This window comes from Kaistia hirudinis, from assembly GCF_014196455.1.
Taxonomy (GTDB): domain Bacteria; phylum Pseudomonadota; class Alphaproteobacteria; order Rhizobiales; family Kaistiaceae; genus Kaistia; species Kaistia hirudinis.
The window spans coordinates 793377-850010 of sequence record NZ_JACIDS010000002.1 but is presented as its reverse complement, the minus strand read 5'-3'; the positions used below and the strand labels follow the sequence as shown (position 1 = coordinate 850010).

At 67.4% G+C, this 56634-nt stretch carries 51 protein-coding genes (1 of these 51 cut by a window edge); 9 read left to right on the top strand and 42 right to left on the bottom strand.

Annotation, left to right across the window (positions count from 1 at the left end; translation table 11 throughout):
• From GGR25_RS09055 to GGR25_RS09045, 3 genes are all read right to left on the bottom strand, one after another.
• Positions 1-1975, bottom strand: partial view of a putative bifunctional diguanylate cyclase/phosphodiesterase gene (locus tag GGR25_RS09055; protein ID WP_183398410.1) — the 5' portion only. 185 nt of this gene lie to the left of the window's left edge; the window shows 1975 of its 2160 coding nt (coding positions 1-1975); it begins with the start codon at positions 1973-1975; the stop codon falls past the left edge of the window.
• A gap of 79 nt (positions 1976-2054) precedes the next feature.
• Positions 2055-3281, bottom strand: coding sequence for a winged helix-turn-helix domain-containing protein (locus GGR25_RS09050; RefSeq protein WP_183398409.1), 1227 nt, complete (start codon positions 3279-3281; stop codon positions 2055-2057).
• A 4-nt stretch (positions 3282-3285) separates the two neighbouring features.
• Positions 3286-5475, bottom strand: a complete 2190-nt coding sequence (locus tag GGR25_RS09045) for a bifunctional diguanylate cyclase/phosphodiesterase (protein WP_183398408.1) — start codon at positions 5473-5475, stop codon at positions 3286-3288.
• Positions 5476-5736: 261 nt separating this feature from the next.
• On the opposite strand from GGR25_RS09045, the gene GGR25_RS09040 reads away from it, so the two are divergent.
• A complete protein-coding gene (locus tag GGR25_RS09040; protein ID WP_183398407.1) occupies positions 5737-6696 on the top strand; it encodes a hypothetical protein in 960 nt (319 codons plus the stop codon).
• A 2-nt stretch (positions 6697-6698) separates the two neighbouring features.
• The gene (locus GGR25_RS09035; RefSeq protein WP_246409497.1) at positions 6699-7895 is read left to right on the top strand and encodes an MFS transporter; all 1197 of its coding nucleotides are present in this window, start codon (positions 6699-6701) and stop codon (positions 7893-7895) included.
• 37 nt (positions 7896-7932) lie between these two features.
• Here the strand turns inward: GGR25_RS09035 and GGR25_RS09030 are convergent, their stop codons facing one another.
• The gene (locus GGR25_RS09030) at positions 7933-9879 is read right to left on the bottom strand and encodes a potassium transporter Kup (protein WP_183398405.1); all 1947 of its coding nucleotides are present in this window, start codon (positions 9877-9879) and stop codon (positions 7933-7935) included.
• A gap of 246 nt (positions 9880-10125) precedes the next feature.
• Here GGR25_RS09030 and GGR25_RS09025 point away from each other — a divergent pair, with 246 nt between their 5' ends.
• A complete protein-coding gene (locus tag GGR25_RS09025; protein WP_183398404.1) occupies positions 10126-11337 on the top strand; it encodes a TadE/TadG family type IV pilus assembly protein in 1212 nt (403 codons plus the stop codon).
• A gap of 3 nt (positions 11338-11340) precedes the next feature.
• On the opposite strand, the gene dhaK is transcribed toward GGR25_RS09025, so the two are convergent.
• The 12 genes from dhaK to GGR25_RS08965 form a co-directional block, all read right to left on the bottom strand.
• A complete protein-coding gene (gene dhaK / locus GGR25_RS09020) occupies positions 11341-12324 on the bottom strand; it encodes a dihydroxyacetone kinase subunit DhaK (RefSeq protein WP_183398403.1) in 984 nt (327 codons plus the stop codon).
• Between the two features lie 225 nt (positions 12325-12549).
• A complete protein-coding gene (locus tag GGR25_RS09015) occupies positions 12550-12960 on the bottom strand; it encodes a hypothetical protein (RefSeq protein ID WP_183398402.1) in 411 nt (136 codons plus the stop codon).
• Complete coding sequence (gene ptsP / locus GGR25_RS09010; RefSeq protein ID WP_183398401.1) at positions 12957-14564, bottom strand: phosphoenolpyruvate--protein phosphotransferase; 1608 nt, start codon at positions 14562-14564, stop codon at positions 12957-12959. The genes GGR25_RS09015 and ptsP overlap by 4 nt, the downstream gene beginning before the upstream one ends.
• The gene (locus GGR25_RS09005; RefSeq protein ID WP_183398400.1) at positions 14548-14868 is read right to left on the bottom strand and encodes an HPr family phosphocarrier protein; all 321 of its coding nucleotides are present in this window, start codon (positions 14866-14868) and stop codon (positions 14548-14550) included. Before GGR25_RS09005 ends, ptsP begins: the two co-directional genes overlap by 17 nt.
• 27 nt (positions 14869-14895) lie before the next feature.
• Positions 14896-15300, bottom strand: a complete 405-nt coding sequence (dhaM, locus tag GGR25_RS09000; protein ID WP_183398399.1) for a dihydroxyacetone kinase phosphoryl donor subunit DhaM — start codon at positions 15298-15300, stop codon at positions 14896-14898.
• Between the two features lie 9 nt (positions 15301-15309).
• Complete coding sequence (gene dhaL, locus GGR25_RS08995; RefSeq protein WP_183398659.1) at positions 15310-15912, bottom strand: dihydroxyacetone kinase subunit DhaL; 603 nt, start codon at positions 15910-15912, stop codon at positions 15310-15312.
• Positions 15912-16937: an ABC transporter ATP-binding protein gene (locus GGR25_RS08990; RefSeq protein WP_183398398.1), complete on the bottom strand. Its 1026-nt coding sequence runs from the start codon at positions 16935-16937 to the stop codon at positions 15912-15914. The genes dhaL and GGR25_RS08990 overlap by 1 nt, the downstream gene beginning before the upstream one ends.
• Positions 16930-18027 carry an ABC transporter ATP-binding protein gene (locus GGR25_RS08985; RefSeq protein WP_183398397.1) on the bottom strand — a complete coding sequence of 366 codons (1098 nt, stop codon included), beginning with the start codon at positions 18025-18027 and terminating at the stop codon, positions 16930-16932. The genes GGR25_RS08990 and GGR25_RS08985 overlap by 8 nt, the downstream gene beginning before the upstream one ends.
• Positions 18028-18031: 4 nt before the next feature.
• Positions 18032-18244: a hypothetical protein gene (locus GGR25_RS08980; protein WP_183398396.1), complete on the bottom strand. Its 213-nt coding sequence runs from the start codon at positions 18242-18244 to the stop codon at positions 18032-18034.
• On the bottom strand, positions 18241-19194 hold the full coding sequence (locus GGR25_RS08975; protein WP_183398395.1) for a carbohydrate ABC transporter permease: 954 nt from the start codon (positions 19192-19194) through the stop codon (positions 18241-18243). The genes GGR25_RS08980 and GGR25_RS08975 overlap by 4 nt, the downstream gene beginning before the upstream one ends.
• Complete coding sequence (locus GGR25_RS08970) at positions 19191-20153, bottom strand: carbohydrate ABC transporter permease (protein ID WP_183398394.1); 963 nt, start codon at positions 20151-20153, stop codon at positions 19191-19193. The genes GGR25_RS08975 and GGR25_RS08970 overlap by 4 nt, the downstream gene beginning before the upstream one ends.
• Positions 20154-20276: 123 nt before the next feature.
• Positions 20277-21611 carry an ABC transporter substrate-binding protein gene (locus GGR25_RS08965; protein ID WP_183398393.1) on the bottom strand — a complete coding sequence of 445 codons (1335 nt, stop codon included), beginning with the start codon at positions 21609-21611 and terminating at the stop codon, positions 20277-20279.
• Positions 21612-21921: 310 nt separating this feature from the next.
• On the opposite strand from GGR25_RS08965, the gene GGR25_RS08960 reads away from it, so the two are divergent.
• Positions 21922-22848 (top strand): LysR family transcriptional regulator, encoded by a 927-nt coding sequence (locus GGR25_RS08960; protein WP_183398392.1) that lies wholly within the window; start codon positions 21922-21924, stop codon positions 22846-22848.
• A gap of 9 nt (positions 22849-22857) precedes the next feature.
• On the opposite strand, the gene GGR25_RS08955 is transcribed toward GGR25_RS08960, so the two are convergent.
• From GGR25_RS08955 to GGR25_RS08940, 4 genes are all read right to left on the bottom strand, one after another.
• On the bottom strand, positions 22858-23295 hold the full coding sequence (locus tag GGR25_RS08955; RefSeq protein ID WP_183398391.1) for an ester cyclase: 438 nt from the start codon (positions 23293-23295) through the stop codon (positions 22858-22860).
• Positions 23296-23524: 229 nt separating this feature from the next.
• The gene (locus GGR25_RS08950; protein ID WP_183398390.1) at positions 23525-24697 is read right to left on the bottom strand and encodes a Gfo/Idh/MocA family protein; all 1173 of its coding nucleotides are present in this window, start codon (positions 24695-24697) and stop codon (positions 23525-23527) included.
• Positions 24698-24707: 10 nt separating this feature from the next.
• Complete coding sequence (locus GGR25_RS08945; protein WP_183398389.1) at positions 24708-25763, bottom strand: sugar phosphate isomerase/epimerase family protein; 1056 nt, start codon at positions 25761-25763, stop codon at positions 24708-24710.
• 57 nt (positions 25764-25820) lie between these two features.
• Positions 25821-26846, bottom strand: coding sequence for a LacI family DNA-binding transcriptional regulator (locus tag GGR25_RS08940; RefSeq protein ID WP_183398388.1), 1026 nt, complete (start codon positions 26844-26846; stop codon positions 25821-25823).
• A 275-nt stretch (positions 26847-27121) separates the two neighbouring features.
• On the opposite strand from GGR25_RS08940, the gene pepN reads away from it, so the two are divergent.
• Together pepN and GGR25_RS08930 are read left to right on the top strand one after the other, a co-directional pair.
• Positions 27122-29764 carry an aminopeptidase N gene (gene pepN, locus GGR25_RS08935; RefSeq protein ID WP_183398387.1) on the top strand — a complete coding sequence of 881 codons (2643 nt, stop codon included), beginning with the start codon at positions 27122-27124 and terminating at the stop codon, positions 29762-29764.
• A 156-nt stretch (positions 29765-29920) separates the two neighbouring features.
• Positions 29921-32323 carry an ATP-binding protein gene (locus tag GGR25_RS08930; RefSeq protein ID WP_183398386.1) on the top strand — a complete coding sequence of 801 codons (2403 nt, stop codon included), beginning with the start codon at positions 29921-29923 and terminating at the stop codon, positions 32321-32323.
• Here the strand turns inward: GGR25_RS08930 and GGR25_RS08925 are convergent.
• From GGR25_RS08925 to GGR25_RS08870, 12 genes are all read right to left on the bottom strand, one after another.
• Positions 32289-35279, bottom strand: a complete 2991-nt coding sequence (locus GGR25_RS08925) for a bifunctional [glutamine synthetase] adenylyltransferase/[glutamine synthetase]-adenylyl-L-tyrosine phosphorylase (protein ID WP_183398385.1) — start codon at positions 35277-35279, stop codon at positions 32289-32291. The two genes, GGR25_RS08930 and GGR25_RS08925, sit on opposite strands and share 35 nt — an antisense overlap.
• A 14-nt stretch (positions 35280-35293) precedes the next feature.
• The gene (locus tag GGR25_RS08920; RefSeq protein ID WP_183398383.1) at positions 35294-36688 is read right to left on the bottom strand and encodes an ATP-binding protein; all 1395 of its coding nucleotides are present in this window, start codon (positions 36686-36688) and stop codon (positions 35294-35296) included.
• Entirely contained in the window at positions 36672-37352 is a 681-nt protein-coding gene (locus GGR25_RS08915) for a response regulator transcription factor (RefSeq protein ID WP_183398382.1), read from the bottom strand. Before GGR25_RS08915 ends, GGR25_RS08920 begins: the two co-directional genes overlap by 17 nt.
• A gap of 166 nt (positions 37353-37518) precedes the next feature.
• Entirely contained in the window at positions 37519-39039 is a 1521-nt protein-coding gene (locus GGR25_RS08910; protein WP_183398381.1) for a Do family serine endopeptidase, read from the bottom strand.
• Positions 39040-39169: 130 nt separating this feature from the next.
• Positions 39170-39631: a cytochrome c-type biogenesis protein gene (locus tag GGR25_RS08905; protein ID WP_183398380.1), complete on the bottom strand. Its 462-nt coding sequence runs from the start codon at positions 39629-39631 to the stop codon at positions 39170-39172.
• Positions 39632-39633: 2 nt separating this feature from the next.
• A complete protein-coding gene (locus GGR25_RS08900; protein ID WP_183398379.1) occupies positions 39634-41613 on the bottom strand; it encodes a heme lyase CcmF/NrfE family subunit in 1980 nt (659 codons plus the stop codon).
• Complete coding sequence (gene ccmE / locus GGR25_RS08895) at positions 41610-42080, bottom strand: cytochrome c maturation protein CcmE (RefSeq protein WP_183398378.1); 471 nt, start codon at positions 42078-42080, stop codon at positions 41610-41612. The genes GGR25_RS08900 and ccmE overlap by 4 nt, the downstream gene beginning before the upstream one ends.
• Before the next feature lie 37 nt (positions 42081-42117).
• A complete protein-coding gene (gene ccmI / locus GGR25_RS08890; protein ID WP_183398377.1) occupies positions 42118-43242 on the bottom strand; it encodes a c-type cytochrome biogenesis protein CcmI in 1125 nt (374 codons plus the stop codon).
• Positions 43243-43404: 162 nt separating this feature from the next.
• Complete coding sequence (locus GGR25_RS08885; RefSeq protein WP_183398376.1) at positions 43405-43863, bottom strand: glycine zipper 2TM domain-containing protein; 459 nt, start codon at positions 43861-43863, stop codon at positions 43405-43407.
• Between the two features lie 94 nt (positions 43864-43957).
• A complete protein-coding gene (locus tag GGR25_RS08880) occupies positions 43958-45322 on the bottom strand; it encodes an ATP-binding protein (RefSeq protein WP_183398375.1) in 1365 nt (454 codons plus the stop codon).
• A complete protein-coding gene (locus GGR25_RS08875) occupies positions 45319-45999 on the bottom strand; it encodes a response regulator transcription factor (protein ID WP_183398374.1) in 681 nt (226 codons plus the stop codon). Before GGR25_RS08875 ends, GGR25_RS08880 begins: the two co-directional genes overlap by 4 nt.
• A gap of 5 nt (positions 46000-46004) precedes the next feature.
• Positions 46005-46295 (bottom strand): PepSY domain-containing protein, encoded by a 291-nt coding sequence (locus tag GGR25_RS08870; protein WP_210299857.1) that lies wholly within the window; start codon positions 46293-46295, stop codon positions 46005-46007.
• A gap of 39 nt (positions 46296-46334) precedes the next feature.
• On the opposite strand from GGR25_RS08870, the gene GGR25_RS08865 reads away from it, so the two are divergent.
• Both GGR25_RS08865 and GGR25_RS08860 read left to right on the top strand, forming a co-directional pair.
• Positions 46335-46913 (top strand): hypothetical protein, encoded by a 579-nt coding sequence (locus GGR25_RS08865; protein ID WP_183398373.1) that lies wholly within the window; start codon positions 46335-46337, stop codon positions 46911-46913.
• Positions 46907-47131 carry a hypothetical protein gene (locus GGR25_RS08860; RefSeq protein WP_183398372.1) on the top strand — a complete coding sequence of 75 codons (225 nt, stop codon included), beginning with the start codon at positions 46907-46909 and terminating at the stop codon, positions 47129-47131. Before GGR25_RS08865 ends, GGR25_RS08860 begins: the two co-directional genes overlap by 7 nt.
• A 17-nt stretch (positions 47132-47148) precedes the next feature.
• On the opposite strand, the gene GGR25_RS08855 is transcribed toward GGR25_RS08860, so the two are convergent.
• The 9 genes from GGR25_RS08855 to GGR25_RS08815 form a co-directional block, all read right to left on the bottom strand.
• Positions 47149-47493 (bottom strand): DUF2793 domain-containing protein, encoded by a 345-nt coding sequence (locus GGR25_RS08855; protein WP_183398371.1) that lies wholly within the window; start codon positions 47491-47493, stop codon positions 47149-47151.
• A complete protein-coding gene (locus GGR25_RS08850; RefSeq protein WP_183398370.1) occupies positions 47486-51361 on the bottom strand; it encodes a baseplate multidomain protein megatron in 3876 nt (1291 codons plus the stop codon). Before GGR25_RS08850 ends, GGR25_RS08855 begins: the two co-directional genes overlap by 8 nt.
• Positions 51361-51798, bottom strand: a complete 438-nt coding sequence (locus tag GGR25_RS08845; RefSeq protein WP_183398369.1) for a DUF6950 family protein — start codon at positions 51796-51798, stop codon at positions 51361-51363. Before GGR25_RS08845 ends, GGR25_RS08850 begins: the two co-directional genes overlap by 1 nt.
• Positions 51799-51818: 20 nt before the next feature.
• Complete coding sequence (locus tag GGR25_RS08840) at positions 51819-52709, bottom strand: baseplate hub domain-containing protein (protein WP_183398368.1); 891 nt, start codon at positions 52707-52709, stop codon at positions 51819-51821.
• On the bottom strand, positions 52706-53356 hold the full coding sequence (locus GGR25_RS08835) for a DUF2460 domain-containing protein (RefSeq protein WP_183398367.1): 651 nt from the start codon (positions 53354-53356) through the stop codon (positions 52706-52708). The genes GGR25_RS08840 and GGR25_RS08835 overlap by 4 nt, the downstream gene beginning before the upstream one ends.
• Positions 53357-53548: 192 nt before the next feature.
• Entirely contained in the window at positions 53549-54115 is a 567-nt protein-coding gene (locus GGR25_RS08830; RefSeq protein ID WP_246409376.1) for a phage tail tape measure protein, read from the bottom strand.
• Between the two features lie 260 nt (positions 54116-54375).
• Positions 54376-54567, bottom strand: coding sequence for a rcc01693 family protein (locus tag GGR25_RS08825; RefSeq protein WP_183398366.1), 192 nt, complete (start codon positions 54565-54567; stop codon positions 54376-54378).
• Positions 54564-54878, bottom strand: a complete 315-nt coding sequence (locus GGR25_RS08820) for a gene transfer agent family protein (protein WP_183398365.1) — start codon at positions 54876-54878, stop codon at positions 54564-54566. Before GGR25_RS08820 ends, GGR25_RS08825 begins: the two co-directional genes overlap by 4 nt.
• The gene (locus GGR25_RS08815; protein ID WP_183398364.1) at positions 54878-55291 is read right to left on the bottom strand and encodes a phage major tail protein, TP901-1 family; all 414 of its coding nucleotides are present in this window, start codon (positions 55289-55291) and stop codon (positions 54878-54880) included. The genes GGR25_RS08820 and GGR25_RS08815 overlap by 1 nt, the downstream gene beginning before the upstream one ends.
• A 46-nt stretch (positions 55292-55337) precedes the next feature.
• Between GGR25_RS08815 and GGR25_RS08810 the strand changes: the two genes are divergently transcribed.
• Positions 55338-55850, top strand: a complete 513-nt coding sequence (locus GGR25_RS08810; RefSeq protein ID WP_343068002.1) for a GNAT family N-acetyltransferase — start codon at positions 55338-55340, stop codon at positions 55848-55850.
• A gap of 233 nt (positions 55851-56083) precedes the next feature.
• Here the strand turns inward: GGR25_RS08810 and GGR25_RS08805 are convergent, their stop codons facing one another.
• On the bottom strand, positions 56084-56488 hold the full coding sequence (locus tag GGR25_RS08805) for a DUF3168 domain-containing protein (protein ID WP_183398363.1): 405 nt from the start codon (positions 56486-56488) through the stop codon (positions 56084-56086).
• Positions 56489-56634 lie beyond the last annotated feature (146 nt).

The window sequence follows — 56634 nt, the reverse complement described above, 5'->3', positions numbered from 1 at the left end:
GGCCGAGCGCGATCGTCGCGCCGCAGAGCTCGCGGACCGATTCGTCGGTCGTGATGCCGATCACCAGCGAACGGTCGAGCTTGAGCTTGTCGAAGGTGAAGCGGCGCAGATAGCCGATCGAGGAATAGCCGGTCCCGAAATCGTCGAGCGAGATCGTCACGCCGAGTTCGCGGATGCTCGCGATGATCGCCTGTGCGCGGTCGGGATTGGCGACGAGATGCGTCTCGGTCATCTCGATCTCAAGGCGCCGCGAGGGGAAGCCCGTCTCGGCGAGCACGCGGGCGAGCAGCGAATCGAAGCCGGGATTGCGGAACTGCACCGCCGAGACGTTGACCGAGAGCTTGACGTCGGGCCAGCTCAGCGCGTCCTCGCAGGCGCGGCGCAGCACCCATTCGCCGATCGGCTCGATCAGACCGTTCTCCTCCGCGATCGGCACGAACTTGTCGGGCGGCACCAGACCGATCTCGGGATGCAGCCAGCGCAGCAGCGCCTCGACGCCGGACGGCCGCATCGAGCCGGCCTCGAAGATCGGCTGGTAGACCACCGCGAGCCGATCCTCGCGGATCGCGGTGCGCAGGTCCTCGGCAAGGCGCACGCGCTCCGTCCGCGCGGCGTCGATCGACGGATCATAGATCGCGACGCGGTTCCGTCCGGAATCCTTGGCGATGTACATGGTGACGTCGGCCCGCCGCATCAGTTCGTCGGCCGAGAGGGGCGCGTGCTCGTTGCCGGAGACGCCGGCGCTGGCGCTGATCTGGACCTGCCGTCCGTCGAGGTCGAAGATCGCATCGCAGCAGCGCACCATCACCTCGGCCAGCGCGGCAGCCCGCTCCGCAGCGTTCGGCGCGCGCACCACGACGGCGAACTCGTCCCCGCCGACCCGGGCGAGCAGGCCCTGCCCCGCGCAGATGGCCGAAAAGGCCGCGGCGACTTTGACCAGAAGGCGGTCGCCGATCTCGTGGCCATAGGTGTCGTTGATCTCCTTGAAGCCGTCGAGATCGAGATAGATCACCGCGACGGCGCCGGCCCGGCTTGCATTCACCGCCTCACCGAGCTCGTGGCTGAGTGCGCGACGGTTCGGGAGGCCGGTGAGCCCGTCATGGCTGGCCGAGCGCAGCGCCTCCTGCTCGCGCCGCTGCAGCTCGATGAGGTTGTGAAAGCCGATGACGAGCAGGAAAGCCATGGTGCCGCAGACGAGGACGATGGCGAGCACCGCCGTCGGCGCCACGCGCACCAGCGCCTCGGTGCCCTGGCGTGACGGCGTCCAGACCAGCGATGCGATCCTGTTTCCTGTCGGGTCGAGGATCGGCAGGGACGAGGACTCCGGCGCCGGCTTGCCCTCGACATGCAGGTCGGCGAACACGAAATCGCTGCCGAGCCGGTCGATGGCCTTGGCGTCGACCGGGCGCGCCAGGACCAGAAGGCGGGTGCGCTCCGGCACCGGCCGCAAATCGTCGGACGGCATCACGGAACCGATGGCGACGGCCTGCAGCGTTCCCGCGCGATCGGAGAGGAAGGCCGTCTGGACGCCGCGCAGATTGGAGCGGTCGCGCGCACGCTCGATCATGAGGTTGATCGGCACGCCGAACTCCTCCCGCAGGGGGCGCATCACGGCGCTTCCCCTGCGGAAACCGAAGACGTCGCGATCATTCTCGTCGAGCAGATAGACCTGATCGAACAGAACACCGCCCAGCGTGCTGGCGCGGAGGTTTCTGTCGACGAAGTCCGCGTCGACCTTGCCGTAAAGGGCATCGACCGCATCGTCCCACTTGGCGTAGTCGCCATGCGTCTCGGAAAGGCGGGTGAGGAAGGCGCGCAAAGCCGAACTGGCGGCCTTGCTCCGGTTGGCCTCCTCGATGCGGTCGACCTGAGCCGACATGTCGCTGAGGACCAGCGAGGCGGCGAAGATCGCCGCCGCAAGCACCAGAGCCGCCGGGATGGCAACCTTGAGGCCGAAACCCCAGGTCGATTTCAACAATCGCGCCACAATCCCCCCGGAGGTCCGGCTATGCTCTTCCGCATTGAACCCTGCGGGCTTTAAGAACGCGTGAAAGTCACTGCGGAGAAAGGCCCTCGAGCGCCGCGGAAAGCGGCCCTTCGGCGCGGATCGCGACATCGGCGACGCCGAGCCAGCCGGCCATGCGACGAAGCTCAAGCGCGAGCGCAGCGAGCATCGGCTCCTGTCGCCGCAGCCCCGCTTCCGCGAACACGCCGAGGACGAGGAGCGCGCCGGCCTTGCGATCCAGCTTGAGATCGACGCGGGCGACGAGCTGGCCGCGATAGAGGAACGGCATCACGAAATAGCCGAAGCTGCGCTTGTGGCCGGGCGTGTAGAATTCGAGGCGATATCGGAACGCGAAGATGCGCTCGGCCCGTTCACGGTTCCAGACCAGCGGATCGAAGGGGGAGAGCAACGCCGTCGGCGTGATGCGCTCGGGGCGGAGCGCCTGCGGATCGAGATAGGCCGGCTGGCGCCAGCCCTCGACCGCCACCGCCTCCAGCACGCCGCTCTCGACCAGTTCGGCCAGCGCGACGCGCGTCTCGGCGACCGGCAGGCGGAAATAGTCGCGGATCTCGATCTCGGTCGCGACGCCGAGCGCCTTTGCGCCGAGGCGCACCAGCTCGCGGATCGCATCGGCGTCCGACGGCGTCGGCTGATCCATCACGGCGGCGGGAATGACCCGCTCGGTCAGGTCGTAGACACGCTCGAAGCCGCGGCGCGAGGCCGTCGTCACCTTGCCGGTCCAGAACAGGTATTCGAGCGCCGTCTTGCCCTTGTGCCAGCCCCACCACGGACCGCTGCGCGCGCCCGGATCATCCAATTCCGACGCCGAACGCGCGCCGTGCCGGGCGATCTCGTCGAGCACGGCGGCGACATAAGCGGGGTTCTCCGCCGCGAAGCGGTGGACGCCGCCATAGATGCCGGCTCCCTCCTCCGCCCGCCGCATGCGCCACCGCATCAGCGGCTGCATCTCGATCGGCAGCAGCGAGGCCTCGTGCGCCCAATATTCGAACAGGCGCCGCCCGCGACCGGCGGCGAAGGCGCGCGCGTCGAGATCGGTACGGGCATAGGCGCCGATCCGGCTGAACACCGGCAGATAATGCGAGCGCACCAGCACATTGACGGAATCGAGCTGCAGCAGCCCCATGCGCCGGATCGTGGTCTCGGCCAGCGGCCAGCGCGAGGTCGCCGCGGATCGCGCCGCGTCGAAGCCCTGCGCGGCGAGCGCAATGCGGCGCGCGTCGGATGCGGAAAGCTGCTGATCCGACGGAGCCGCCATGGACTCAGGAGGTGCGCTCGATGGCGCGGCTGGGGTCTTCGACGATCTTGCGGCTATCGCCGAGCCGCGCGAGCAGCGCCGTCACTTCGCTGGCCGGCATCGGCCGCGCCAGATGGAAGCCCTGCACATATTCGCATTGGAGCAGGCGCAGCAACTGCAGCTGCTCGGCCGTCTCGATGCCCTCCGCGACCACGGCGATGTCGAGCGCGTCGCCGAGGGCGATCATCGACTGGATCAACGCGTTGGACGTCGGGTTGGTACCGAGCTCGGCGACGAAGGACTTGTCGATCTTCAGCCAGTCGAACGGGAACTGCCGGAGATAGCCTATCGACGAGAAGCCGGTGCCAAAATCGTCGAGCGAAAGCCCGAAGCCCATCGACTTGAGCCGCGCGAGCTTGCGCTTGGCGATGGTCGGGTTGCGGACCAGCAGGCCCTCGGTGAGTTCCAGCTTGAAGCGGTTCGGCACCACGGCATTGCGCCGCGCGATGGCGGCAAAATCATTGGCGAAGTTCGGCTCGCGCAGCTGCGCCGGCGAGACGTTGATCGACACCTTGAGGCCGGGCCACTCGGCCATGTCCTGGCAGGCGGTCTGGAAAACGAACTTGCCGATGTCGTGGATGAGGCCCGTTTCCTCAGCGACGGGAATGAAATCGGCCGGCGAGACACGGCCGAATTCCGGCGAATCCCAGCGCACCAGCGCCTCGACCGAGATGACCGTGAGATCGCTCGTCCGCACGATCGGCTGGTAGGCGACGGAAAGCTCGCCCGCCTCGACCGCCGTGCGCAGCGCGACGCCGAGCCGCTTCTTGTGCAGCGCGCCCGTCTCCATGCCGCTGTGATACTGGACGGCATCGCGCTCGGCGGAATTCTTGGCCTGGTACATGGCAAGGTCGGCGCGGCGCATCAGCTCGGCCGGGACGATGTCACTGCCTTCGGCCACCGCATAGCCGACGGCCGCGGTCACCTGGAACTGGAACCCGCCGACCGCGAAGGACTGGTCAAGCACATGCACCATCGCCGAGGCGATGCCGGCGACGGCATGCGACGCGGTGGGACCCAGCAGCGCCGCCACGAACTCGTCGCCGCCGACGCGCGCGAAGGTCGCATCGGGCGGCATCACCATGGCGAGACGCTCGGCGAGACGCTTCACCAGTTCGTCGCCGCCCTGATGGCCGATCGAATCGTTCACCGATTTGAAGCCGTTGACGTCGAGATAGATGATCGCCGCCTCGCCGCGCGCGCAGGCCGCCGTGAAGGCACGACCCTCGCTGAATTCGTTGAAGCCGAAACGGTTGAGCAGATCGGTGAGGCTGTCGCGCCGCGCGGCCGTCATCGCCTGGCGCTCGCTGAACGCCTGCGACAGAGCAAGGCGACGCGCGCGCAGCACGGTCCACAGCGCGATCAGCACGAAGACCATCATGCCGACCGCGATCGCCGGAGCGACGCTCCGCAGCACCACAAAGCCGGGATTGGGCGGCGTCCAGACGAAGGCGCCGATCAGCTTGCCATCGAAATCGCGAATGGGCGGGAACCCGTCGGCGAGGTTCGAGTCGGTGGGGGTGAGGTCGACCTGCAGATCTTCGATCAGGAACTGCCGGCCGAGATCGTGCAGCCGCTTCTCGTTCAGATAGACGCCCTGGACGAGAAAGGGCAGCGTCGCGGGATCGACCTCCGATGCACGCGAGACGGGTGCGATGCGGGCCACCGCGATGAGGAGAACGTCGTTGCCGACACGGAAATAACCGGCGCGCGCCGCCTCGTTCTCGACGGGCATTCCGACGGCCAGATTTTTGATCTTGGCCCTGATCTCCGGCGAGAAGATATCGCGCGGCTGGCCGTGGTCATTATCGATCGCCCAGGCATAGGGAATGTCGCCTTCGGGCGAGATGATGACCAGGATGTCGGAGATCTGGGTATCCTTGATACCGGATCCGAAGTTCGCGTCGACCCAGGCTTCGTCATGCGCCATGTAGGCGTTGTAACCCGCCTCCCACCACGCATAGTCGTTGGCGAACGCCTTGACGTTGTCTTCCATGGCGACGATGCCGCCGGTCACCATGGTGCGGGTATTGTTCTGCGCCTGCTCGTTCTGAGCTTCGGCCATCCACAGAACCGCGGCCACCACGGTGATGATGGTCACGACGATGCCGGCGACGAGATTGAGCGTGATGCGACCGGCGATCGAGATCGACATTGGACGGACGGCTCCCCTTCCCCGCCATCCTGCAAATCAAGATTTTAAATAGCCTTAAGACAATTGCAAAAACCTCTTTGCAGGCAGCACGCCGCGCGCCCCTCGAAGCCCCCTCCGGATAGTTCGTGCACCATACAGTTTGATCGGCCGTCTTGCGAGTGCCATGGGCTGAGGGTAAGGTTAATGATCTGTAAATTCCTGCTAGGGTTGTAGGCCAGCAACCCGGAGGCTGGGATTGTGTCGTGCGTAGACGGGGCGGTGATGCGGCGGGATCAGGACGATGGCGAGCTGATTTCAGCGCGCCCCGAGCAGAGGCAGTGCCCCTTTGGCCACGGTCGGGGCGCGGTTTCGCGCACCGATTTCGAGGCCTGGCGCGACAATGACGTGCGCTGCTCCGCCGGCAAGCGCGAATTCCAGCTCGGCCGCTATCATGTCGAGCAGGTGAGCAACGGCTACCAGTTCGGCGTCGCATTCGACAATTTCGCCGATGGTGTCAGGCGTCACGAGAAGACGGGCTTTCTCGCGGTCGTGCCGAGCCTCGATCAGGACTTTTCGGATTCGGTCGGTGAACTGAAGCGTCTCGGCGAGATCATGGTCGAGGCCGGCTATGCGGAAAGCGCCGGCGCGCTCGTCCGCGGCGAGACCATCGCGATCCCGCTGGAGGTGTCCTGCCCGGTCACCGGCATCGACACGATCTACGAGTTTTTCCCGGTCGCCTTCTGCCGCCACGCCGCGGTGATGGCGGATCCGCTCTATGATCCCTCGCTGAGCGCACCGTTCCTGGCGATCAATACGACATCGGACAGCTTCGCCTTCGGCATGCTGGTGCATGATCTGGCGCAGCGGCATTTTCATTGCGCACCCTACGAGATTGCGCAGCGCGCCGACTTCGAGCGGCTGCTGCACAAATGCGCCACCGCCTGGCAGAACATGTCGATCAACACGATCACCAGCTACAATCGCATGGCCGGCGCGCCGGAGCGTGCGGTCGCGCTGTCGGATGATCGGCGCTGGTGGACGGCGCCGCACAATGATCCGGTCTTCGCGGAGCTGGAAAAGCAGACGCATAGCCACGAGATGCCGGTGATCTATGCCGCGCGGCTCTGCGAGAAGTGGATCGCCGCCCGGTACGACAATGCGGACCTCGTTCCCTCGCGGGACGGTCAGTCGGGCGGCCTGCATCTCGCCTTCGACGATATCGCCGCCGCGTTTCGTCCTTGACCATGTCGCTGCGGCCCGACGTGACGTCGCTGCGTGGCCGCCGCAGCTTTCGCATCGGCGCGATTCTGTTCCTGATCGGCGCCGAGGCGCTGCTCTACGGCTTCAGCTATCCCTTCTTCTCCCTCGCGCTCGAAAAGCAGGGCCTGGCGAACTGGCTGATCGGCCTCAATGCCTCGCTCGCCGGCATCGGCATCCTGTTCGTCGGTCCGTTCCTGCCCCGCATCATCGCCCGGCTCGGGGTCGGACGCCTGGTCGCGCTGCTCTTCGCGATCCCGTTCCTCTCTTTCCTGGCGATCCTCGTTCATGGCGACACGGTCACCTGGTTCGCGGCGCGCTTCGTCATGGGAACCTGCTTCTCGGCGCTGTGGACCACGACCGAGATCTGGCTGAACGGCGAACTCGATGATCGCCGGCGCGGACGGATCATCGCGGCCTCGGGCACCCTCTATGCCGCCTGCCAGTTCGTCGGCCCGCTGATGCTCGGCGTCGTCGGCGTCGCCGGCGCGCTGCCGCTCGTCGCGGCGATGATCCCGCTCGCAGCCGGCGCCTTCGTGGCCGCGTTCCTGTCGCTGCGCGCAGGGGCGCCGGCGGGGGAGACGGGCGAGGACGCACATGCCGACATTTCCTGGCGCCTCGCCCTGGCGGTCGCCGGGCCTGTTCTCGCCACCGCCTTCATCTGCGGCGTCGGCGAGACCGCCATGCAGAGCCTGCTGCCGCTCTATGGCCTCGCGCATGGGCTCAGCGATGCCGCCGCCTCGCGCATGGTGGCGACTTTCGCGCTCGGCGAGGCGGTGCTGGTCATCGCGCTCGGTTGGGCCGCGGACCGCTACGGCCGGCGGCCAGTGCTCGCTGCCGCCACGCTGATCGCGGCCGTATCGACGGCTGCGCTGCCCTTCGTCTTCGGCTCGGTGGCGGCTTTGCAGGCGGCGCTGTTTCTCAGCGGCGGCACCGTGGCCGGCGTCTATACGCTCGGCATCGTGCTGATCGGACAGGATTATCGCGGCCAGCGCCTCGCGCTGGTGTCGACCGCCTTCGGCATGGCCTATTCGGCCGGCTCGGTGATCGGCGCGACGCCGATCGGCTATCTCATCGATCTCTTCGGCGTCGAGGCGCTGCCGGCGACGGTCGGCGGCAGCTTCCTGCTGCTCTCGCTTCTGGTCGCTGCCGGCGGCCTGCGCCGCGCGCGGAACGCCGACTGAATGCACGCGGCAGACGGCGGGCCCGGACGGCGCGCCGTCAGATCGTCATCTGCGTCCCGATCTCGACGACGCGGCCGGTCGGGATGTGGAAATATTCCGTCGCGTCGCTCGCATTGATCGCCAGCTTGATGAACAGCTTGTCCTGCAGGCGCGAGAAGATGCGGTCGTTGGCGGGCTTGATCGAGCGGCGCGAGAGGAAGAACGACGTCGACATGATGTCGTATTTCCAGCCCTGCTTGCGGCACAGGCCAAGCGCCCGCGGCACGTTGGGCGTCTCCATATAACCGAAGGTCATGAAGACGCGCGTGAAGCTGTCATTCACCGGCTCGATGCGCACGCGCTCCGCGTCATCAATGCGCGGCACATTGGCCGAGATGACGGTGAGCAGCACGTTCTTCTGGTGCAGCACGCGATAGTGCTTGAGGCTGTGCAGCAGCGAGGACGGCGCCGTCTCGGGGTCGGAAGTGAGGAACACCGCCGTGCCGGGAACGCGGACGACGGAGCTCTTCTCGAGGTTCTTGACCAGTTCGACCAGCGGCACGTCGTTGCGGCGGCTCTTGTCGAACAGGATCTTCGTGCCGCGCACCCAGGAGCGCATGATCAGCATGATCGAGAAGGCGATCAGCAGCGGCACCCAGCCGCCCTCGGTGATCTTGATCAGGTTCGCGCCGAGGAAGACGAGATCGATGATCAGGAACGGCGCGATGAGCAGCGCCGAGACCCAGATCGGCCAGCGCCAGAAGCGCCAGACCACGATGAAGGCGAGGCAGGCCGTGATCACCATCTCGGCGGTGACGGAGATGCCATAGGCCGTCGCGAGGCGCGAGGAGGAGCCGAACAGGATGACCAGCAGCAGCACCGCCACCATCAGCAGCGAATTGACCTGCGGCATGTAGATCTGCCCGGCATGCTGCTCGGACGTATGCGCGATGTCCATGCGCGGCAGCAGCTTGAGCTGGATCGCCTGGCGCGTCATCGAGAAGGCGCCGGTGATCACCGCCTGCGCGGCGATGACCGTCGCCATGGTGGCGAGGATGACGACCGGCAGCACGGCCCATTCGGGAAAGAGCAGGAAGAACGGGTTGGCGACGGCCTCTGGCTTCGCCAGCACCAGCGCGCCCTGCCCCAGATAATTGGCGGCGAGCGCGGGGAAGACGAAGCCGAGCCAGGCGGCCTGGATGGGCTTGCGCCCGAAATGGCCGAGATCGGCATAGAGCGCCTCGGCGCCCGTCACCGACAGGAAGACGGCGCCGATGACGATGAGGCCGGTATAGCCGTTCGTCACGATATAGCGCACGGCGTGATAGGGGTTGAGCGCGGCGAAGATGCCGGGGTCGTCGGCGATATGGGTGAAACCGCCGATCGTCATCACGATGAACCAGACGGCCGTGATCGGGCCGAACAGCGAGGCGACGCGTGCCGTGCCATAGCGCTGCACGAGGAAGAGCGCCGTGATGATGGCGATGGTGATCGGGATCACGTAGCTGTCGAAATGCGGCGTGACGAGCTTCAGGCCTTCCACCGCCGACAGGACCGAGATCGCCGGCGTGATGACCGCGTCGCCATAGAACAGCGCCGCGCCGGCGACGCCGAGCAGGAACACGATCGGGGCGGATTTGCCCATCGTACGGCTCGCGAGCGCCATCAGCGAGAGCGTGCCGCCCTCGCCATTATTGTCGGCCCTGAGCAAAATGACGACATATTTGAGCGTGACGATGATCGTCAGCGTCCACAGGATCAGCGAAATGATGCTGATGACGTCCTCGCGCATGACCTCGCCATGCGCGGCCTCGGCCGCATGCATCGCCTCGCGGAACGCATAGATGACGCTCGTGCCGATGTCGCCATAGACGACGCCGACGGAGCCGAGGGCCAGAGTCCAGAAGCCGGCATGCGACGCTGCGCCATGCTCGCCTGGAGGAACTCCTGAGGGAGTGGCCGCCTGATCTGAAGGCACACCGGCTCCCTGCACGTTCAGAGACATCAGCCTCTCACTCGTTGACCGCGCCCACCGGCGGCAGCGCGTGCTTATAGCAGATGGCGTGCGCTGCACAACGATAGAGGAACGGCCGCCGCTGGCAAGCGGAAAGCCGTGCACGGGCAGCGGGAGAGGCGAGGCCCATCGTTAACGCCGATTCAGGCTTTTTCGCGGATCGGCGCAAGCTTGGCTTAAAGCGCATCTGATTAAAGCTTTATCAAACTTTGAAACGCTTCCACCAGAGACGCATCCATGGATCGGGTCCCCACCCCGTTTCGGCGCGCCGGGCCATTCACGAAATTCACCGCAGCCTTCGCCCGCGCGGAGGGCGGCAACGCCGCCGTGATCTTCGCGGTCGTCTCCATCGTGCTCATCGGCGCGATCGGCGTGGCGGTCGATTATTCGCGCATGGCGCTGACGCGGTCACAGCTGCAGGACCGGCTCGATGCGGCGCTGATCGCCGGCGTCCAGGGTCAGGGCACGACCACCGCGGAGACCTTCTTCGACAACACCGCGACGGGCTCGATCGCGAAATCCGTCAGCCGGTCGTTCACGAGCGAGAGTGACGGCCTCTCCGGCACGGCGAGCGCCGCGGTTCCGACGACGCTCTCCAGTGTGCTCGGCCTCAAATCGTTCGACGTCTCGGCCAGCGGCAAGGCGGTGCGCCCGTCCGGCGGCAGCGCCTGCATCCTGGTCAATTCGACGACGGACAACCAGGCCTTCCTTGCCAATTCCGGCGCCACGATCAACGCGCCCGACTGCGAGATCCATGTCCGCTCGAAGGCGAACCCGGCCGCCATCGTCAATTCCGGCGTGACGCTCAATGTGAAGCGCGTCTGCATCGCCGGCACCAACATCATCAAGAACAGCTCGGCCGCCATGCCGATCGAGACCGGCTGCGCCGCCGCAACTGACACGATCGGCCCGACGCTGCCGTCGCCCCCGGCACAGACCGCCTGCACGGTGCTCGACCAGAACGCCACGACCTTCAATCTGAAGCCAGGAACCTATTGCAGCTTCAATTTCAATGGCGGCACGAAGGTCAATCTGGCGCCCGGCTTCTATACGATCACAGGGACCATCAACGTCTCGGGATCGACCTTCACCGGCTCCGGCGTCACGCTCTATTTCGCCAATGCCGGCGCGCAGATCCATTTCAACGCGTCTGTCGTGAAGACGCTGACCGCGCCCACGAGCGGGACCTACAAGGACATCCTCGTCTACGAAAACCAGTCGAACGCGCTCAGCAACTACACCTGGGACAGCGGCCCGACCGACATTCTCTCCGGCATCATCTACCTGGCGCGGCGCAACATGACGTTCAATTCGCAGACCAACATCAAGTCCCACGCGCTCACCATGGTGGTGAACACGCTGATCTGGAACGACACCAGGTGGAACCTCTCACCCGGCCCCGTGCTCCTCGGCTCCGGGGCCGGCGGCACCGCCATGCTGACGCGCTGAGGGCTACATCCCCCAGCGCAGCCCCGCCGTGTGGACCGGCGCGTCCCAGAATCCAGCCGTCTCGTCGTCGAGCAGCGACAGCGTCAGCGAGCAGCCAGCCATTTCGAGCGACGTCACATAGTTGCCGACCAGCGCGCGGGCGACGCGGTAGCCGTGCTTCTCCGCCTCGGCCTTGGCGGCGTTGAACATGAGGTAGAGTTCCATCAGCGGCGTGCCGCCGAAGCCGTTGACCAGCAACAGCGCGTCGCCGCGCGCGCCGAGATCGCCCGCGATCGCCGCGATCATCTCCTCGGCGATCTGGCCCGCGGGCTCGAGCGCCACGCGGCGCCGGCCGGGCTCGCCATGAATGCCGACGCCCATTTCCATCTCGTTCTCGCCGAGCGTGAAGGTCGGCGTGCCGGCGGCGGGAACCGTGCAACTGGACAGCGCGACGCCCATGGAGCGCGTGCGCGCATTGACCCGGTCGCCCAGCACCTTCAGATCGGCGAGCGGCATGCCGGCCTCGGCCGCGGCGCCGACCACCTTCTCGACGATCATCGTGCCGGCGACGCCGCGGCGGCCGATCGAATAGGTCGAGGTCTCGACCGCGACATCGTCGTCGGTGATCACGGTCAGCACCTCGCTGCCGGCGAGTTCCGCCGCCATGTCGAAGTTCATGCGATCGCCTTCATAGTTCTTGACGATGAAGAGCGCGCCGCCGCCGGTATCGACCTCGGCCAGCGCCGCGATCATCTGGTCCGGCGTCGGCGAGGTGAAGACCTGGCCGGGACAGGCGGCATCGAGCATGCCGAAGCCGACGAAGCCGGCATGCAGCGGCTCATGGCCGGAACCGCCGCCCGAGATCAGCGCCGCCTTGCCCGGCTTCAGCGTCTTGCGGCGGACGAATTTCCGCTCCTCGCCGAGCACGAGAATGTCGGCATGCGCCGCGGCAAAGCCGTCGAGGCTTTCGGCGAGCACGGTCTCGGGCGAATTGATCAGCTTCTTCATGGTTCCTCCCCTTCGATCCTGGCGCGGCCGTCCCGTGTCGCCCCTCCGGCGCAGGACGACGCGAGGCGCCTGTTCATTCTCGCCGTCATCCCGGGCTCGACCCGGGATCCATTCAGCCGAAGCGCAGGACGATGAGGCGCCTCAGGCTGTATGGATCCCGGCTTTCGCCGGGATGACGGCGCTTCAGTTGCTCCCGCAAGTCCGCCCCCCGTCGCGGCCGGCTCGCTATCCCTCCACCAGCTTCGTCAGCCGCTGCACGAATTCTCCGACGAGCCGATCCATTTCCTGATTCCGCTCGGGATCCCCGAGATCGGGAAGATAGATGACATGCGGGCGCATGCGGCGGCTTTCCTTCAGTGCCGGCACGCGGCGGGGATGGGCTTCGCCATAGGCGTCGAGGAAATGCCGGCGGTCTTCGGGCGAGAAATGGCAGATCTCGAAGATCGTCTCGATGTGCTGCGCCGGAATGGGCGTCGCGTAGGCGGGGCTGGTCATATGGCTGACGAAGGAGCGGTTCTTGCCGAGCGCCTGCGCCAGGCGGCCGCGAGTCCCGGACGGGCGATTGTCCAGAACGCGCTGCAAAACGGCCTTGTAGGCGGCCACCGGATCGGCGGCGGCGTCGGGGGCGGCCGTCATGCCCCCTCCCCGCTGATGCGGGCGAGCGCCAGCTTGACGCGGCCGACCAACGGCGGCGCGACCGAGACGGCGCGCAGGCCCGCCGACATCAGCGCAGGCAGCAGTTGCGGATCGCCGCCCATGTCGCCGCAGAGGCTCACATCGATGCCGAGCTTCGCCGCGCCCTCGACGACATTGCGGATCAGCGCGATCACCGCGGGATGGCCGGCATCGCCGAGTTCGGCCACGGCGGCAATGTCGCGCGCCGCGGCCGTCGTATATTGCGTCAGGTCGTTCGAGCCGATCGAGAAGAAGGCCGCGGCGCCGAAGAGCTCCGGCACCACCGCGACGGCGGGCACCTCAACCATGATGCCGAGCGGCGGCCGGCGGCAGGGAATGCCCTCGGCCTCCAGTTCCTCGATCGCCGCGCCGAGCAGCGCCGCCGCACGGTCGATCTCGGATGGCACCGTGACCATCGGCAGCATGATCTTGAGATTGCCGTGCTCAGCCGCACGCGCCAGCGCGCGCAGCTGAAGGCGGAAGATCGCCGGCCGCTCCAGCGACAGGCGCACGCCGCGCGTGCCGAGGAACGGATTGGATTCGCCGTCGATGGTGAGACCGGCAACGGGCTTGTCGCCGCCAGCATCGACCGTACGGATGGTCACCGGCTTGTCGCCGGCCCATTCGAGGATCGTGCGATAGGCCCGATACTGCGTCTCCTCATCCGGCAGCCCGGCCGGACTGGAGAAAAGAAACTCCGTCCGCACCAGGCCGATGCCGTCGCAGATCGCCGGATCGATCGCGGCGAGCTCGTCGGGCTTCGCCACATTGATCAGCACGGCGACGCGTTCGCCGGAGGCGATGTGGGCCGGCTCGCGGAGGACCGCCGCCTCGGCGCCGACGCGCAACGCGGCGTCGGACTGCAAGGCCGCGAGCGCCGCGCGCTGCTCGGGCAAGGGATCGAGCACCAGGCGGCCGCTCTCGCCATCGACGATCGCCTCGGAAAACGCTGCATCCGGGATGTCCGACAGGCCGACCACCATCGGAACGCTGCGCGAGCGCGCCAGCATGGCGACATGGCTCGACGGGCTGCCTTCCGAAAGCGCGATCGCGCCGCCCTTCGACCAGTCGAGCGCCAGGAAGCGGCTCGGCGTCAGGTCGCGGCCGAGAAGGATCGTGCCCGGGGCCGGCGCGGCCTCGGCGCCGCCGCCGGCGAGATGACCGAGAACCCGATCGCTCAGATCCTGGAGATCGCTGGCGCGCGCCGCGAAATAGGCGTCGTCCGAGGCGCGGTAATCCTCGATCTGGGCGTTCAGCGCATCGCGCCAGGCGCTTGCCGCGTCGGTGCCGCCCGCGATTGCATCAAGCGCCGGGGCGCGCAGGGCGTCGTCTTCCAGCAAGGCGAGCTGGAATTCCAGCATCGCGGCGCCGTCATCATCCGCCGCCGCCATCAGCGCGGCGATATCCTCCGACGCGGTCGCAATGGCGGCTTCCAGCGCCGCGCGCTCCTCGTCCGGGCTGCCGGCGCGGCGCACCAGCACGGTGCGGTCGGCGATCCGGTGGACAGGACCGAAGGCAAGGCCGGGCGCGGCGGCGCGGCCGAAACGCTCAACCATTCCCGGCATGGGCTGCGGCCTCGTCGAAATCGCGCTCGACCAGATCGACCAGCGCGGCGACGGCCTCGCCGGCATCGGGCCCCACGGCCCTGAAATGCAGCGTCGTCCCCTGCGGCGCCTTGGCGGCCATCACCTTGACGATGCTCTTCGCATCGATCCATGGGCCCTCCGGACCGGTGCCGAGCTCGATCGAAGCGCCGAAGGTCTTCGCGAGCTTGGTGAGCTTCACGGACGGGCGGGCGTGCAGGCCGACGGCATGCGTGAGAAGCACGCTGCCCGCCGATGCGCCGTTTGATGATCCTGGCTCAGCCATGCTCTTTCCTTTCGCCGCGGCCGCGCGTCACGCGGGCGACAGTTCTTCCGCCGTGCGGCGCACCGCTTCGAGGGAGGCGCCGCCCGAAGCCTCGGTCGCCGCAATCACGGCGCCCTCCACGATCGGCGCATTGCAGACCACGATGCGCCCTGCCCGCGCCTCCGGCTGCATCTCGATCGCCATCTCGCTGTTCGTCTCCGCGCCGCCGAGATCGACGAGGATCGCGACGCCGGCCTCCGACCAGGCGCGGTCGATGGCGGCGAGGATCGCCTCGACGCTGGTGCCGAGCCCGCCATCCGGATTGCCGCCGCAAAAGGCGAGCGGCACTTCCTCGCCGACCATCTGGCGCACCATCTCGGCCGTCCCCTTCGCCACATCGGGCGAATGGGAGACGATGACGATGCCGACATTGCCGTTTGCCTGAGTGCTCATTCCGCCGTCCTAGCCGCCATCCGATATTCCCCCCAGAACGCCGGCGATCGCGGCGACGAGCAGTGCACTCGACCGCGCGCCGGGGTCCATGTGACCGATCGACCGATCGCCGAGAAAGGCAGCGCGGCCGCGGATCGCCTTCAGCGGAATGGTCGCCTCGGCGGCGCCGTTCGCCGCCGCGACCGGATCGGCACCGCTCTCGAGCGCTGCCGCCACCGGCTCCAGCACGTCGAGCATGGTCTTCTGCCCGCTCTCCGACTTGCCGCGCGCCTTGACCGCCGCGATAGCACCGCGCAGCGCACGGGCGAGATCGTCGCGGGACGGATCGGCGGGCAGCTCCTTGGCGAGCGCCAGCGCCAGCGTGCCATAGAGCGGTCCCGAGGCACCGCCGACCTTCATGACCAGCGTGGTGCCGATCGCCTTCAGCGCATCGGGCAGCGGCTTGGCGGCGATCACGTCGTTGTCGGCGAGCACGGCCTCGAAGCCGCGCTTCATGTTGAGGCCGTGGTCGCCATCGCCGATGGCCTGGTCGAGCGCGGTCAGCTCCTCGGCATGGCCGATCATGGCGGCCGCCATCGCCTCGATCAGTGCGCGCTTCTTCGCTTCGTCGATCATGCCGCCCGCCCCTCGATCCGATTCCCCGCCGCGTCGAAATAGAGCGGATCGACCAGGGAGAGCGCAACCGCGTCGCCCGCGGCAAGATCGCTTTCCGGATCGACCAGTGTCGTCAGTTTCCTCTCGCCGATCCGCACATGGAGATGGTTCTGGTCGCCGAGATGCTCGATCCACTCGACGCTCGCATTGGCCGCCGAGGGCTTCGCCTTCTCTATGCGGAAATGCTCGGTGCGCGCGCCGATGGTCTTCGCGCCGGCCGGCGCCCCGCCCGCCGGGACAAGCCCCTCGGGAAACAGGTTGATCGCCGGCTGGCCGAGCCGCGCCGCGACATAGGTGTTGGCGGGCCGCTCATAGATCTCGCGCGGCGTGCCGATCTGGACCAGTTCACCCCGGTCCATGACGCCGATCCGGCTCGCCAGCGTCATCGCCTCGATCTGGTCGTGCGTCACATAGAGCACGGTCGCACCGAGATCCTGCTGGATGCGCTTCAGTTCAAGCCGCAGGTCCGAGCGCAGCTTGGCATCGAGCGAGGAAAGCGGCTCGTCCATCAGGTAGATGGTCGGCCGCCGCACCAGCGCCCGCCCGATGGCGACGCGCTGCATCTCGCCGCCGGAAAGCTTCGTCGCGCGGTTGTCGAGCTTGTGGGCGATCCGCAACAGCCCCGCCACCTCCTGCACGCGCCGCCGAATCTCCGGTTCGGCGACGCGCCGCTGCGGCGAGCGCAGCGGGAAGGCGAGGTTGTCGTAGACCGAGAGATGCGGGTAGAGCGAATATTGCTGGAAGACGAAGGTGACGTCGCGGGCGGCCGGCGCGAGTGCCGTCACGTCGCGGCCGGCGATGGTGACGCGGCCGGCATCCGGCGCCTCCAGACCGGCGACGAGGCGCAGCGTCGTCGTCTTGCCGGCGCCGGTCGGCCCGAGCAGCACGATGAATTCGCCATTGGCGATGTCCAGGCGAAGATTGGCGACGGCCGTCGTCTGGCCGAAGCGCTTCGTCACGCCCTCGATGGTGACGTCAGCCATGACCGGCCTCCCCATGCAACGCAGACCGCAGCGCCCTCCCCGATGTCTTGTCGAACAGCGACAGCCGCTCCGAGCGGAAGGCGAGACCGACCGTCTCGCCGGCCTTCACGTTCCGATCCGCCGGAAGGCGCGCCTTCACCTGGCCATAAGCGGTGTCGAGCGTGACGATCTGCGTCGTGCCGAGATATTCGGCGCCGAACACCGCGCCCCGAAACGGCGAGGCATCGTCGAGGCGGATGTGCTCCGGCCGCACCCCGAGCGCCAGTTCGCCCTCGCTTTGCCCCTCGCGCAGCTCCGGCACGGCAAGCTCCGCCTCGCCGATCCGGACCGAGCGCTGGCCCGGCGCCACCGCGCCGCGAAAGGCGAGGAAGTTCATCGGCGGCGATCCGAGGAAATCGGCCACGAACATGGTCGCCGGGCGGTCATAGATTTCCTGCGGGCGGCCGAACTGCTCGATAACACCATGATTCATCACGGCAATCTTGTCGGCCATCGCCATCGCCTCGAGCTGGTCGTGGGTGACATAGACCGTCGTCGCGCCGATCCGGTTGTGCAACTCGCGCAGCTCCCTGACCATCAGGTCGCGGAACTCGGTGTCGAGCGTGCCGAGCGGCTCGTCCATCAGGAAGGCCTTGGGCCGACGCACGATGCAACGACCGAGCGCCACGCGCTGGCGATCGCCGCCGGCCAGCCCCGTGACCGAGCGGTCGAGCAGATGATCGATGCGCAGCAATTTCGCTGCTTCTTCAACCGCTTGCCGGATCTCCTTGCTCGCCATGCCCTGGCACTTCAGCGGGAAACCGATGTTCTGCCGCACATTCATATGCGGATAGAGCGCGAAGAGCTGGAACACGAAGGCGATGTCGCGCGCTGCGGCGCGGTTGAAGGTGACGTCCTCGCCGCCAAGCAGGATCTTGCCCGCGGTCGGCAGTTCGAGCCCGGCGATCATCCTGAGCGTCGTCGTCTTGCCGCAGCCCGAAGGCCCCAGCATGACGAAGAACTCGCCATTCTCGATCGTGAAGGTCGACCCCTTCACCGCGGTGAAGGCGCCGAAGCTCTTCTGGACGTTTTCGACCCGGATTTCCGCCATTTCTCTACTCCGGGAAATGGCTGACGATTGCGAACATCGCCGTGCCCGCCAGGATCGTGATGAAGGAGTAGGCGTAAGCCGTCGCCGAGAAGGGTTGCATCAGCATGACGACGCCGAGCCCGATCAGGATGGTGGCGAGATTCTCCCAGGGCCCGCGGCGGAGGCGCAGGAAGCGGGAGAGCAGCGAGGCGCGTGGCGCCGCGGTCTGGTCGCTCATTTGCGCACCGCTCCGAAGGTGATGCCGCGCAGGAGGTGCTTCCTGAGCAGGATGGTGAAAACGAGGATCGGGATGACGAACAAAGTCGTCGCGGCGGCGACCGCCGGCCAGTCCTGCCCTCCCTCGCCGATGATGAAGGGAATGAAGGGCGGCATGGTCTGCGCATTGCCCGAAGTGAGCAGCACCGCGAAGGCATATTCGTTCCAGGCGAAGATCAGGCAGAAGATCGCCGTCGCCGCGATGCCCGTCGCCGCCTGCGGCAGCACCGCCTTGCGGAAGGCCTGCAGCCGCGTATAGCCGTCGATCATCGCCGCTTCCTCATATTCGCGCGGGATCTCGTCGATGAAGCCCTTGAGCAGCCAGACGGCAAGCGACACGTTCACCGCCGTATAGAGCAGGATCATGCCGAGCTTGGTGTCGGTGAGGCCGATCTCGCGATACATGAGGTAGATCGGGATCGCGACCGCGATCGGCGGCATCATGCGCGTCGACAGGATGAAGAACAGCAAATCGTCCTTGAGCGGCACGCGGAAGCGCGAGAAGCCATAGGCGGCGAGCGTTCCGAGAAATACCGCCAGGAACGTCGAGCCGAAGGCGATGATGATCGAGTTGACGAAGCGCGGGATCACGTTGGACGGCCCGGCGATGACCATGTTCCGCGAGCGCACCAGCTTGTCATACCAGGTCGTGGGCGGGGGAAGCTGCGCCAGCATTTCCGGCGACTGGCGCGTCCGCGTCGTGAAGAGGTTCACATAGCCCTCGAGCGAGGGCGTGAAGACGATCTTCGGCGGATAGGCGATCGAATCCGGCGGCGTCTTGAAGCTGGTGGCGATGATCCACAGGAGCGGAATCAGCGTGACCAGCGCGTAGACGATGACGATGGCGCCGGCGATGCGCCGCGTCGCGGTCGAGGGCGCGACGACGGAATGGGCCTGGGACAGTCCGCTCATCTCTGCTTCACCCGGTTGAGCGCCTTCACATAGATGTTGGCGAGGCCGAAGACGGTCACGAACAGGATGATGGCGAGCGCCGAGGAATAGCCGGTGCGCCAGCTCTCGAAAGCCTGCCGCTTCAGCGTGATCGACACGACCTCGGTGGTCGAGCCGGGGCCGCCGCCCGTCAGCAGGTTGACCATGTCGAACATCTTGAAGTTCTCGATGCCGCGGAACAGCACGGCCAGCATGATGAAGGGCAGCGCCATCGGCAGCGTGATCGACCAGAACTGGCGCCAGGGCGAGGCGCGGTCGACCTCGGCCGCCTCATAGATGTAGTCGGGGATGGATCGGAGCCCCGCCAGGCAGATCAGCATCACATAGGGCGTCCACATCCAGGCATCGACGATCACGATCGCCCAGGGCGACAGGCGCACGCTGCCCAGCATCTGGAACGAGGACGGGTCGATGCCGGTCAGGAAGCCGACCACGTAATTGAACAGCCCGCTCTGCGGCTGATAGAGAAACGTCCAGAAATTCCCGACGACGGCCGGCGACAGCATCATCGGGATCAGGATGACCGTGGTCCACAGGCCATGGCCGCGGAACTTCTTGTCGATCAGCCAGGCGAGGCCGAAGCCGAGGACCGTCTCGATGATGATGGTCCAGACGACGAAGTGCGCCGTCGTCTGCATGGCGAGCCAGACATCCCCGTCGCCCAGGATGCGGTGGTACCAGTCGAGCCCCACCATCTTCACTTCGGCATTCGGCCTGTTGGCGCGGTAATTCGTGAACGAGAGCCAGATCGTCCAGATCAGCGGGAAGATGTTGATCGCCAGCAGCAGCAGGATCGTCGGCCCGATGAAGAACCAGGCGATCGCCTTGTCGGAGAGCCCCCGGATCGGCCGGGCGATCACTTCGGGCGTGGCGCCCGCAAGCTTCTCCGGAAGCGCCGATGATGTCGTGGTCTCGGTCATGAAAGCTCGGTCCGGCATGATCTGTCGGGATCGCGGCGCACGGGAATGCCGCCGGTCTCCGGTTTCGCTCGGAGGCGGCGCCGGGAGCTTGCTCCCGGAGCCGCCATCTTGCGGGTCGGCCGGCTACATCTTGCCTTCGTCCTCGAAGACCGTCGTCCAGTCCTTGACCAGGCCGTCGAGCGCCTCCTTGGCCGTGCCCTGGTCGGCGACGACATAGTCCGAGACGCGCTTCTGCATCGCCTGCATCAGCTGGGCATAGGAAGGCTCGGCCCAGAAGTCCTTGACCATGTTCATCGAGGCGAGGAAGTCGGGCGCGAAGGGTGCGCTGGCCGCGAAGCCGGGCGCCTCGACGACGGACTTCATCGCCGAATAGCCGCCGAGCTCCCACCATTTCTGCTGGACCGCCGGCTGCGCGAACCACTTGATGTATTCGAGCGCCTCGGGCTGGTTGTCGGAATAGGCGACGACCGAGATGCCCTGCCCGCCGAGCTGCGTGAAATGGCCGTCAGGACCGGCCGGGTTCGGGAAGAAACCGATCTTGTCGCCGCCGACATTCGGATCCTTGTAGAGGCCCGGGAAGAAGGCGAACCAGTTCATCTGCATCGCCACCTGGCCCGACTTGAAGGCGTCGAGACCCTCGGACATGTAGGCATTGGTCATGCCCGGCGCCGTGCAGCACGTGTAGAGCTCCTTGTAGAACTCCAGCCCCTTCACGGCTTCGGGCGAATTGACGAAGCCTTCCATGTGATAGGGCTTCGCCGGATCGTCGTACTGGAAGCCGTAATCGTAGAGGACGTTCGTCACGCCCATGGTGATGCCTTCCGAGCCGCGCTCGGTGAAGATATAGGCGCCATAGACCTTCTTGCCGTCGATATCGCGGCCCTGGAAGAACTCCGCAATCTGCTTCAGCTCGTCATAGGTCTTGGGCGGCGCGAGATCGCGGCCGTATTTCTCCTTGAATTCCTTCTGCAGCTCGGGACGCGCGAACCAGTCCTTGCGATAGGTCCAGCCGACGGCGTCGGCCATGGCCGGGAGCGCCCAGTAGTTCGGCGTGTTCTTGGGCCATTCGGAATAGCCGACGACCGTCGCCTTCACGAAATCGTCCATGCTGATCTTCTCCTTGTCGAAGAAGTCGTTCAGCTTGACGTAGTGACCGTTCTCGGCCGAACCGCCGACCCACTGGCTGTCGCCGATGATCAGGTCGCAGAGCTTGCCGTGCGAATTGAGCTCGTTCAGGAAGCGATCGGCATAGCTGGTCCAGGGCACGAACTCGAACTTCATGCCGATGCCGGTCTCCTTGGTGAAGTCCTTGGAGAGTTCGACCAGCGCATTGGCCGGATCCCAGGCGGCCCAGCACAGCGTGATCTGCTTGTCAGCGGCCCGCGCCTCGCCGGTCGCAGCGCCGGCCAGCAAGGCGGCCGTGCCGATCGCGGACGCAATCGTCAGTAGCTTCTTCATCGGATCCCTCCCGGAGGCCCATGCCGACGCAGCCCGCGCAGAAAGACCGCGGGGTCGATCGGACCGCCTCCTCAAGCGATCCAGGGCCGGTGAATTCACGTTCCCTCTGCGCGGGTTCATCCCGACGTCTGTTTAGTGATTGTGTTTAGTGATACCCATTTCACTAAACAACGCAACGCCAATTTTCCGCCATTTTATGCTGCATTGCGGCAGGTTGCAGCGCAAAATACTAAACATGCAGCAAGAGGATCGGCGCGACGGCTCTCAAAGGCCAATTGCCCTGGCGCGCTGCGCTCCGGCACAATGGCGCATGTTCGACTGGAACGATCTCTCCGCATTCCTCGCCGTCGCCCGTTGCGGCTCGACGCTCGCCGCCGCACGGCAGCTCGGCGTCAACCAGACCACCATCGCGCGCCGCACCGCTGCGCTCGAGACGGCGCTCGGCGCGCAACTCTTCGAGCGCCGCGCCGACGGCTATCGCCTGACCGAACAGGGCCGCGCGCTCATCGCCCGCGCCGAAGCGATCGAGCGGGAAGCCGCCGGAATCGTCTCGCTCGCCGAAACCTGGCGCCGCACTGCCACGGGCACCGTACGCCTGACGACGACGGACACGATGCTTGCGCTCGTGGTGGCGCCGGCCGTTCGCGACATCCAGGCCGCCCATCCGGGCCTCGCGATCGAACTGATCGCGGATGATCGCCTTCTCGACCTCATGCGCGGCGAAGCGGATGTGGCAATACGAGCCGGCGCGCCGCCGCAGGCAGACGGTCTTGTCCGCCTCCGGCTGCCTGACACGGTGTGGGGGCTCTATTGCGGCGCCGACTATGCCGAGCGACACGGCCTGCCCGAGCGGATCAAGGATCTCGGCATGCATCGGCTGGTGCTCGGAGATCGCGCCATCGCGCGGCTCGGCGGGCTGCGCTGGCTGGCCGAGGCGGCGCCCGACGCCGAGGTGGCGATCCGCTGCAACACGGTGCCGAACCTCGTGGCCGCCGTGCGTTCCGGGCTCGGCATCTCGGCCTTGCCAGCCATCGCCGCAGCGGCGCATGGCCTGTTGCGCTGCCTTCCGGACGTCGCCGAATTTCGCGGCGAGCTCTGGCTTCTCTATCCGGAGACACTCAGGAACGCGGCGCATATTCGCCTCTTCATCGACGAGATGGTGCCGCGTATCCGCGCGGCGCGCCACCTCATCGAAGGCCGGACAGCGGACGAAAATGCCACCGCATCCGCACGCTGAGCGCGGTTCTCAGGCCGCCTTCGGCACCAGACCGATCTGCCTCGCCTGCGCCGCCGAATCCCGCACGCCCCAGCGTCGCTTGATCAGGCCATTCTCAAGCACGAACCACTCGATCGCCGTCATGTCGAAGGGCTTGCCCGTCGGCTGGTCGTAGCCCAGGAACGGCCCGACCCAGCGCCCGCGCTCCGTGAAGCGCACCGCCACGACATCGCCCTCGCCGATGATGTCGTCGATCGTCAGTTCCATCTGGAGGCCCTCATGCAGGGCCTTCCAGACCGGCATGGCATAATCGACCGAGCCGCTTCCGGTCACGCCGACGATCTCGGCATCGGGCGCGAACAAGGACTTGAGCTGCTCGAAGTCGCCGGCGTTCATCGCCTCGACATAGGCGTGGACCACGCGCTTGGCGTTCGTGTCGGCGGCCTGCTTCGTCGTGTTCTGGTTCATGATTATATTCCCGGCGCCCGATAGGTCTGAACGGCACGCCGGAACGGCAGCGTGGGCGGACGCTGCGGCCTGGATCAGGATCGGCGGGCTCGCGCCGGTGGGTTAGGCCCGGCCCACCTTCGGCTCAATCCGCGAGTTCGCAGACCGGATCTGCAAAAACGCAGACCGGTCATCCACCCAAGCAAAAGGGGCGCCGCAGCGCCCCTTCGACTTCGATCGGCGGGATGGATCAGACCTTGGTCCAAACATTCCCCGCGGCGGATGACTTCACCGCGGCGTCGATGAACTGCATGCCCTTGAGCCCGTCCTCGACCGTCGGGAAGATGACTGCCGGATCGAGCGCCGTGCGGTTGCGGGCGGCGAGGATCGCGCGGGCGGCTTCGGTGTAGATGTTGGCGAAGCCTTCGAGATAGCCCTCGGGATGACCGCCCGGCACGCGGGTCACGCGCGCCGCCTCGGGCCAGGCGCCATTGCCGCCGCGGGTCAGAAGCTGCTTGGGCTCGCCGAACTTCGTGAACCAGAGATAGTTCGGGTCGGCCTGCGTCCATTCGAGGCCGCCCTTCGTGCCGTAGACGCGCAGCTTCAGCCCGTTCTCATTGCCGACGGCGACCTGGCTCGCCCACAGCAGGCCCTTCGCGCCGCCCTTCCAACGCAGCATGATCTGCACGTCGTCGTCGAGCAGCCGGCCGGGCACGAAGGTGGTGAGCTGGGCCAGCAATTCGTCGAGCTCAAGACCCGAAACGAAGCAGGCGAGATTATAGGCATGCGTGCCGATATCGCCGATGCAGCCGCCGGCGCCCGAGCGCTTGGGGTCGGTGCGCCACTCCGCCTGCTTGGAGCCGGCGGTCTCCGCGCGCTCCGTCAGCCAGTCCTGCGGATATTCCGCCTGGACGAGGCGGATCTCGCCGAGTTCGCCCGCCGCGACCATGGCACGGGCCTGCCGGATCATCGGATAGCCGGTGTAATTGTGAGTCACGGCAAAGACCTTGCCGCTCTTCTTCACCAGCTGCACGAGCTCCTCGGCCTCGGCCACCGTCGTCGTCAGCGGCTTGTCGCAGATGACGTGGATGCCGGCCTCGAGGAACGCCTTGGCCGCCGGCGCGTGCATGTGGTTCGGCGTCACGATCGCGACCGCCTCGATGCCGTCGGCGCGGCCCGCCTCTGCCTTCGCCATCTCGGCGAAGGAGCCATAGGAGCGATCCGGCGCAATGCCGAGATCGCCGGCCGAGGCCTTCGCCTTCTCCGGATCGGCCGAGAGCGCGCCGGCGACCAGTTCGTACTGGTCGTCGATGCGCGAGGCGATCCGATGAACCGCGCCGATGAACGCGCCACGCCCGCCACCGACCATGCCGAGACGGATGCGTCCCGACGACGCTTCTTCCTTGCTGCCTTCGATGGCCATGTCGGTCTCCTTACGCGATGCCGAGAATGCGGCGATTGGCGGCGTCATCCGTGCCGGCGCCCGCGAAATCGTCGAAGGCGCGCTCGGTTACGCGAATGATGTGATGCTGGATGAACTCGGCGCCCTCGCGCGCGCCGTCCTCGGGATGCTTCAGCGCGCATTCCCATTCGAGCACGGCCCAGCTGCCATAGTCGTACTGCGACAGCTTCGAGAAGATGGAGCCGAAATCGACCTGGCCGTCGCCGAGCGAGCGGAAGCGGCCGGCACGGTTCACCCAGCTCTGGAAGCCACCATAGACGCCCTGGCGGCCGGTCGGGTTGAACTCGGCGTCCTTCACGTGGAACGCCTTGATGCGCTCGTGATAGATGTCGATGTATTCGAGATAGTCGAGCTGCTGCAGCACGAAGTGCGAGGGATCGTAGAGCAGGTTCGCGCGCGGATGGTTGTTCACCTCCGCAAGGAACATCTCGAAGGTGACGCCGTCATGCAGGTCCTCGCTCGGATGGATCTCATAGGCGAGATCGACGCCGTGGGCGTCGGCATAGTCGAGGATCGGCGTCCAGCGCCGGCCGAGTTCGGCGAAGGCCTGCTCGACGAGGCCGGCCGGCCGCTGCGGGAAGGGATAGAGGAACGGCCAGGCAAGCGCGCCGGAGAAGGTCGGATGCGCGGTGAGGCCGAGATGCTTCGAGGCGCGGAGCGCGCGCTTGACCTGGTCGACTGCCCATTCCTGCCGGGCCTTGGGATTGCCGCGCACCTCGGGAGCGGCAAAGCCGTCCATCAGCTCGTCATAGACGGGGTGAACCGCCACGAGCTGTCCCTGAAGATGCGTCGAAAGCTCGGTGATGGCGAGACCATGGCTGGCGGCGATGCCGGCGATCTCGTCGCAATAATCCTTCGAATCCGAGGCTTTCTTGAGGTCGAAGAGGCGCCCGTCCCAGGTCGGGATCTGCACGCCCTTGTAGCCGAGCGAAGCCGCCCAGCCGCAGATCGCGTCGAACGAATTGAACGGTGCCGCGTCGCCCGCGAACTGCGCGAGGAAGATGGCGGGGCCCTTGATCGTCTTCATGTGTTTCCTCCTTGATCTCTATTGTCTCTGACGGTTAAGTCGGCCGTCGCTTGGCGGTCAGGGCACATTGTCCCGGATGAAGATGTCGATGCGGATGCGCTCCTGGCCGGCGATGATCGGCATGGCCTCGCGCGAAGCGAGCAGGATGCGCGCGGCGCTGCGCGCCATGTGGCCCGCATCCTGGTTGATGACGGCGTCGATCGTTCCGCGGACCAGATGGCGGCGATTGAAGGGGGTCAGTTCATGCGCGATGAAGACGATATCACGCGCCCGCCCGGATTCCTCGAGCGCCGCCACGATGCCGGGCGTGCCCGCGCCGACATTGTAGATCCCCACCAGAGACTCGTGCTCGGCCAGAAGTCCACCAGCGACATCGCGCACGCGGGCGTCATCGTCACGCGCCTCGCGCAGCGGCAGCAGCACGAGATCGGGATATTCCCGCGCGATGACCTGCTCGAAGCCATATTGCCGCTCGATATGATCCCTCAGCGAAAGCGAGCCGGCAATGAGGCCGACCTTGCCGCTCCGGTGGCCGAGGAAGCGGCCGAGCAGCGTCGCGGCCGTGCGACCGGCGGCATAATTGTCGATGCCGATGAAATGGGCCCGCCGCGTTCCGGGAAGGTCCGACACCAGCGTCACCACCACGACGCCCCGCTCGACGAGCCCGTTCACGGCCTCGGTGACCGCGGGATGATCGAGCGCGACGAGGGCGACGCCGTCGAGCTCCGCCGGCAGCCGTTCCAGGGCTGCCGCAAGAGCCTCGCCATCGAAGACGTCGACATGGGTGATCGATATCCGCACGCGCTCGTGGACGTAGCGGTCCGCCGTGATGCGGAATTCTGCCTCGAGCATGCGCATGAATTCATTCGCGCCGGCGGGCAGGATCACCTCGAAGCGATAGTCCCGCGCCCGGGCCAGCCGCGAGGCGAGGCGGTCCGGCTGATAATTGAGGCGCTCGATGGCTGACTGGACTCGCTGAACCGTACGCGCGTGGACGCCGGCGCGTCCGTTCAACACGCGATCAACAGTCGCGAGGCTCACGCCAGCCTCTCGCGCGACGTCTTGCAGCGTCGTCTTGCCCAACGAGAGCTCCTCCCTGCTGATGAATTATCATCAGAAACTGAGGTGGGCAACTCAGGCGGGACGGCAACAATCTGCCGCGCACGAAGCTGAAGAACTGTCGCCCGATCGGCGCGCAGGCCGGCGCTCCACGATGGCCGCAGGAGCCTGAACGCCGCCGGTCCGCAGCCATAGTTCCTCTGCGCAACGGGCGCTCGGATGTGGCAGCGAGCGAGCGGACGATCTAGAAGAATACGAAGCAGGTGGCGTCAACCGCCAGAGTCGTCGGGAGGCGCTCAATGACAACCGAAACCGTTCCGTTCCGACTCGAGGACTACCGTCCGCCGGCCTTCACGATCGACCGGGTCCATCTCGATTTCGCCCTCTCGCCGTCGGCAACGCGCGTCGTGGCGACGCTGTCGCTGAGGCCGAACACCGAGGAAGCGCAGAACGGAACGCTCGAACTGGTCGGCGACGAGATCGTGCTGAAGGGGCTGATGCTCAACGGCATTCCGCTCGACGCCGGACGCTATGAGGCCCTGCCCGCCTCGCTCGTGATCCGGGATGTGCCGCTCGCGCCGTTCACGCTGACCATCGAGACCGAGATCGATCCGGCTGCCAATACGAAGCTGATGGGGCTCTATCGAAGCGGTTCGGCCTATTGCACGCAGTGCGAGGCCGAAGGGTTCCGGCGTATCACCTATTTCCTGGACCGGCCCGACGTGCTCGCCGTCTACACGACCCGGATCGAGGCCCGGCGGAGCGAAGCGCCTGTGCTGCTCGCCAATGGCAATCCGGTCGAGAGCGGCGACGTGGCGGGAACCGATCGTCACTATGCCATCTGGCACGACCCGTTCCCGAAGCCGTCCTATCTCTTCGCACTGGTGGCCGGTGACCTCGGCCTCGTCAGCGACAGCTTCACCACCATGTCGGGCCGCCGCGTGGATCTGCGCATCTATTGCGAACACGGCAAGGAAGGGCGCTGCCGCTACGCCATGGAGGCGCTGAAGCGTTCCATGCGCTGGGACGAGACCGCCTTCGGCCGAGAATATGACCTCGACATCTTCGTCATCGTCGCCGTGTCGGATTTCAACATGGGCGCGATGGAGAACAAGGGCCTCAATATCTTCAACGACAAATACGTGCTGGCCGATCCGGACACGGCGACCGATGTCGACTACGCCAATGTCGAAGGCGTCATCGCGCACGAATATTTCCACAACTGGACCGGCAATCGCATCACCTGCCGGGACTGGTTTCAGCTCTGCCTCAAGGAAGGGCTGACGGTCTTCCGCGACCAGGAATTCTCGTCCGACATGCGCTCGCGCCCGGTGAAGCGCATCGCCGATGTGCGTACGCTGCAGGCGCGGCAGTTCCCGGAGGACGGCGGCCCGCTCGCCCATCCGGTGCGGCCCGAAATCTACCACGAAATCAGCAACTTCTACACGCCGACCGTCTATGAGAAGGGCGCGGAGGTGGTGCGCATGCTCGAGACCATCCTCGGCGCAGATGATTTCAGGAAGGGCATGGATCTCTATTTCGAGCGGCACGACGGCGAGGCCGCGACCGTCGAGGACTTCCTCGCCTGCTTTGCCGACGCCACCGGGCGGGATCTCTCCCAGTTCGCGCTCTGGTATGCGCAGGCAGGGACACCGCAGATCGTCGCCCGCGGCCATTATGATGGCGACGCGAAGACGTTCTCGCTGACGCTCGCCCAGAGCACGCCGCCGACGCCGGGGCAGCCGACAAAGCAGCCCATGCACATCCCCGTCCGCTTCGGTCTCATCGGGCCGAACGGCGAGGACCTAGCCTTTTCGTCGGTCGAGGGCGCCGCGGTCGAAGGCGATGTGATCCATCTGACCGAGACGGCGGAGACGATCGTCTTCCGCGGCGTCGCATCGCGTCCGATCCCCTCGCTCCTGCGCAATTTCTCCGCGCCGGTGCGTCTCGCCATCGACATGTCGGCCGACGATCTTCTGTTTCAGGTGCGCGCGGACGCCGACCCGTTCAATCGCTGGCAGGCCGCCCAGACGCTCGCCATGCGGGCGCTCATCGCGGGAACCGCGGATGTTCTTACTGGCCGCCCCGTTGCCGCGCAGCCGACTCTCGCCACCGGACTGGCCGAGGTTCTCGACAACGAGGAACTCGAGCCCGCATTCCGCGCCCAGGTGCTCCAGATCCCGAGCGAGGCGGATGTTGCGCGCGAGATCGGCCAGAATGTCGACCCGGACGCCATCGCGCTCTCGCGCCGCCAGCTCCGCCTCGCCCTCGCCCGCGCACTCGGGCCAAGCCTCATGCGGCGCTATCAGGCGCTCGGCGTGAAGGCCGCGTATAGCCCCGATGCGGCGGATGCCGGACGTCGTGCGCTGCGCAACGCGCTGCTCGACCTGCTGGTAGCGACCGGAGAGGACGAGGCCATCGCAGCGACCACGCGCCAGTTCCACGACGCCGACAACATGACCGATCGTCTGGCTGCGCTCGCTTCCGTCTCGTCCGCAGCCCTGCCGCAACGGCGCGAACTGCTCGACGCCTTCCACGAGCGCTATCGCAACGATCCGCTCGTTCTCGACAAATGGCTGACCCTCGAGGCGACCGTTCCGGCCGCTGAGACGCTCGACCGCGTGAAGGCGCTGCTGTCGCAGCCGGGCTTCGCGCATTCCAATCCCAACCGCGTGCGTGCGCTGGTCGGCGGCTTCTCGGCCGCGAACCCGACCCAGTTCAACCGGGCCGACGGCGCCGGTTTCGACTTCCTCGCCGATTTCGTGCTCGACCTCGACCGCCGCAATCCACAGACCGCCGCGCGGCTGCTGGTCGCGTTCCGCTCCTGGCGCGCGCTGGAGCCCGGCCGTCGGACGCGCGCGGAGCACGCGCTGCGGCGGATCGCAGCCGCCGAGCGGCTTTCCTCCGACACGCTCGACATCGTCACGCGCACCCTCGCCTGAGGCAAAGGCACGGCCGCCGCTGACGGCCATGCCTTGGTTAACAAATATCCTTAACAAACCCCTAATCGGGTCTGGACAACGCGATTCCGCTCGATTCAAATGACGATGATTCGGGCGTGGGCGTATCCCGATGACAGCACACATCAGGGGGCTGACATGGCGCGGGCGCAAGCAGCCGGTGCGTCAGATAGTGGACGTTTGTCGATCGGCAGGATCTTCTCTCGCCGGAGAGATCGCATCCGTGGCCATGCCCGTCTCGTCGCGCAGCCTGCTTATGAAAAACTGCTTGCCGCCGAGCCGATCCTCAGGCGTTGCATTCCCGTCATCATCATCCTCTTCCTGGTGGTGATCGCCGTCTCGCGCGGCACGCATCTCTATGATGCGCGGCTCGATCGGGAGTTTCAGGCCCGCGAGACCATGGGGCTGCTGGCCTCGCTGGTCGCCCGCACCCTTTCCGACGCCGAGGCTGCCCTCCCCGACGACCGCTACGCGATGGGGCTGCAGAACGCCCTCGACGATGCGCTGCCCGACGGCGCCCTCGCCGGTGGGAGGCGCCTCTTCGTCACCGACCCGACCGGCCGCATCATCGCGAGCGCGCCGCGCGTTCTTTCCGACGAGGGTCGCGACTTCAACGACGTGGTCGATGGCGCGCAGCCGCTGGTGATCTTCGGTGAGCGCGCCGGCACCATGACCGTGACGCTGGAGGACGGATCCCCGGCGCTGGCGGCCGCCCGCCTGCTTCCGGGACGCGCCGGCTATCTGGCCGTGCTCACGCCGCTGTCTGACATCTATCGCGGCTGGCGCGCGGAAGTCTCGGTCAACGTCACCGCCTTTGTCGGGACGACAGCGATCCTCCTCGTCATCCTCTACGGCTATTTCGCGCAATCGGCGCGGGCTCAGCAGGCCGACCGGATCTATGCCGAGACCTATGATCGCTTCGACACGGCGCTGCGTCGCGGCCGTTGCGGGCTCTGGGATTGGGATCTCGCCCGCGGCCGGCTGTTCTGGTCGAAGTCGATGTTCGAGCTGGTGGGCATGACGCCGCGCGATACGCTGCTGAGCTTCGGCGAGGTCGATGCGCTCGTCCATCCGGATGACGGGGACCTGATGGATCTCGTCGAGACGCTCTATGAATCGAACGAGACGACGGTCGACCGCATGTTCCGCATGCGCAAGGCCGGTGGTGGTTTCGTATGGCTGCGGATCCGCGTCGAACTGGTCGATGCGGAGACGCCCGAGCCTCACCTCATCGGCATTGCCGTCGACGTCACCGAGCAGATGCGGCTTGCCGAGCATTCCCGCACGGCGGATCTGCGCCTGCGCGACGCGATCGAGACGATCTCCGAAGCCTTCGTGCTGTGGGATTCGGAGAACCGGCTGGTCATGTGCAATTCGAAGTACCAGCAGTTGCACGGCATTCCGGATGCGGTCCTCGCCGTTGGCGCGCCTTATGCCGAGGTGATCGCGGCCGGGCGCCAGCCCATCGTCCGCTCGCAGGTTCCCGGCGACGGCGGCCCCGAAGCCGGTGCGCGGTCCTTCGAGGCGCAGCTCAATGACGGCCGCTGGCTGCAGATCAACGAGCGGCGCACCAAGGACGGCGGCTTCGTCTCGGTCGGCACCGACATCACGACGATCAAGCGGCACGAAGAAAAGCTGATCGACGGCGAACGCCGCCTGATGGCGACGATCGCGGACCTCCGCCTCTCCCGCCAGAAGCTCGAACAGCAGGCGCGTGAGAACGACGAGCTCGCGAAGAAATATTCGGACGAGAAGGATCGCGCCGAGGCTGCGAACCGCGCCAAGTCCGAATTCCTGGCCAATATCAGCCATGAGCTGCGCACGCCGCTCAACGCGATCATCGGCTTCTCGGAGATCATGCAGTCCGGTCTGTTCGGCCCGCTCGGCTCGCCGAAATATGGCGAATACTGCCAGGACATCCACCAGAGCGGCAACTTCCTGCTCAACGTCATCAACGACGTTCTCGACATGGCGCGGATCGAGGCCGGGCGCATGACGCTCGACCTGGAGCGGCTCGAACTGAACGAGATCATCGAGGAGGCTGCCCGCGTCATGGGGCCGGAGGCCGATGCGCGGCACGTGTCGATCGAGATCGATCTCGAACCGGACCTGCACCTGCCGGCGGACCGGCGCGCCGTGAAGCAGATGGTGCTGAACCTCTTGTCGAATGCCGTGAAGTTCACGCCGGGCGCCGGGCGCGTCCATGTCCGCGCCCGCAAGATCGGCGGCGCCGTGACGATCACCATCGAGGACAATGGCATCGGCATTCCGCGCGAGGCGCTGAAGAAGCTCGGCCGCCCGTTCGAGCAGGTGCAGAACCAGTTCACCAAGAGCCATAAGGGCTCCGGCCTCGGCCTCGCGATCACGGGCTCGCTGGCGCAATTGCACGGCGGCGCGATGCGCATCCGCAGCCATGAGGGCAAGGGCACGATCGTCGCCGTGCGCCTGCCGCTCGATCGTCACGATGTGGAGACGCGGCCGACCGGCGCCTCGGCAGGCGCCGCGCTCAGGCTCGGGGCTTCGGCGGAACCTTCCCGATAATCCGCTCGAAGGCGGCGCGAACCGCGTCCTCGGTCACTTTCAGATCGGCGTCGAGGATCGCGAAATCGGGAAGCTCTCCGGCGCGCGCCAGCAACTCCAGCAGGCCCCGCGGCGCTTCGGAGGCCTTGAAGGGGCCTTCGACGCAGAGGCGCAGGATCTGCGTCAGTCGCTGATAGAGGTGCAGCGCCGGCAGCAGGACCGAGGCCTCACTCGTCGGCAGCAGGCCCGCCCGCGAAGCCGCTGCGAGCACCACCTCCGTCTCGACGCCCAGGATCTCCGGATGCGACTGCGCGTGGATGAGCTGAAGATATTGCGCGACGAACTCGATATCGACGAGGCCGCCCGGCGCCTGCTTCAGGTCCCAGGGACCGTCCGACGCCTTCTCGGCCGCCAGCAAGGCGCGCATGTCGAGCACGTCGCGGGTGATCCGCTTCTGCTCGCGCGGCGCCGCCAGGATCGCGCGCACGGCCGTATCGACCTCGGCGATGAGGCCGGCATCGCCGGCGATCGCCCGGGCGCGCGTCAGGGCCATGTGCTCCCAGGTCCAGGCGTCCTTGGCCTGATAGGCCATGAAGGCCGCGAGGCTGGTGGCGAGAGGGCCGGCATTGCCGGAGGGTCGCAGACGGAAGTCGACCTGATAGAGCGAGCCCTCGGCCGTCGGCGCTGAGATCGCCGCGATCAGCCGCTGCGTGAGGCGGGCATAATACTGGGTCGGCGAGAGCGGCCGAGGACCATCGGAACCTGCGGCGTCGCTGTCGCAATCATAGAGCAGGATGAGATCGAGATCCGACGCCGCGGTCATCTCGCGGCCGCCGAGCTTGCCCATCGCCAGCAAGGCGATCCGTCCGCCCTTCACCGTCCCGTGGGAGGCCTCGAATGTCTTGCGCACCTCGTCCAGCAGGCGTCCCACGATGAGCTCGGCGAGATCGGCATAAGCAAAACCGGCAGCGCGCGCCGCGACGGTGCCCGAGATTACGCGGACGCCGATCAGGAATGCCTGCTCCTTGCCGAAGATGCGGGCGCGGTCGAGTGCCTCCTCGAGCGAGCCTGCCTCGGAAAGCGTCGCGTCGAGACGCGAAGCCAACGTCGCGCGATCCGGCAGCCGGCCGAAAAAGGCGGGATCGAGCACGGCGTCGAGCACATGCGGACGCGCGGTCACGACCTCGGCAAGGCGCGGCGCGGTTCCCATGACGAGCGTCAGAAGACGGAGCAAGCCGGGATTGGAGCTCAGCAGCGAGAAGAGCTGGACGCCGGCCGGGAGGCGCGCAAGGAACCGGTCGAAGGCGTTGAAGGCCGCATCGGCATTGTCGGTCGTCGCAAGCTGCTCCAGCAGAACCGGCGTGATCTCGGTCAGCCGCTCGCGCGCCGCAGCCGAGCGCATGGCGGGATAACGTCCGAAATGCCAGCCGCGAATGGTGCGACTGACCTCGCGCGGGTTAGCATAGCCAAGGCGCTTCAGCGTCGCGACCGTCTCCGGATCCTCGTCGTCGCCGGTGAAGACGAGGCTGCCGATCGACGAGGACAGCGTCGGGGCCGCCTCGAAGAGATGGACATAGTGGTCGCGCACCCGCTCCATGGTCGTGGTGAGCGCCTTGGCGAAGGCCGCGACCGTGCGGAAGCACGAGAGGCGCGCGACGACGTCCAGATCCTCCTCCGCCTCGGGCAGCGTGTGGGTCTGCTCGTCGCGGATCATCTGCAGGCGATGCTCGACGCGCCGCAGGAAGCGGTAGCTCTCGGTGAGATCCGTTGCGGCCTTCCGCTCGATCCAGCCCTTGTCGGCGAGCTTCGCCAGCATATCGAGCGTGCGCCGGCCTCGAAGTTCCGGATCGCGACCGCCGGCGATCAATTGCTGGGTTTGGACGAAGAACTCGATTTCGCGAATGCCACCGCGGCCGAGCTTGATGTTGTGCCCGGCCACCGCGATCGATTCATGGCCGCGATGGTCGTGGATCTGGCGCTTGATCGAGTGGATGTCCGCGATCGCGGCATAGTCGAGATATTTGCGCCAGATGAAGGGGGAAAGTTCCTGCAGGAAGGCGGCGCCTGCCGCCTCGTCGCCGCCGACCGGAGCGGCCTTGATCATGGCCGCGCGTTCCCAGTTCTGCCCGCTCGCTTCGTAATAGGTGAAGCCGGCGGTGGTCGAAACGGCGAGCGGGGTCGATCCCGGATCGGGTCGGAGGCGCAGATCGGTGCGGAAGACATAGCCGTCGGCCGTCCGTTCCTGGAGGATGCGCACGAGCCGGCGCGTCAGCTTCACGAAGAAGCTGCCGATCTCGTCCCGATCCGCGACATCGGCGATTTCCGGATCGAACAGCACGATCAGGTCGATGTCGCTGGAATAGTTCAGCTCTCCGGCACCGAACTTGCCCATGCCGAGCAGGATCCAGCCCGAGCCGCGCCCGGGATTATCCGGATGCGGCAGACGGATCGCGCCGGACTGGTGCGCCTCGAAGAGCAGGAAGTTGGTGGCGGCGGAGACCGCCGAGCGGGCAAACGCCGTCAGCGCCTCCGTGACGCGATCGACCTCCCAGACCGCGCCGAGGTCGGCCAGGCCAACCAGCAGCGCCACCTCCGATCGGGCGCGGCGCAGCTCCGCCATCAGGGCATCACCGTCACAGGTCTGCCAGAGCGCTTCGACACGCCCGCAGAGCGCGTCGAAACGCTGGTCCGGATCGTCAGAGAGGATGTCGAGAAGGCGGCGCGGATCGGCGAAGGCCGTATCGCGCAGAAAGGGCGATGCGTCGAACACGGTCGCCAGGAAGGGCGCGATGGCGTCGTTCCGCGCGAGCAGCTCCGCATACGGGCCGGCGCATCCCGCCGCCGCGAACGCCTCGCCGAGGTCGCGCGAAGCCGCCTTGGCACGCGCGGCACGGGGCGGCCGCAGGCCACCTCCGATCCTCGTAGCGAGCGGCTCCCCTCCGCCCGGCGCCTCGGGCGCCCTCCTCCGCGTCGACATCGCCTCCCTTTCGCTTAGGACGAAGCGGGGAATCGCAGATTCACGACCAGCCCCGGATTCGCATCCTGAAGCGATATGGCACCATGATGAAGCCTTGTCACGGCGTCGACGAGACTGAGGCCGAGGCCGCTGCCCGGCATGGTCCGGCTTTTCTCGAGCCGGACAAAGCGCTTCAGCACGCGCTCGCGATCCTCGGCGGCGATGCCGGGACCATTATCCGCGACCGTGACGAGGATCGCGTCGCCGTCGCGGCGCGCGGCAACGGCGACGCGCGGCGCAGCCGGCGGGCGATCGCCGCTGCGGACATATTTGATCGCGTTGTCGATAAGATTGCCGAGCGCCTGCGCGATCAGTTCGCGGCTGCCGACGATCGGAAGCGGCTCCTCCAGCGACAGGGCCAGATAGACCTCGGCCTCTTCGGCGACCGGCTCGTAGAACTCGGCCACATCGGCGACGATCCGCGCCAGGTCGATCGGTCCCATGGCGCCATCGGGCGAACCGGCCTCGATCCGCGCGATCATGAGAAGCGCGTTGAAGGTGCGGATGAGCTGGTCGGATTCCTCGATCGTCGATTCGAGCGCCGTGCGATAAGCACCGAGATCCTGCGGTCCGGCAAGGGTCGCCTCGACGCGCGTCCGCAGCCGCGTCAGCGGCGTCTTCAGATCATGCGCGATGTTGTCGGAAACGTCCTTGAGACCGTGCAGGAGATCCTCGATCCGGCTCAGCATCGCGTTGAGGCTCTCGGCGAGGCGGTCGAACTCGTCGCCCGTCCCCGTGACTTCAAGCCGTCCGGAGAGGTCGCCCGCCATGATCTGCCGGCTCGTGCCGGCGATCGAGTCGATCCGCTTCAGGACGCGACGGCTGACGAAGAACCATGAGCCGAGGGCGAGGACGATCAGCAGACCGAGGCCCAGCACCAGCGCCTTCGCCACGACAGACCGGATGCGCTCGATGTCGGAAATGTCGCGACCGACCAGCATGCGCATGCCGTTCGGCAGGGGCAGGACCTGGACCATCGCGGTCTTCGGACCGTTCTCGTCGTCGAGGCTCTTATAGGGGATGGTGATCGGGTCCAGCCCGCTGCGCTGCAGCAGGGCGGGCGGCACCTCCGTCACATTGCCGGCGACGACGCGGCCTTCGGAATCCGCGATCACATAGAGGCTCGCGCCCGGAACGCGGCTGCGCTGCTCGATCGCCGCGACGATGCCCGTGAGACCGCGGCTCAGACCCTCATCGGCCAGCACGCCGATCTCGGCCTCGATCGAGTCCTTCACCTGCTGGGTGAGGATGCGGTCGGTCTCGCGCGAGATCCAGCCGACAAACGCCACGGCGAAGACGGTGAAGACGACGAAATAGATCGCCGTCAGCTTGAATGCCGTCGTGCGGACGACCTTACCGAGCGCCGTCACGGATCATGTATCCGGCGCCGCGCACCGTGTGGACGAGCGGATCGGGGAAGCCCTTGTCGACCTTGGAACGCAGGCGGGAAATGTGGACGTCGATCACGTTGGTCTGCGGATCGAAATGATAGTCCCAGACGTTCTCCAGCAGCATGGTGCGCGTCACGACCTGGCCGGCATGCTTCATGAGATATTCGAGCAGACGGAACTCGCGCGGCTGCAGCGGAATGACCGTCTGGCCGCGACGCACGATATGGCTCAGCCGATCGAGCTCGAGATCGCCGACGCGCAGCAGCGTCTCCGCCTCACCGGGCTTGCGCCGGCGGGCGAGCACCTCGATGCGGGCCAGCAATTCGGAGAATGCGTAGGGCTTGGCGAGATAATCGTCGCCGCCCGCCCGAAGGCCGGTGACGCGGTCATCGACCTGGCCGAGCGCCGAGAGGATGAGGACCGGCGTGTCGTTGCCCTTGGCCCGCGCCTCGGAGACGAGCGTCAGCCCATCCTTCTTCGGCAGCATGCGGTCGACGACCATGACGTCGTACCGGTTGGATTCCGCGAGAAACGCGCCCTCCTCGCCGTCGGCGGCGTGATCCGGCACATGGCCCGCCTCCTTCAGCGCCTTCAGGAGATAGGCGGCAGTCTCGCGATCGTCTTCGACAAGCAGGATTCGCATGGCGCAAGGTTAGCCGATTAGGGGCGAAAGGGAGAGTGGTCGCGGCCGGCGAGCAGACGCAGGCAAGAAAAAGGCAGGCGGGTTCAGGAACCCGCCTGCCTGGGCATCCGGCACCCAGAGCGGAAAAATGCGCGCTGCTGGTGCCGGCGGGGCCGATGGGGTGGGATCAGGCCTTGGCGAAGGGCAGAGCCACGAAGCGGGTCTGGTCTCCGGACTTGACGCGGATCAGCACCGCCTTCATGCCGGCCTTCTTGGCGTCGACCACCTCGCGCTCGACATCGCCGGGACGCGAGACTTCGCTGCCGCCGACCGCGAGGATGACGTCACCAGCCTGGATGCCCTGCTCGGCCGCAGCGCCGTTCGGATCGACGTCCGAAACCAGCACGCCCTTGTCGTCGGGCGTCGGCGAGAGGGCGAGGCCGAGATCGGCGACGGAGGACGGCTTCACGTCTTCCTGCGCGCTCGCGACCTTCTGCTCAACCGGCATCTTGCCGAGCTTGACCTCGACGGTCTCGTCCTTGCCACCACGCCAGATGCCGAGCTTCACGGTCGTGCCGGGCGCATAGCCGCCGATGATCTGCGACAGGTTGCGCGCGTCATCGACCTTCTTGCCGTCGACGGTCAGGATCGCGTCGCCCGACTTGATCCCGGCAGCAGCCGCGGGGCTGTCCTGCTGGGGATCGGCGACGAGAGCGCCCTTGGCGTCGGCAAGTTTCAGGCTGTCGGCGATATCCTTGGTGACCGGCTGGATCTGGACGCCGAGCCAGCCGCGGACGACCTCGCCATGCTCCTTCAGGTCGGCGATCACGCGCTGTGCGGTCGCGGCCGGAATATCGAAGGCGATGCCGACGCTGCCGCCCGACGGCGAATAGATCGCCGTGTTGATGCCGATCACCTGGCCGTTGAGGTTGAAGGTCGGGCCACCGGAGTTGCCCTTGTTCACCGAAGCGTCGATCTGGATGAAGTCGTCATAGGCCGAGGAGCCGATGTCGCGGCCGAGCGCCGAGACGATACCCGCCGTCACCGTGCCGCCGAGGCCGAACGGATTGCCGACCGCAACGACCCACTGGCCGACACGCACGTCGCCCGGGGCGAACTCGACATAGGTGAACTTCTTGTCCGCATCGACCTTCAGCAGCGCCAGATCGGTCTTCGCATCCTTGCCGATCAGCTTGGCCGTGTACTCCTTGCCGTCCGCATCGGTGACGGTGAAGTCGCTCGATCCGTCGACGACGTGGTTGTTGGTGACGACGTAGCCGTCCTCGGAGATGAAGAAGCCCGAGCCGAGGCCGACCGCGCGGCGGTTCGGCTGGCTGTGCCAGCGGTTCTTGCCGCCCTGTCCCTGATCCTGGAACTGCTTGAAGAAGCGCTCCATGGGCGAACCGGGCGGGAACTGGCCGGGATTCGGGAAGCCATTGTCATCGGAACCGTCGTCCGCGACGTCCGTGACGTCCTGTTTGACGCGAACGGAGACGACCGCCGGCTTCACCTTGTCGACGAGGTCCGCGAAATCCGGCATCTGAGCGGCGGCCTGCACGCGAACCGCCTCGGCATAGGCCGGGGTGCGGCTGCCGAGCACGGCCTCGCCGGCGACGCCGCCTACGATGACGGCGGCGAGCGCCGTGCCGAGCAGGATGCGGCTGCGAACGCGACGGCCAGTCTTCGGTGCGAGATTCTGTTCGGGCATCGGTATCTCCACGAAATTGCAATCATGAGAGCCTTGCGGGGGCTGCATCTCATGACGTCACAATGCCGTTCGGCACCTTACGGTCGCCTGTCACCGATATGAATTCTTGGTAATGTCCCGCCTGGCGGGCTCAGCGTTCGTCGCCCTTGGCGATCAGGGCGCTCAGCCGCTGCTCTTCCTCTGCCGAGAGGGCGGCAGCCGGCGCATTCCGCCGCCGGCGGAACAGCAGGAAAAACAGCGACCCGCCGATCGCCAGAGCGAGCAGCGGCGCGCCCCAGAGCAGCGCATTGTGCCAGGCGAAGGCCGGGCGCAGCAGCACATATTCGCCGTAGCGGTCGACCAGGAATTCCTTCACCGCCGCATCGCTGTCGCCGGCCTTCAGCCGCTCGCGGATGAGCAGGCGGAGGTCCCGCGCGATCGAGGCATCCGAATCGTCGATCGACTGGCTCTGGCAGATCAGGCAGCGCAGCTCCGCCGAAAGCGTCCGCGCCCGCGCTTCCAGCGCCGGATCGGGCAACACTTCGTCGGGCTGCACCGCGAGTGCCGGCACGAGCGAGACAAGGAGCAGGAGGAGAGCAAGCAAGCGGCGCATGGTCACTCCGCCGCGACCGGGACGGCGCGACGCGCCGGCTTCGGCGCCCCGACGCGCAGCCGCCGGTCGGACAGAGAGAGCGTACCGCCCGCCGCCATGACCAGCGCGCCGAGCCAGATCAGCGTGATGAGGCTCTTCCAATAAACACGCACCGTCGTCTCGCCGTCCGGTTTGACGTCGCCCAGCGAGACATAGAGCTGCGAGAAGCCGAAGGTGCGAATGGCGGACTCGGTCGTCGGCATGTTCTGGACCGTGTAGAAGCGTTTCTCCGGCTGCAGCGTGCCGATCGCGGCGCCGCCCTCGCGGATCGAGAAGCGCACGGCGGTTCCCGTATAGGTGCCGCCGGCGACCGGCAGGAAGCCGTCCATGGCGAGGGTTCGGCCGGCGACCTCGACGCTGTCGCCCGGCTTCATGGTGACGATGGTCTCGCTGTTCCAGGCCGTCGATGCGACGATGCCGAGCACGGTGAGACCGAGCCCGAAATGCGCGACCATGGTGCCCCATGCCGCGCGCGGCAGCCCGACGCCGCGACGCACGCTCTCGGCCAGCGGCGCGCGGCCGAGCTTCACGCGGAACGCGATGTCGGACAGCGAGCCGACCAGCAGCCAGGCGGCGAGCGCGATGCCGAGGATGGCGAGCGCCGATCCGGTGCCGGCCAGGAACAGGCCGATGACGATGACGGCCAGCGCCACCAGGAAGGCAGCCATCAGGCGCTGGCTCGCGGCGAGGAGATCTCCCCGCTTCCAGGCAAGCAGCGGACCGAACGGCACGGCGATGAGAAGCGGCACCATCAGCGGGCCGAAGGTCATGTCGAAGAACGGCGCGCCGACGGAGATCTTACCGCCGGTCAGCGCTTCCAGCACCAGCGGGTAAAGCGTGCCGGTGAGCACGGTCGCGCAGGCCGCCGTGAGGATGAGATTGTTGAAGACCAGCGCGCCCTCGCGGCTGATCGGGGCGAACACGCCGCCGGGCGCGAGCGACGGCGCCCGCGCGGCGAACAGGGCGAGGCCGCCGCCGATGAAGACGCAGAGAATGCCGAGGATGAAGACGCCGCGGGTCGGATCGCTGGCGAAGGCGTGGACCGAGGTCAGCACGCCGGAGCGAACGAGGAACGTGCCGAGCAGCGACAGCGAGAAGGCGAGGATCGCCAGCAGGATCGTCCAGATCTTCAGCGCGTCGCGCTTCTCCATGACGATCGCCGAATGCAGCAGCGCCGTCGCCGCGAGCCAGGGCATGAAGGACGCGTTCTCGACCGGATCCCAGAACCACCAGCCGCCCCAGCCGAGCTCGTAATAGGCCCAATAGGAGCCCATCGCGATGCCGAGCGTCAGGAACACCCAAGCCGCCAGCGTCCAGGGCCGCACCCAGCGCGCCCAGGCGGCGTCGATGCGGCCGTCGATCAGCGCGGCGATCGCGAAGGAGAACGAGATCGAGCAGCCGACATAACCGAGATAGAGCAGCGGCGGATGGATGGCGAGGCCGATGTCCTGCAGGATCGGGTTGAGGTCGCGGCCCTCGATCGGCGCCGGGCTGAGGCGCAGGAACGGGTTCGACGTCGCGAGGATGAAGAAGAGGAACGCGACGCCGATGAGCGACTGGATCGACAGGACCAGTGCCTTGAGGCGAAGCGGCAGATTGCGGCCGAACAGGGCGACGAGGGCTCCGAAGAGCGCCAGGATCAGCACCCAGAGCAGCATCGAGCCTTCGTGATTGCCCCACACGCCGCTGATCTTGAAGATCAGCGGCTTCATCGAGTGCGAATTCTCGACGACGTTCGCGACGGAAAAATCCGATACGAGATAGGCGTGCGTCAGCACCGCGAAGCTTATGGCCACGAACACGAACTGGGCCACGGTCGCCGATGGGGCGACGGCCATGAGTTGCGCGTCATGACGCAGCGCGCCGATCAGCGGCAGCACGAAGCCGACGATCGCGAGCGCGAGCGCCAGGACGAGCGAATAATGGCCGAGCTCGACGATCATTGGACTGCCTTTGGCGCAGGGCCTTCACCGGCCATCTCGGGCCGCCACTCGCCGCTCTTCTTCAGCGCCTCGACGACTTCCTTCGGCATGTAGGTCTCGTCATGCTTGGCGAGGATCGTGTCGGCGGCGAAGACGCCGGTCGTATCGACCCGTCCTTCGGCGACGACGCCCTGACCTTCGCGGAAAAGATCCGGCAGAATGCCGACATAGTGCACGGAGACGGCGGCCTTGCCGTCCGTCACGGCGAAGCGGACGACGCCATCGGCTTCCTTGACGACACTGCCGGTCTCGACGAGCCCGCCGAGTCGGAGGCGTGTATCGGGCGATGGTGGCTTGGTGGCGATCTCGGACGGCGTGGCGAAGAATGCGATACCATCGGAGAGCGCATAGAGGACAAGGCCCACGGCCAGCATGAGCACCGCTCCTGCTGCACCGATCAGGCTGAGGCGTCGCTGCTTTCTCGTCATGACCGTTCCGCCGCTTTCTCCATCTTCGCCCAGCGCCTCATGGCGCAGCCTTCGCGCTGATGCCGTTATCAGCCGCCGCCTTCTCGACGGCGGCGAGCACGTCGCTCTTTCCCGCGAGCAGGCCACGGGCGCGCACCAGCGCGGCCTCGGCGTCCGCCTGACGCCCCAGAACGATATAGGCGCGGAAGAGGCGCGCCCATCCCTGCGGATCGTCAGGTGAGGCATCAAGACGCGCCGCAAGGCCCGAAACCATGCCTTCGATCATCTGCTGGCGCTGTTCTGGGGTCTGGTCCGCCGCCGCCGCGACATCGTTGGCGGTCGGGCCCGGAGCCGCAGCCATGGGTGCTCCGCCTTCCAGCCCAGCAAGCTCGGCCTTGGCGGAATCGAGCCAGGGCGCATCGGCGGGCGCGGAATCGATCAGGGACTTCCACGCGGCGACGGCCTCGTCCTTCCGGCCGGACTGACCGAGCCCGATCGCGATGTAGAAGCGGGCGCGAACATTCGACGGATCGGCCTTGAGCGCGCTCGCGAAGGCCTGCTCGGCATCAGCCGTGACCAGGCCGCCATGGATCCGGACCAGCGCTTCCCCATAGAGCGCGTCGCGATCCGGCGTCGCGCCGAGCAGGCGACGGGAATTGTCGAAGGCGCGCGCCGCATCGTCGAAGCGGCCCATGCGCATATAGACCGGGCCGATCACTTCCCAGCCCTTGCCGTCGTTCGGCTCGGCCGCGAGATGCGCCTCGACCTTGGCGACGAGCCCGTCGAGTTCCGAATCGTTCGATGCCTGCCGGCGTTCGGCCAGCGGCTGGTCCGCGAGGTTGGGCGAACCGATCGCGAGATAGGTGCCGACCGCGATCAGCGGCAGGCCGATGATCGCCACGAGGACCGCAAAGCGCCGAAGCGTCGCGCCATCGCGCAGCCTATCGGCCCCGGCATCGGTGACCTTCAGCAGGCGGCGGGCGATTTCGATGCGTGCGGCCTCGGCCTCGGATTCGGCGATCAGGCCCGCCTCGCGGTCACGCGCGAGTTCGGCAAGCTGGTCGCGATAGATCGAGCCGGCCGAATCGGCGGCAGCGTCGCTCGTCCCCCGCCGCCCGAGCGGAGCGAGGACGACGAGCGAGGCGACGGCCGTGAGCACGGCCATGGCGATCCAGAGCAGCATCGGTCTCCTGCGGCCTCTTCAGCCTTGTCCTCCCCGTGCGGATGCATCGTCATCCGCACGCAGGCTGAAAGGCTGTAGCCATTCCAAGGACCGTCCGCATAGCGCAAACTGTCGCGACGCCGTTTGCGTCCGCTCAAATTCCCGTCAGATCGCGCGCGAATGTCAGCTGATCGGGCGCCAGCTTCCGTCTTCCTGCCGGCAGGCGGTGCCGCGCGCCGTCTGCGGCTGGCCTTCGATCCAGATCTGGTGGGTATAGTCCCGGCACTCAACGGCGTTGACGTTGTAGCGCGGGCCGGGAACGACCTCGCCCCGGGCATTGCCGCCGCTCCAGGCAACGGGCGTCCCGGCGCGGCCGGATTCGAGCGCCGCCATCTGAGCCGCTTCCGCACGCTGCTGCGCCTGCGCATCCAGGCTGACGCCGATCGCATTGCCGACGAACGCGCCGATCAGCCCGCCAGCGACCGTCGACGCGACCTTGCCCGAGCCGGAGCCGAACTGGTTGCCGACGGCCGCACCGACCGCCGAGCCGGTCACGATGCCGACCTGCTGGTTGGAGGGAGTCTGGCAGGCTGCCAGCGCGAAAGGCGCTGTGGCGAGAACGATCAAAGGAGCAAGACGCATTATGCCTCACGTGACACCCCGAAGGCCGCCCTCCGGGTCCGGCGCCCCTTGCGCCGACACAATGGCGGAAATTTGGATTTCGGGTGACGGAGCGTCAAGCGGCCGGGAGCCGCAGCTCGGCCGAGAGGCCACCCAGCGCCGAGCGGCGCATGGTGAAACTGCCGCCATAGATCGCGGCGAGATCGGACACGATGGAGAGGCCGAGGCCGGAGCCCGGCTTGCTCTCGTCGAGCCGGCGGCCGCGGCGCGTGGCCTCCGCCATCTGGTCCTCGGAAAGGCCAGGACCATCGTCGTCGACGCGGAGAACGAGCCAATGCTCGTCCGAAGTGGCCGTCTCGAGCGTGCAGGTCAGCGCGACCTCGCTCCGCGCCCATTTGCAGGCATTGTCGACGAGATTGCCGACCATCTCTTCGAAATCCTGCTGTTCGCCGCGGAATTTCGCGCCGGCCGGCACGCTCGCCTCGATCGCGAGATCGCGGTCGAGATGGATGCGCCGCATGGCGCGGACGAGGCGGGCCGTGATCGGCTCCACCTCGGTGACGACGCCGATCACCTTGGAGCGCGCCGCAATGCGGGCCCGCTCCAGATGGTGATTGATCTGGACCCGCATCATCTCGGCCTGCTCGCTGACCTTCTCGGCCAGCGGCCCATCACTCGCCCGCGCCTCGTTGGTGATGACGCTGAGCGGGGTCTTGAGCGCATGGGCGAGATTGCCGACATGGGTGCGCGCGCGCTCGATGATCGCCTGGTTGGAACTGATCAGCGCGTTGAGTTCGCGCGCCAGCGGCTCGAGCTCGGCCGGGAACGGCCCCTCGAAACGCTGCTCGCGGCCGGACCTCAGTTCGGAGAGCCCGCGGCGCACGCGATCGAGCGGATTGAGGCCCCAGCGCACCAGCACGCCGATAAGCGCGATCAGGCCGATGCCGAAGGCCGACAGCGTCACGGCGATCGAGGCCTGGAAGGAGCGGATTTCCTTTTCCAGATCGCTGACATTGCCAGCGACCATCACCTCGTAGCGGTGATCGGCATCGAAGGTGAAGGTGCGGTGCAGCAGCCGCAGTTTCTGGTCGCTGGGCCCGGTGAGCGTCGCGGATTGCAGACCGTCGATTCGCCCGAGCGGCTTGGCGAGCGCGAGATCCAGCGTGTCGGTCGCCAGAGAGCGGGAGGCCATGACGACCTGGCCATTCGCCTGCTGCACCTGCCAGTACCAGCCGGAATAGACGAGCTCGAAGCGCTGTTCGCCGAGATTGCCGGGATCGCGCAGATCGCCGGGCGCCTGTGCCGCGAGATTGCCCACCAGCGTCTTCAGATAGACCCCGAGCCGCTCGTCGAAGGCCCGCTCGACCGTGTCGCGATAGAGCGAAGACAGCACGAAGCCGGCGGCGACCAGGGCGATCGCGGCCCAGACCGTCGCGCCGGCGACGAGGCGGAAGGCGAGCGAATCGAAACGCGGCCTCATGAACCGCCCGTTGTGCCGCCCGGCGTCACGATCCGGTAGCCGAGCCCCCGCACGGTATCGATGATCTCCGCGGGGATCTTCTTGCGCAGGCGACCGACAAAGACCTCGATCGTGTTCGAATCGCGGTCGAAGTCCTGGTCGTAGAGGTGCTCGGTCAGCTCGGTGCGCGACACGACCCGGTCGCGGTGGTGCATCAGATATTCGAGCACACGGTACTCATGCGAGGTGAGCTTCACCGGATTGCCGTCGACGGTGACGCGGCCGGCCTTGGTGTCGATGCGGAGCGAGCCGCATTCGATTTCGTTCGAGGCATGGCCGGCGGCGCGGCGCACCAGCGCGCGGATGCGGGCAAGCACCTCCTCGATGTGGAAGGGCTTGGCGACATAGTCATCCGCGCCCGCGTCGATGCCCTGCACCTTGTCGCTCCAGCGGTCGCGCGCCGTGAGGATCAGCACCGGCATCTTGCGGCCCGCGCGGCGCCAGGCCTCGAGCACGCTGATGCCGTCCATGCGCGGCAGGCCGATATCGAGAATGACGGCGTCATAGGGCTCGGTGTCGCCGAGGAAATGCCCCTCCTCGCCGTCATGCGACGCGTCGACCACATAGCCGGCCTCGCGAAACGCATCGGCCAGCTGCCGGTTCAAGTCCTTGTCGTCCTCGACGACCAGTATCCGCATTGCGTTCAGTTCCCGCTCACCGCGCCGCTCGTCGCGTCGACCCGCAGACGTTTCACCTGCCCGCCGTCGACGAGGACGCTCACCATATAGACGAGGCCCCCGCCGGACTGGCAGAGCTGCGCCGACAGAACTTCGCCCGGAATTCCGGCGCGAAGTTGGCTGAGCGAGACGGCCTGGCCACTCTGCACGGCCTGACGGGCCTCGCTCTGGGACAGACAGCCATTCGCGAAGGCCGGCGCTCCCGAAAGGGCCAGCAGGATCAGCGCCATGACGGCAGGCTTGAGCGCGTTCGACATGCTGTACCCCCTAGCACCGCCAGCATGAACGTGGACTGAATGCGTATCGTCCCCTGCCGTTTGGGGCAACTGCGCGTTGGTCTATCGGGACCCGATCGGTGCCCGCGCGACCCAGCGGCCATAGAGCGCGATGCCGGCCCCGACGAGCGAACCGGCCGCTGTGCCGAATTCGACGATCGCCAGCTGATCGGCGGCGGTAACGGTATGGCCAAGAACAGGCCGATCAGCGGCGAGAGCGCGGCGATGATGGCGCCCCAGGTGACGCGGGAGGTGTACCAGGGCTCGGCATTGGTCGCGTGCTGGATGGCCGGGTCGCGCGCCGCCTCTGCCGCCACGGCCGCGGAGATCGCCGGCACGAGATCCGGCGTCATGGCATTGTCGTCGCGCGCGGCGACGCGCGACAGGGCGGAGTCGACCGCGCTGAGCAATCCATCGATCGTCGAGCTGTTCGCCATCTTGGTTTCCTTTCAGGATGCTGGAGGTCTGCATGCCGCCGACGCATGCGTCGCGCCGAGGGCCTCGTTTACGATTCGTTACAAAGGCGCCACGCGCTCGCCGTTTTTGCGCTGCAGCGTCGCCTCCAGCCGGGGGGCGCCGGTGGAGATGCGTCGATGTTGAAGGCAGTGGTTGTTGCCGCGCTTGGCGGCGTGCTGTCAGGCCATTCGATACGCAACGGCTGGTGGGCCCTGCTGCTCCTGGTCGGTCTGGTCTGCGTCGAGACCGGCTATGAGGCCGTCGCGCATCATTGGGGCCCGGTCCACGACGCCGCCGCCTTCGCCGTGCTCGACACGGTCGGCTCGACCGCGGTTCTGGTCGGCGAGGTGCTCTCGATCTGAGCGCGATCCGGCGCCGCCTAGACAGTCGTCCAGCCCGAGGCCTTGAGCACGAGCAGTTGATCCGTGCCGCGGTCATAGGCGAGCCAGCCCGTCCGGGGCGTCGCGAACCACCAGGCACCATCGGCATAGACGGCCAGCTTGCCGCCCTGCCCCGACCACACGCCCGTCGGGCTCGCTCCGAGCAGATAGCGCGCGCCCTCGGCCGGCGCACCCGGTGGCGCCGTCGCCGCACTCGCCTCCACCGCAAGCTGCACGATGCCGTCCAGCATCTTGAGCGCCGCATTATGCGTCACGTGCTTTTGCGCCTGCGCCGCCGCGATATAGGGCAGCGCGAGCTGCGTCGTCTCGAGTGGATCAGCCATCGATCAGGATCTCCGTGGAAAGGCCGGCACCGGCCGTGGCGCTGAGCTGGGCGACGCGGGCCGTGAAGGGCGCGGATGGCGCGGACAGGACCGCGGCGAGCGTCGCCGCCGGGAGGGCGAGGCTCGGTTCGCTCGCCGTGTAGCGCGCGCGCAGCGTGCTCCCCTCGAGAAGATCGACCCGATAGGCCTCGCTCGCCTCGGCGAGCGGCACCTCGACCTGATCCCAGCCATCACCGCCGATCCGCGTCTGGCGGATCCAGCGGAGCGTCACATCGCCCGCCGCGTCGCGCCGCCCCGTGAGGTGCACCGGCGCCAGGCAGCGGCGCGCAATGCCGGCGGCGGCAAAGTCGCGCTCGGCGAACGTCGCCGGGTCATAGGCCGATGCAAGGGGTCCGGCACGCAGGGCACGCGTCAGCCCGATTTCGGATGTCTGGAGTTCGAACACCGGCACGGCGCCGTCGAGGCGGATGAAGCGCGCGCCGGCCGGATGGCCGGCCGCGGCCAGATCGCTCGTGCCGCCCTGCCCGCGCAGAAGGCCGGAGATCCGCCACAGGCCCGTGCCGACCAGTTCGGCATGACGATACTGGATCACCTCGAACCCGCCGGCCTCGGTGCCGATCGCCGCGAGATTGCCGCCGTTCAGGACCGCCTCGTCCGGCAGGGACGCGAGCGAACCGACGGGAATGGCGATCTCGACGACCGTCGCCTCGTCGAAGCGGGCGAGCGGACCGGGCGGCACGGCGGCAGCGATCGTGCCGAGGACCGCGCGGTGGGCCACCGACTGGCGTAGCTGATAGCCAGATTCCGCCGAGCCGACCGAGATGCCGAACGGACCGTTCCAGGGATCGGCGAAGAGCGCGATCCGCGCGTGCACGTCACCGGTCGCCTCGTCCATTGCCGGCAGGTCGAGCACCACGACATCGGGCGGTCCCGGATCGGCAGTCCAGCCCGGAAGGGTCGCCGAGCCATCGCCGACCGGCGTGGTCGCGGTCGGCGGGACGACGGTTCGTCCCTCGATCCGCCGCACCAGCCCATCCTCGATCCGCCCGACGCGCAGGGTCAGGCTCTCGCCAATGCGGGTCAGGCGGACGACATCGGCCGGCTCGAACTCCAGACGCCTCGGATCGAGCGCGAAGGCGACCGTCTCGCGGCCGTCCCAGAGATCCTGCAGCCGATCATCGGCGAGCGCCGTGGCGACGCCGTCATCGATCACCATGGCCGTCGAGGTGCTCGCCTGCCGCCGGCTCGCCGTTTCGAGACGGCGCGAGGCGACGGTGCGCGAGCGATAATCGTTCAGCGGATCGATGAAGCCGAGGCCATATTCGGCCGGCAGTTCGGTCTCCTGCGCCCGGCGCAGCGTGACGAGCGGCGTCTCGCCGTCTTCCGCCAGTGTCGCCGCGGCGATCGTCGCGCGGGGCAGCGCGGTGCGGACGAAGCGGATCACGTCGGCGGATTCGGCGGCGACGAAGCCGAGCGCCTCGGCGAGCGGCTGTAACGCCTGTCGCGCCGAGCCGACCGAGGCGATCACATAGCCGTCGATCATCCCGTCGATGTCACCGACCGCGAACTGCGTGAAGCCGTAGTCGCGCAGGATCCGTTCGACGAGGCGGATCGCGGACAGCGTGCCGAGCCGGCCGTTCAGCCAATGGCCCGTCTGCCAGTTGCCACCGTCCGACCAGACATCGGTGCGAAAGGGGAAGGCCGGATAGGGCCGCGCATCCCAGGACCAGACATAGGTGCGGTCGATATCCACCATCCGCCCGCCATAGACAGCGGAGACGGGATTCGACGCGGCGGAGAAATCCGGCGAGGCCGGGTCCCAATAGGACAGGAGCGCCGAGATCGCCCGCTCCTGCATCAGCGCGTCGCGCGAGCCATTGGAGAAATGCGGCAGGCGCGAGCCGCCGACCTTGGGATCGGGAAACACGTTAGGCTCGTTGGCGCCCTTGTCGATCGCCGGGCAGCCGATCTCCGTGAACCAGATCGGCTTCCCCTCCGGCACCCAGGAGGTCGGGCTCGCCTGCTCGACATAGCCGATGCGGTTATAGTGCGGCTGGCTCCACCAGGACTTCAGATCCTTGTAGCGATAGACCCAGGGCTTGCCGTAGCCGCCATCGGTGATCGGCGAGCGGATCTGCGCAGCGCGATCGGCATCCGAGCCATAATACCAGTCGAAGCCCTCGCCGCCGGCGATGTTGGATCGGAGATAGGCGATGTCGCGGCCGCTTTCCGCGACCGCCGCGTCGAGATGATCGGCGCCGTCGCGCCAGTCGGAAAGCGGCACATAGGAATCGATGCCGACGGCGTCGATGGCGCCATCGGACCAGAGCGGATCGAGATGGAAGAAGGCGTCGCCCGAGCCATCGGCCGGCTGATGGCCGAAATATTCGCTCCAGTCGGCGGCATAGGTGATCTTCGTGCCCGCCCCGAGGATCGCGCGGACATCGGCCGCGAGCGCCTTCAGCGCCGTCACAAAGGGATAGGCATGGCCGGTCGAGCGCAGCGTGGTCAAACCGCGGAGCTCCGAGCCGATGATGAAGGCGTCGACGCCGCCGGCGATGAGGCACAGAAACGCCGAATGCAGCACCATGCGCCGATAGGACCATTCGGCCGGGCCGGAATAGACGACATTGACACCAGCGATCGCGAAGTCGGTGCGCGCCGCCGAGCCCATGAAGGCGGCGATCTCGGCCTCGACCGCGCTGGTCTTGTCGGGCGTGCCGCTCATGCCCGGCGCCCAGGAGGCGGTGATGCGGCCGCGCCAGGGATAGGCCGGCTGCGTGCCCCAGCCATAGGGATCGGTCAGGCTGTTGCCCGAAGGAATGTCCATCATCAGGAACGGGTAATAGGTGACCGCGAGGCCGCGGCGCTTCAGGTCGACGATCGCGCGCAGCACGCTCTCGTCCGACGGCGTGCCGCCATAGGCCGGACGGCCGCCGATCTGGCTGACCAGCGGCGCGCCCGACCGCACCAGCCCGGACACAGACCAGATCGTGGGCGTCGTCGTCGTGCCATAGGCCTCGACGCGCGGCGTGACCGTGCAATGATTGGCGCGGAGGTCATTGCCGAACCAGGTGACGGCGAGCGCCGCGCGCCGAAGGTTCGGGCAGAGCGCCTGCAGTTCGTCGAGCGAGGCCTGCCAGTCCGTCACCGCGCCGTCTATATGGCGGTTGATCGTCTCGCGGCTGCCGACGCCGCCCTGGAGATAGACGGGCTGCGGATCATAGGCGAATTCCGAGGCGGCCGGGATGATCACGACCGATCGGATTTCGTCCTCGAGCCCGCCGGCCGGGCGGAAGACTTCGAAGGCGAGCTGCGGCAGGCGGTTGCCATAATCGGTGATCGGCAGCCGCTCGAAGACGACGATCGCGGTGCCGCGATAGGCCGGCGTGCCGGCGGCGCCCTGCTTGGCCGCGATCAGGCTGTCGGCGCCCTGCCCCTCGTCGCCGCGATAGACGCGGTGATAGACGGTGGCGAGGTCGATCTCGTCGCCATCGGCCCAGCAACGGCCGATGCGCGCGATCGGACCTTCGCACAGGCCGATCGCAAAATTGGCGTAATAGGAATAGTTGACGATCGACGGGCCGCCCTTGCCGCCCTCCTCGCTCACCACCTCCTCGAACCGCGTCGCCCAGATCACCTGGCCGGAGATGCGGGCCTTGCCATAGACGCGCGGGATCGCCGCGCCCTCCTCCGAACGCTGCACGTTGAGATCGGAAAGGCGCGCGCCCTCGGCCGTCGTGCCGAACAGATACTGGTCGACCGCATAGCCAGCGAGCGCGCCCGCCGCCGCGCCAATGGTGGCGCCGAGCGGGCCGAACACGCCGCCGAGCGCCGCGCCGGCCACCTGCAGAACGAGCGTCGCCATCAGTCGGTCACTCCGGGGAAGGAAAAGGCGAAGGCGGCGCGGCGGCGCCACCAGGGCACGAGATCGGCGAGCGCCACCGCCGCGCCGTCATGGGCATGGATGAAGCGGTCCGGCGCGACCAGGATCGCCGCATGCTTGGCCGGCAGTCCCTCGCGCCAGCGAAAGAGCAGCACGTCGCCGGCACGCGCCTCGTCGAGATCGATGGTCGCCAGATGCCGCGCGGCGGCCTCGGCCAGCGTCTCGCGACCCCGCGCCTCGGCCCAATCGGGCGTATAGCGCGGCGGCGCCTCGGGCTCGGCGCCGCAAACCTCGCGCCAGACACCACGCACCAGTCCGAGGCAATCGCAGCCGACGCCCTTGAGCGAGGCCTGATGGCGATAGGGCGTACCGAGCCACGACATGGCGGCAGCGACGATCGCCTCGCGGGAGATGGGCATGGGGGTCTCCTGCTCTTCACCTAGACGATGATCGCGCTGCCGTCGTTGCGGCTGCCGGTGCGGGCGTAGCCGAGGCTGAAATCATTGCCGGGCATGTGCGGGAAGCCGCGGAAATTGAGCGCGTTGGCGAACTTGTCGCGGCAGGTCGAAAAGCGCTTGTCGCAGCCGGCCGTGATGCTCAGCGTGTCGCCGGGCGCGATCGTGCCGGTCATCGCGGTCCATAGTTCGACCTTGATGACGTTCTCGATCAGGCGATGCGTGCGCACCACGGCACCGCGGCCGGCATTGGCGCCGCTGGTGAAGCTCACCCGGCCGCGCTCGAACCAGCCGACCTGATAGCCGTCGATGCCGGAGAGCGTCAGCCATTTGCCGTCCGTACTCGCCACCACGCTCACGCTCGCCCGGAAGGCGGACGCATCGAGGTTCTTGCCGCAGCGCGCATCGCCGAGATCCGCGTCGCAGGCGGCTCGGAAGGCGCGGCCCTGCGGCTGGTCGAGCATGGCGGCGAGGCCGCGGATCTCGACGCGGAAGGCGCCGTCCTCGCGCACCACCTCGCCGACATGACCGGTGCGCATCAGCAGCCGCTCCGCCGGCGCCTGCCAGTTGACCGTGAAGGTCTCGATCGTCGCATGGTCATAGAGCCCGGCGGCGAGATCGGCTTCCGCGATGCGCTCGGAGGAGAGCGCGCCGGCCACGTCCATGCCGCCGGTCGAAAAGCCCGCCGCGCTCGTCGCCTCGCTGGCGGTGAAGCCGCTCGCCGCCTCGAAGGTCACGCCGTCGAAGACGAGGTCGCGGTCATGATCGGTGAAGCCGAGCACCGTGCCGTCCTTGCGCGTCAATCGCCAGCACCGGCACAGCGTCGTCGCCTCGCCGGCAAGATGCGCGGCGAGATCGGGAGGGAGCGTCCTCACGGCAGGATCTCCACCAGCGGGATGGACGGGATCTCGCCGGCATCGAAGGCGGCGAGGTCGATCGCGAGCTGGTCGACATCGAAGCGCACGGGCACGTCGAAGGCGAAGCCGGCGGTGACCGCGGTGCCGCTCGCCGGCACGTGGCCCGGCAGGAATGTGACGATGCCGCTTGCCGGATCGACGGCGAAACCCGTGCCTTCCGCGACCTCGACGCCGTCGACGGCCACGCGCACGCTTCCCTCGACCGGCTTGGCGATGGTCCGCACATAGGGCGCATGCGCCGCGCCATAGGTCTTCACCAGCTGGAACGCCGCATTCGTGCCGTCGCCGGTGCCGATCGCCTGGTCGAGCGGACCGGGGACAGTGCCCGGCGGCGCGGAGGCATCGTCGGTGCGGTCGCGCCAGCGGAAGCCGAACAGCTTGCCGCGCCGCTCCTCGAAAAAGGCGATGACGGCATTCATGTCCGCGAGCGAGCGCACGCCATAGCCGGCATCATAGCGGCGGCGCGAATCCGCCCAGCGCTGGTTGCGCGTCTCGCGCCCCGAGCCGAGCGTCACCACCTCGGTCCGCCGCTCCGGCCCGCCCCGCGAGCGAAAGGCGATCCCGGTCGGGAAGCGGATCTCGTGGAAGGATGGGATCAGGGGCATCTTCGTATCTCCAGGAGGCCGTGCGACGTGGAGATGAAGGCCAGCAAGACCCTCACCCCAACCCTCTCCCGCAAGCGGTAGAGGGGGTTCCGCCGGCGGACTTCATCCCTATCGAGGCTGATCGTTGGCGCCCCCTCGCCCGCTTGCGGGAGAGGGATGGGGTGAGGGTCTTCCAACGCCGAAGCGTCCGCGCTACAGCCCGCGCCGTCCCCGCCCGACCGCTCGCGCCAGCGTCGCCGCGACCTGGGCCTCGGATTTGCGGAAGCTCGATGCGTCCTGGGTCTGGATCGCGACATTGACCGTGACGCCGCCCTGCCCGCCGCCGGCGACGCCGAGGCGCCCGTCCGGCCCGCGCGCCAGCGGCATCACCGCCTCGGCGCCCGCCTCGCCCATCAGGCCGAGGCCGCGGCCAAGGGGAAAATAGGTCGGGCTCGCCACGACGCCGCCGGAAGCGAACGGCACGACGCCGCCCTTGGCGAAACCGCTGACGCCGAAAGACGACAGGACGCCCGAAAGCGCCGCCCCGATCCCGTTCTGGAGCGGCTTCAGCGCCGCGTTGAGCGCGATCGTGGAAAAGCGCAGCGCCAGGTTCTTCAGCACGTCATCGAGATCCTTGCCGCCGATGAGGGCGCTCGAAAAGGCGCTGGTGATCGCGGAGGAGAACGAATTCGCGCGCTTCGACAGGTCATCCAGCGAAGCGCGAAACGCGGTGGTGTCGGCCGAAATGGTGACCGAGAGTTCGTCGACGACAGTGGGCATGGGATGCCTTTCTTAAACGCTCCCGCTGCGGGAGGAATGCCGGAGAAGGCGCTGCCGGGCATGACACACCGCTCTCACAGAATGCCGTCGTTCCGGCGAAAGCCGGAATCCATCCAGCCTGAAGCCGTGGTCGATGGGCGCTTCGGCTGAATGGACCCCGTGTCATGCACGGGGTGACGGCGGAGCCTGGGACGACGGCAGGGCCTGAGCGGCGCTCCCTCCCCGGCCCCCCGCTTTGCGGGAGAGGGGGAAAGAAAGCTTCAATCCGGAAACCTTCTCGCCAGTTCCTCCAGTCGCTCCCTGTCCATCGGCGCGCTCGTCCTTCCCGTCAGGCCTTCGATGGCGCTTGCGAGTTCGCGCGGCGTCAGGGCCCAGAAATCGCGGCTGGAGAGCTTGAGCACGCCGAAGCCGATGGCCATCGCCTCGCGCCAGGGAAACGGCGCGGCTTTCATGGCTCGCCGCCGAAGGTGACGGCCAGCAGTTCGGCGACGATGCGCGCGAAGCCGGCCGCGCCGCCTTCTGCCCGCATCGTGGCGACCTCGTCGTCGGAGACCTCCGCGCCGGCGGCGCGGAGGCCTGCCCCGATGATACGGGCCGCGTCGCGCGCCGACAGCTTGCCGTCCGCAAAACGCGCAGCCAGCGCCGCGAGATCGCCGGCGCCGAACACGGCTTCGAGCTCCGCGAGCGCGCCGAGCGTCAGCACGAGCACACGCGCCTCGCCGTCGAGGACCGCCTCGATCTCGCCTCGTCTGCGATTGGCCATCAGGCGGCCGTGAAGCTGACGGGGCCGGCGGATTCGAGCGCGATCTCATAGGTGATCGCGCCGTCATGCTCGCCGGCATAGTCGAGCGCCGTGATCTGGAACGCACCGGCCAGCGTGCCGAAATCCGGCACGATCAGCTGATAGTCGCGGATCGTCCCGTCGAAAAAGACCGTGCGCATCGCCGCGTCGGACGCCTGGTCGCGGAAAATGCCGGCGCCCGAGATCGAGGCGCGGCGCACCCCGGCGCCGGCCAGCAGCTCGCGCCAGCGGCCCGCGGAATCGGTGTCGGTGATGTCGACCGTCTCGGCATTGAAGGCGATGCGGCGGGTCCGCAGCCCCGCGACGGTCGCGAAGGCGCCGGCGCCGCTCGTGTCGATCTTCAGGAGAAGGTCCTTGCCCTTCTGCGCGGTCATGATGTCTCCTTCGCCAATTGAGCGGGATGACCCGCCGGAGGGTTTCGTGTCGGATCAGGCGATCAGCGTGCGCCCGGCAAGCCGGGCCGATCTCGATTTCGTTTTCGCCAGCGAGCGCCTGCCAGGCTATGAAGCGCTGGTCGGCCGCTCCGGCATGGCGCAGCACGAGACGTTCCTGGAGGACGGCCGCCATGCCTATTTCATCGGCGAGCGGGCCGGCGCGCCGGTCGGCTTCGTCATCGTGCGCGACTGGAACGCCGCCGATGGCTGCGCGCTGGTGAAGCGCGTGGTGGTCACCGAGCCCGGCCGCGGCATCGGCCGCGCCATGCTCGCCGCCGCCATCGACCGCGTCTTCACGGATACGCCCTGCTACCGTCTCGAAATCGGTCTTTTCCCGGCTAATGAACGCGCCCGCCGCGCCTATGCGGCGGCCGGCTTCACCGTCGAAGGCATCACCCGCGGCCGCGTCTTCATGGGCGGCACGCATCACGACGAAATGGTGATGTCGATGCTGCGGCCGGATTGGGAGGCAAAGAGAGGACTTGAACCCTCCCCTTGAGGGAGAGCTAGGGAGGGGGTACCGGCGGGCTCTCTCCGGTCGCGGTGCGCTCCGCTCTTTCACCTCCCCCTGAGGGGGAGGTCGACGGCCGAAGGCCGGCGGGAGAGGGTTTAGGGAACCATCCGGAGAGGCCGTAAACCCTCTCCCGGCCCTTCGGGCCGACCTCTCCCTCAGGGAGAGGTGAAAAAGAGAGCCAGTAGGAAAAGCCACCCCGGCAGGAGAGAGCCAAGTTCCTACCCCTCCACCAGCGCGCCGAGCCTGAGCACGCCGTGCTCGGTGAGCCCGTCCGGATCCATCCGCACTTCGGCGAATTCGGCGCGGAGCAGCACCAGCGTATGATCGGCGAGCGGCAGCTCGGCCTCGTGCAGCAGGCGCATCAGCGCGCCGAGGATCGTCCAGGCCTCACGCTTTCCCGCGGCGCGCGACCAGACATGGAGCAGGACGCGGAGCGAGCCGCCCGCCGTGTCGCCATCCGACCAGTCGGTCTGGCCGGCGTCGCCGATCGCGACGAACGGAAATTCAGTGCCGCGCGGTGGCGCGTCATGGATGCGCGAGCCGCCGATGAGCGCGCCGAGATCGGCATCGGCGCGAAGATGCGCGGCGATGGCAGCCTGCAGGTCGAGCGCGGCCGGGTTCATGCGGGCCTCCGTCGGATGGCGTCGATCGCCGGCGCAAGGACGGGATCGGCAGGCGCGCCGAGCGCGCCGAATTCGCGGGCGAAGAGGTTCGGGGCGGATAGGGTGAGGGTGACCATCCCTTCACCTCCCCCTGAGGGGGAGGTCGA

Excerpts from the sequence above, each read along its gene's own strand:
- GGR25_RS09050 (WP_183398409.1), bottom strand. The coding sequence starts at position 3,281 with ATGGCGGCTCCGTCGGATCAGCAGCTTTCCGCATCCGACGCGCGCCGC.
- GGR25_RS09045 (WP_183398408.1), bottom strand. The coding sequence starts at position 5,475 with ATGTCGATCTCGATCGCCGGTCGCATCACGCTCAATCTCGTCGCCGGC.
- GGR25_RS09040 (WP_183398407.1), top strand. The coding sequence starts at position 5,737 with ATGCGGCGGGATCAGGACGATGGCGAGCTGATTTCAGCGCGCCCCGAG.
- GGR25_RS09035 (WP_246409497.1), top strand. The coding sequence starts at position 6,699 with ATGTCGCTGCGGCCCGACGTGACGTCGCTGCGTGGCCGCCGCAGCTTT.
- GGR25_RS09030 (WP_183398405.1), bottom strand. The coding sequence starts at position 9,879 with ATGTCTCTGAACGTGCAGGGAGCCGGTGTGCCTTCAGATCAGGCGGCC.
- GGR25_RS09025 (WP_183398404.1), top strand. The coding sequence starts at position 10,126 with ATGGATCGGGTCCCCACCCCGTTTCGGCGCGCCGGGCCATTCACGAAA.
- dhaK (WP_183398403.1), bottom strand. The coding sequence starts at position 12,324 with ATGAAGAAGCTGATCAATTCGCCCGAGACCGTGCTCGCCGAAAGCCTC.
- GGR25_RS09015 (WP_183398402.1), bottom strand. The coding sequence starts at position 12,960 with ATGACGGCCGCCCCCGACGCCGCCGCCGATCCGGTGGCCGCCTACAAG.
- ptsP (WP_183398401.1), bottom strand. The coding sequence starts at position 14,564 with ATGCCGGGAATGGTTGAGCGTTTCGGCCGCGCCGCCGCGCCCGGCCTT.
- GGR25_RS09005 (WP_183398400.1), bottom strand. The coding sequence starts at position 14,868 with ATGGCTGAGCCAGGATCATCAAACGGCGCATCGGCGGGCAGCGTGCTT.
- dhaM (WP_183398399.1), bottom strand. The coding sequence starts at position 15,300 with ATGAGCACTCAGGCAAACGGCAATGTCGGCATCGTCATCGTCTCCCAT.
- GGR25_RS08990 (WP_183398398.1), bottom strand. The coding sequence starts at position 16,937 with ATGGCTGACGTCACCATCGAGGGCGTGACGAAGCGCTTCGGCCAGACG.
- GGR25_RS08985 (WP_183398397.1), bottom strand. The coding sequence starts at position 18,027 with ATGGCGGAAATCCGGGTCGAAAACGTCCAGAAGAGCTTCGGCGCCTTC.
- GGR25_RS08980 (WP_183398396.1), bottom strand. The coding sequence starts at position 18,244 with ATGAGCGACCAGACCGCGGCGCCACGCGCCTCGCTGCTCTCCCGCTTC.
- GGR25_RS08975 (WP_183398395.1), bottom strand. The coding sequence starts at position 19,194 with ATGAGCGGACTGTCCCAGGCCCATTCCGTCGTCGCGCCCTCGACCGCG.
- GGR25_RS08970 (WP_183398394.1), bottom strand. The coding sequence starts at position 20,153 with ATGACCGAGACCACGACATCATCGGCGCTTCCGGAGAAGCTTGCGGGC.
- GGR25_RS08965 (WP_183398393.1), bottom strand. The coding sequence starts at position 21,611 with ATGAAGAAGCTACTGACGATTGCGTCCGCGATCGGCACGGCCGCCTTG.
- GGR25_RS08960 (WP_183398392.1), top strand. The coding sequence starts at position 21,922 with ATGTTCGACTGGAACGATCTCTCCGCATTCCTCGCCGTCGCCCGTTGC.
- GGR25_RS08955 (WP_183398391.1), bottom strand. The coding sequence starts at position 23,295 with ATGAACCAGAACACGACGAAGCAGGCCGCCGACACGAACGCCAAGCGC.
- GGR25_RS08950 (WP_183398390.1), bottom strand. The coding sequence starts at position 24,697 with ATGGCCATCGAAGGCAGCAAGGAAGAAGCGTCGTCGGGACGCATCCGT.
- GGR25_RS08945 (WP_183398389.1), bottom strand. The coding sequence starts at position 25,763 with ATGAAGACGATCAAGGGCCCCGCCATCTTCCTCGCGCAGTTCGCGGGC.
- pepN (WP_183398387.1), top strand. The coding sequence starts at position 27,122 with ATGACAACCGAAACCGTTCCGTTCCGACTCGAGGACTACCGTCCGCCG.
- GGR25_RS08930 (WP_183398386.1), top strand. The coding sequence starts at position 29,921 with ATGGCGCGGGCGCAAGCAGCCGGTGCGTCAGATAGTGGACGTTTGTCG.
- GGR25_RS08925 (WP_183398385.1), bottom strand. The coding sequence starts at position 35,279 with ATGTCGACGCGGAGGAGGGCGCCCGAGGCGCCGGGCGGAGGGGAGCCG.
- GGR25_RS08915 (WP_183398382.1), bottom strand. The coding sequence starts at position 37,352 with ATGCGAATCCTGCTTGTCGAAGACGATCGCGAGACTGCCGCCTATCTC.
- GGR25_RS08910 (WP_183398381.1), bottom strand. The coding sequence starts at position 39,039 with ATGCCCGAACAGAATCTCGCACCGAAGACTGGCCGTCGCGTTCGCAGC.
- GGR25_RS08905 (WP_183398380.1), bottom strand. The coding sequence starts at position 39,631 with ATGCGCCGCTTGCTTGCTCTCCTCCTGCTCCTTGTCTCGCTCGTGCCG.
- GGR25_RS08900 (WP_183398379.1), bottom strand. The coding sequence starts at position 41,613 with ATGATCGTCGAGCTCGGCCATTATTCGCTCGTCCTGGCGCTCGCGCTC.
- ccmE (WP_183398378.1), bottom strand. The coding sequence starts at position 42,080 with ATGACGAGAAAGCAGCGACGCCTCAGCCTGATCGGTGCAGCAGGAGCG.
- ccmI (WP_183398377.1), bottom strand. The coding sequence starts at position 43,242 with ATGCTGCTCTGGATCGCCATGGCCGTGCTCACGGCCGTCGCCTCGCTC.
- GGR25_RS08885 (WP_183398376.1), bottom strand. The coding sequence starts at position 43,863 with ATGCGTCTTGCTCCTTTGATCGTTCTCGCCACAGCGCCTTTCGCGCTG.
- GGR25_RS08880 (WP_183398375.1), bottom strand. The coding sequence starts at position 45,322 with ATGAGGCCGCGTTTCGATTCGCTCGCCTTCCGCCTCGTCGCCGGCGCG.
- GGR25_RS08875 (WP_183398374.1), bottom strand. The coding sequence starts at position 45,999 with ATGCGGATACTGGTCGTCGAGGACGACAAGGACTTGAACCGGCAGCTG.
- GGR25_RS08870 (WP_210299857.1), bottom strand. The coding sequence starts at position 46,295 with ATGTCGAACGCGCTCAAGCCTGCCGTCATGGCGCTGATCCTGCTGGCC.
- GGR25_RS08865 (WP_183398373.1), top strand. The coding sequence starts at position 46,335 with ATGCGTATCGTCCCCTGCCGTTTGGGGCAACTGCGCGTTGGTCTATCG.
- GGR25_RS08860 (WP_183398372.1), top strand. The coding sequence starts at position 46,907 with ATGTTGAAGGCAGTGGTTGTTGCCGCGCTTGGCGGCGTGCTGTCAGGC.
- GGR25_RS08855 (WP_183398371.1), bottom strand. The coding sequence starts at position 47,493 with ATGGCTGATCCACTCGAGACGACGCAGCTCGCGCTGCCCTATATCGCG.
- GGR25_RS08850 (WP_183398370.1), bottom strand. The coding sequence starts at position 51,361 with ATGGCGACGCTCGTTCTGCAGGTGGCCGGCGCGGCGCTCGGCGGCGTG.
- GGR25_RS08845 (WP_183398369.1), bottom strand. The coding sequence starts at position 51,798 with ATGCCCATCTCCCGCGAGGCGATCGTCGCTGCCGCCATGTCGTGGCTC.
- GGR25_RS08835 (WP_183398367.1), bottom strand. The coding sequence starts at position 53,356 with ATGCCCCTGATCCCATCCTTCCACGAGATCCGCTTCCCGACCGGGATC.
- GGR25_RS08830 (WP_246409376.1), bottom strand. The coding sequence starts at position 54,115 with ATGCCCACTGTCGTCGACGAACTCTCGGTCACCATTTCGGCCGACACC.
- GGR25_RS08825 (WP_183398366.1), bottom strand. The coding sequence starts at position 54,567 with ATGAAAGCCGCGCCGTTTCCCTGGCGCGAGGCGATGGCCATCGGCTTC.
- GGR25_RS08820 (WP_183398365.1), bottom strand. The coding sequence starts at position 54,878 with ATGGCCAATCGCAGACGAGGCGAGATCGAGGCGGTCCTCGACGGCGAG.
- GGR25_RS08815 (WP_183398364.1), bottom strand. The coding sequence starts at position 55,291 with ATGACCGCGCAGAAGGGCAAGGACCTTCTCCTGAAGATCGACACGAGC.
- GGR25_RS08805 (WP_183398363.1), bottom strand. The coding sequence starts at position 56,488 with ATGAACCCGGCCGCGCTCGACCTGCAGGCTGCCATCGCCGCGCATCTT.